This is a genomic window from uncultured Chryseobacterium sp., from assembly GCF_913776365.1.
In the GTDB taxonomy this organism is placed as follows: domain Bacteria; phylum Bacteroidota; class Bacteroidia; order Flavobacteriales; family Weeksellaceae; genus Chryseobacterium.
The window spans coordinates 1-48,174 of record NZ_CAJYMO010000037.1 but is presented as its reverse complement, the minus strand read 5'-3'; the positions used below and the strand labels follow the sequence as shown (position 1 = coordinate 48,174).

Annotated in this window: 50 protein-coding genes; 23 read left to right on the top strand and 27 right to left on the bottom strand. The window is 42.2% G+C overall.

Annotated elements, in window-relative coordinates:
• Nucleotides 1-187: 187 nt before the first annotated feature.
• Both QZ735_RS02385 and QZ735_RS02380 read right to left on the bottom strand, forming a co-directional pair.
• A complete protein-coding gene (locus tag QZ735_RS02385) occupies nt 188-1,021 on the bottom strand; it encodes a M23 family metallopeptidase (RefSeq protein WP_294243815.1) in 834 nt (277 codons plus the stop codon).
• A gap of 8 nt (nt 1,022-1,029) precedes the next feature.
• Nucleotides 1,030-1,632, bottom strand: coding sequence for a hypothetical protein (locus tag QZ735_RS02380; RefSeq protein WP_294243814.1), 603 nt, complete (start codon nt 1,630-1,632; stop codon nt 1,030-1,032).
• A 168-nt stretch (nt 1,633-1,800) separates the two neighbouring features.
• Here QZ735_RS02380 and QZ735_RS02375 point away from each other — a divergent pair, with 168 nt between their 5' ends.
• On the top strand, nt 1,801-2,559 hold the full coding sequence (locus QZ735_RS02375; RefSeq protein WP_294243812.1) for a type III pantothenate kinase: 759 nt from the start codon (nt 1,801-1,803) through the stop codon (nt 2,557-2,559).
• A gap of 27 nt (nt 2,560-2,586) precedes the next feature.
• Here the strand turns inward: QZ735_RS02375 and QZ735_RS02370 are convergent, their stop codons facing one another.
• From QZ735_RS02370 to QZ735_RS02300, 15 genes are all read right to left on the bottom strand, one after another.
• Complete coding sequence (locus QZ735_RS02370; protein ID WP_294243811.1) at nt 2,587-3,018, bottom strand: nucleoside deaminase; 432 nt, start codon at nt 3,016-3,018, stop codon at nt 2,587-2,589.
• A 10-nt stretch (nt 3,019-3,028) separates the two neighbouring features.
• Nucleotides 3,029-3,652: a hypothetical protein gene (locus QZ735_RS02365; protein ID WP_294243810.1), complete on the bottom strand. Its 624-nt coding sequence runs from the start codon at nt 3,650-3,652 to the stop codon at nt 3,029-3,031.
• Nucleotides 3,653-3,704: 52 nt separating this feature from the next.
• Nucleotides 3,705-4,625 (bottom strand): WYL domain-containing protein, encoded by a 921-nt coding sequence (locus QZ735_RS02360; protein WP_294243809.1) that lies wholly within the window; start codon nt 4,623-4,625, stop codon nt 3,705-3,707.
• A gap of 321 nt (nt 4,626-4,946) precedes the next feature.
• The gene (locus QZ735_RS02355; protein WP_294243808.1) at nt 4,947-5,420 is read right to left on the bottom strand and encodes a hypothetical protein; all 474 of its coding nucleotides are present in this window, start codon (nt 5,418-5,420) and stop codon (nt 4,947-4,949) included.
• A gap of 13 nt (nt 5,421-5,433) precedes the next feature.
• Entirely contained in the window at nt 5,434-5,859 is a 426-nt protein-coding gene (locus QZ735_RS02350; RefSeq protein WP_294243807.1) for a hypothetical protein, read from the bottom strand.
• Nucleotides 5,860-6,265: 406 nt separating this feature from the next.
• Nucleotides 6,266-6,484: a hypothetical protein gene (locus QZ735_RS02345; protein ID WP_294243805.1), complete on the bottom strand. Its 219-nt coding sequence runs from the start codon at nt 6,482-6,484 to the stop codon at nt 6,266-6,268.
• A 466-nt stretch (nt 6,485-6,950) separates the two neighbouring features.
• Nucleotides 6,951-7,481, bottom strand: coding sequence for a hypothetical protein (locus QZ735_RS02340; RefSeq protein ID WP_294243803.1), 531 nt, complete (start codon nt 7,479-7,481; stop codon nt 6,951-6,953).
• 4 nt (nt 7,482-7,485) lie between these two features.
• Nucleotides 7,486-7,674 carry a molybdopterin-converting factor subunit 2 gene (locus QZ735_RS02335; protein ID WP_294243801.1) on the bottom strand — a complete coding sequence of 63 codons (189 nt, stop codon included), beginning with the start codon at nt 7,672-7,674 and terminating at the stop codon, nt 7,486-7,488.
• A gap of 245 nt (nt 7,675-7,919) precedes the next feature.
• The gene (locus QZ735_RS02330) at nt 7,920-8,579 is read right to left on the bottom strand and encodes a hypothetical protein (protein ID WP_294243800.1); all 660 of its coding nucleotides are present in this window, start codon (nt 8,577-8,579) and stop codon (nt 7,920-7,922) included.
• Nucleotides 8,580-8,655: 76 nt separating this feature from the next.
• A complete protein-coding gene (locus QZ735_RS02325; RefSeq protein ID WP_294243799.1) occupies nt 8,656-9,858 on the bottom strand; it encodes a hypothetical protein in 1,203 nt (400 codons plus the stop codon).
• Between the two features lie 66 nt (nt 9,859-9,924).
• A complete protein-coding gene (locus QZ735_RS02320; protein WP_294243798.1) occupies nt 9,925-13,617 on the bottom strand; it encodes a hypothetical protein in 3,693 nt (1,230 codons plus the stop codon).
• A 21-nt stretch (nt 13,618-13,638) separates the two neighbouring features.
• Nucleotides 13,639-15,084 (bottom strand): hypothetical protein, encoded by a 1,446-nt coding sequence (locus tag QZ735_RS02315; RefSeq protein WP_294243796.1) that lies wholly within the window; start codon nt 15,082-15,084, stop codon nt 13,639-13,641.
• A 240-nt stretch (nt 15,085-15,324) separates the two neighbouring features.
• On the bottom strand, nt 15,325-15,495 hold the full coding sequence (locus tag QZ735_RS02310; protein WP_294243795.1) for a hypothetical protein: 171 nt from the start codon (nt 15,493-15,495) through the stop codon (nt 15,325-15,327).
• Between the two features lie 676 nt (nt 15,496-16,171).
• Nucleotides 16,172-17,209, bottom strand: a complete 1,038-nt coding sequence (locus QZ735_RS02305; protein ID WP_294243793.1) for a patatin-like phospholipase family protein — start codon at nt 17,207-17,209, stop codon at nt 16,172-16,174.
• A 186-nt stretch (nt 17,210-17,395) separates the two neighbouring features.
• Entirely contained in the window at nt 17,396-17,896 is a 501-nt protein-coding gene (locus QZ735_RS02300) for a M15 family metallopeptidase (protein WP_294243791.1), read from the bottom strand.
• Between the two features lie 311 nt (nt 17,897-18,207).
• Here QZ735_RS02300 and QZ735_RS02295 point away from each other — a divergent pair, with 311 nt between their 5' ends.
• Nucleotides 18,208-18,519, top strand: coding sequence for a hypothetical protein (locus tag QZ735_RS02295; RefSeq protein WP_294243789.1), 312 nt, complete (start codon nt 18,208-18,210; stop codon nt 18,517-18,519).
• Between the two features lie 24 nt (nt 18,520-18,543).
• The gene (locus QZ735_RS02290; protein ID WP_294243787.1) at nt 18,544-18,774 is read left to right on the top strand and encodes a hypothetical protein; all 231 of its coding nucleotides are present in this window, start codon (nt 18,544-18,546) and stop codon (nt 18,772-18,774) included.
• A 1-nt stretch (nt 18,775) separates the two neighbouring features.
• Here QZ735_RS02290 and QZ735_RS02285 read toward each other — a convergent pair whose 3' ends face one another.
• Nucleotides 18,776-19,198 (bottom strand): hypothetical protein, encoded by a 423-nt coding sequence (locus QZ735_RS02285; protein WP_294243785.1) that lies wholly within the window; start codon nt 19,196-19,198, stop codon nt 18,776-18,778.
• Between the two features lie 285 nt (nt 19,199-19,483).
• Here QZ735_RS02285 and QZ735_RS02280 point away from each other — a divergent pair, with 285 nt between their 5' ends.
• The 16 genes from QZ735_RS02280 to QZ735_RS02205 all read left to right on the top strand — a co-directional run bounded on the left by QZ735_RS02280 (nt 19,484) and on the right by QZ735_RS02205 (nt 32,153).
• Nucleotides 19,484-20,662, top strand: a complete 1,179-nt coding sequence (locus QZ735_RS02280) for a DUF2586 family protein (RefSeq protein ID WP_294243783.1) — start codon at nt 19,484-19,486, stop codon at nt 20,660-20,662.
• 3 nt (nt 20,663-20,665) lie between these two features.
• Complete coding sequence (locus tag QZ735_RS02275) at nt 20,666-21,100, top strand: hypothetical protein (protein WP_294243781.1); 435 nt, start codon at nt 20,666-20,668, stop codon at nt 21,098-21,100.
• A gap of 2 nt (nt 21,101-21,102) precedes the next feature.
• The gene (locus QZ735_RS02270; protein WP_294243780.1) at nt 21,103-21,426 is read left to right on the top strand and encodes a hypothetical protein; all 324 of its coding nucleotides are present in this window, start codon (nt 21,103-21,105) and stop codon (nt 21,424-21,426) included.
• On the top strand, nt 21,375-21,620 hold the full coding sequence (locus QZ735_RS02265) for a hypothetical protein (RefSeq protein WP_294243779.1): 246 nt from the start codon (nt 21,375-21,377) through the stop codon (nt 21,618-21,620). Before QZ735_RS02270 ends, QZ735_RS02265 begins: the two co-directional genes overlap by 52 nt.
• A gap of 24 nt (nt 21,621-21,644) precedes the next feature.
• Nucleotides 21,645-23,561 (top strand): hypothetical protein, encoded by a 1,917-nt coding sequence (locus QZ735_RS02260; RefSeq protein ID WP_294243778.1) that lies wholly within the window; start codon nt 21,645-21,647, stop codon nt 23,559-23,561.
• A gap of 1 nt (nt 23,562) precedes the next feature.
• Complete coding sequence (locus tag QZ735_RS02255; RefSeq protein WP_294243776.1) at nt 23,563-24,237, top strand: DUF6046 domain-containing protein; 675 nt, start codon at nt 23,563-23,565, stop codon at nt 24,235-24,237.
• The gene (locus QZ735_RS02250) at nt 24,218-25,195 is read left to right on the top strand and encodes a hypothetical protein (RefSeq protein ID WP_294243774.1); all 978 of its coding nucleotides are present in this window, start codon (nt 24,218-24,220) and stop codon (nt 25,193-25,195) included. Before QZ735_RS02255 ends, QZ735_RS02250 begins: the two co-directional genes overlap by 20 nt.
• On the top strand, nt 25,192-25,668 hold the full coding sequence (locus tag QZ735_RS02245) for a hypothetical protein (protein ID WP_294243773.1): 477 nt from the start codon (nt 25,192-25,194) through the stop codon (nt 25,666-25,668). Before QZ735_RS02250 ends, QZ735_RS02245 begins: the two co-directional genes overlap by 4 nt.
• A 3-nt stretch (nt 25,669-25,671) precedes the next feature.
• Nucleotides 25,672-25,875 (top strand): hypothetical protein, encoded by a 204-nt coding sequence (locus tag QZ735_RS02240; protein ID WP_294243772.1) that lies wholly within the window; start codon nt 25,672-25,674, stop codon nt 25,873-25,875.
• A gap of 1 nt (nt 25,876) precedes the next feature.
• Nucleotides 25,877-26,158 carry a hypothetical protein gene (locus QZ735_RS02235; protein WP_294243771.1) on the top strand — a complete coding sequence of 94 codons (282 nt, stop codon included), beginning with the start codon at nt 25,877-25,879 and terminating at the stop codon, nt 26,156-26,158.
• Nucleotides 26,142-26,447 (top strand): hypothetical protein, encoded by a 306-nt coding sequence (locus QZ735_RS02230; protein WP_294243769.1) that lies wholly within the window; start codon nt 26,142-26,144, stop codon nt 26,445-26,447. Before QZ735_RS02235 ends, QZ735_RS02230 begins: the two co-directional genes overlap by 17 nt.
• Nucleotides 26,448-26,451: 4 nt before the next feature.
• On the top strand, nt 26,452-27,390 hold the full coding sequence (locus QZ735_RS02225; RefSeq protein ID WP_294243766.1) for a nucleotidyltransferase: 939 nt from the start codon (nt 26,452-26,454) through the stop codon (nt 27,388-27,390).
• The gene (locus QZ735_RS02220; RefSeq protein WP_294243764.1) at nt 27,380-27,841 is read left to right on the top strand and encodes a hypothetical protein; all 462 of its coding nucleotides are present in this window, start codon (nt 27,380-27,382) and stop codon (nt 27,839-27,841) included. The genes QZ735_RS02225 and QZ735_RS02220 overlap by 11 nt, the downstream gene beginning before the upstream one ends.
• Complete coding sequence (locus QZ735_RS02215) at nt 27,838-28,632, top strand: hypothetical protein (protein ID WP_294243763.1); 795 nt, start codon at nt 27,838-27,840, stop codon at nt 28,630-28,632. The genes QZ735_RS02220 and QZ735_RS02215 overlap by 4 nt, the downstream gene beginning before the upstream one ends.
• A gap of 14 nt (nt 28,633-28,646) precedes the next feature.
• Nucleotides 28,647-30,362, top strand: coding sequence for a hypothetical protein (locus tag QZ735_RS02210; RefSeq protein WP_294243761.1), 1,716 nt, complete (start codon nt 28,647-28,649; stop codon nt 30,360-30,362).
• Between the two features lie 84 nt (nt 30,363-30,446).
• Nucleotides 30,447-32,153, top strand: coding sequence for a hypothetical protein (locus tag QZ735_RS02205; RefSeq protein WP_294243759.1), 1,707 nt, complete (start codon nt 30,447-30,449; stop codon nt 32,151-32,153).
• Between the two features lie 116 nt (nt 32,154-32,269).
• Here QZ735_RS02205 and QZ735_RS02200 read toward each other — a convergent pair whose 3' ends face one another.
• The 3 genes from QZ735_RS02200 to QZ735_RS02190 form a co-directional block, all read right to left on the bottom strand.
• Entirely contained in the window at nt 32,270-32,776 is a 507-nt protein-coding gene (locus QZ735_RS02200; protein ID WP_294243757.1) for a hypothetical protein, read from the bottom strand.
• Between the two features lie 61 nt (nt 32,777-32,837).
• The gene (locus QZ735_RS02195) at nt 32,838-33,215 is read right to left on the bottom strand and encodes a hypothetical protein (protein WP_294243755.1); all 378 of its coding nucleotides are present in this window, start codon (nt 33,213-33,215) and stop codon (nt 32,838-32,840) included.
• A gap of 396 nt (nt 33,216-33,611) precedes the next feature.
• Nucleotides 33,612-34,385, bottom strand: a complete 774-nt coding sequence (locus QZ735_RS02190; protein ID WP_294243753.1) for a LexA family transcriptional regulator — start codon at nt 34,383-34,385, stop codon at nt 33,612-33,614.
• 61 nt (nt 34,386-34,446) lie between these two features.
• On the opposite strand from QZ735_RS02190, the gene dinB reads away from it, so the two are divergent.
• Both dinB and QZ735_RS02180 read left to right on the top strand, forming a co-directional pair.
• Nucleotides 34,447-35,607 (top strand): DNA polymerase IV, encoded by a 1,161-nt coding sequence (gene dinB, locus QZ735_RS02185; RefSeq protein ID WP_294243751.1) that lies wholly within the window; start codon nt 34,447-34,449, stop codon nt 35,605-35,607.
• Nucleotides 35,608-35,616: 9 nt separating this feature from the next.
• Nucleotides 35,617-38,682, top strand: coding sequence for a DNA polymerase III subunit alpha (locus tag QZ735_RS02180; RefSeq protein WP_294243749.1), 3,066 nt, complete (start codon nt 35,617-35,619; stop codon nt 38,680-38,682).
• 173 nt (nt 38,683-38,855) lie between these two features.
• On the opposite strand, the gene QZ735_RS02175 is transcribed toward QZ735_RS02180, so the two are convergent.
• Complete coding sequence (locus QZ735_RS02175; RefSeq protein WP_294243747.1) at nt 38,856-39,998, bottom strand: serine hydrolase; 1,143 nt, start codon at nt 39,996-39,998, stop codon at nt 38,856-38,858.
• 85 nt (nt 39,999-40,083) lie between these two features.
• On the opposite strand from QZ735_RS02175, the gene QZ735_RS02170 reads away from it, so the two are divergent.
• Nucleotides 40,084-41,382, top strand: coding sequence for a M48 family metallopeptidase (locus QZ735_RS02170; RefSeq protein WP_294243745.1), 1,299 nt, complete (start codon nt 40,084-40,086; stop codon nt 41,380-41,382).
• Between the two features lie 19 nt (nt 41,383-41,401).
• Here QZ735_RS02170 and QZ735_RS02165 read toward each other — a convergent pair whose 3' ends face one another.
• From QZ735_RS02165 to QZ735_RS02150, 4 genes are all read right to left on the bottom strand, one after another.
• Nucleotides 41,402-42,931 carry a hypothetical protein gene (locus tag QZ735_RS02165; protein WP_294243743.1) on the bottom strand — a complete coding sequence of 510 codons (1,530 nt, stop codon included), beginning with the start codon at nt 42,929-42,931 and terminating at the stop codon, nt 41,402-41,404.
• An 85-nt stretch (nt 42,932-43,016) separates the two neighbouring features.
• Nucleotides 43,017-43,805, bottom strand: coding sequence for a hypothetical protein (locus QZ735_RS02160; protein WP_294243741.1), 789 nt, complete (start codon nt 43,803-43,805; stop codon nt 43,017-43,019).
• A gap of 104 nt (nt 43,806-43,909) precedes the next feature.
• Nucleotides 43,910-45,451: a glycine--tRNA ligase gene (locus QZ735_RS02155; protein ID WP_294243740.1), complete on the bottom strand. Its 1,542-nt coding sequence runs from the start codon at nt 45,449-45,451 to the stop codon at nt 43,910-43,912.
• A 267-nt stretch (nt 45,452-45,718) separates the two neighbouring features.
• Nucleotides 45,719-45,922 (bottom strand): hypothetical protein, encoded by a 204-nt coding sequence (locus tag QZ735_RS02150; protein WP_294243738.1) that lies wholly within the window; start codon nt 45,920-45,922, stop codon nt 45,719-45,721.
• A 211-nt stretch (nt 45,923-46,133) separates the two neighbouring features.
• Between QZ735_RS02150 and QZ735_RS02145 the strand changes: the two genes are divergently transcribed.
• Nucleotides 46,134-46,853 (top strand): hypothetical protein, encoded by a 720-nt coding sequence (locus QZ735_RS02145; RefSeq protein ID WP_294243736.1) that lies wholly within the window; start codon nt 46,134-46,136, stop codon nt 46,851-46,853.
• 383 nt (nt 46,854-47,236) lie between these two features.
• Here the strand turns inward: QZ735_RS02145 and QZ735_RS02140 are convergent, their stop codons facing one another.
• Nucleotides 47,237-47,749 carry a hypothetical protein gene (locus tag QZ735_RS02140; RefSeq protein ID WP_294243734.1) on the bottom strand — a complete coding sequence of 171 codons (513 nt, stop codon included), beginning with the start codon at nt 47,747-47,749 and terminating at the stop codon, nt 47,237-47,239.
• Nucleotides 47,750-48,174 lie beyond the last annotated feature (425 nt).

The following is a 48,174-nucleotide window of genomic DNA, read 5'->3' as shown; positions in this document are numbered from 1 at the left end:
TCCTATAGTAAAATTCCTATGTTTTTCCTCCAAATCAAAGGGCCCCTAAAAGTTAATGTATTTTGGAACAGAATATCATTGTTCTTTATATACATGATTGGATATAACATGGATAATTGTTGATATGGATAAATTGAACATTATACATTATACATTATACATTATACATTATATTCCCTTATATCCCTTAATACTGTTTTGAGTAGGTCTTCTTTTCCGTAAGGTATTCGGATCCGGTTCCGTCGCCGGTCCGGAAGAGGGTTTTCAGGGTGTTTTTCTGTTTTGGTTTTTCAGCATCGGGAAGGAAGCATACAAAGTGGAGGTGGGGCCCGTTGCTCCAGCCTGTATTTCCGCTTAGGGCAATGACGTCTCCTTTTTTTACGGAATCTCCTGCTTTTACTTTAACGCCGTTCTGTTTGAGATGGAAGTACTGGGCAATAGTTCCGTCCGCATGCATAATGGAGACATAATTGGCGAGGTTGGCACAGCTGACGGTCGGGCAGCCTCTGTTATTGCTCTGTACCAGGTCGATCACTTTTCCTTCCCGGGCAGCTGTGATTTCCGTTCCTTCAGGCATGGTGAAATCCAGGGAGTTCTCGTCCTTATGCGAAAAGGTGCCGTTGTATCCCTGATGAACGGTGAACGACTGTCCTTTCCGGAACGGAAGGTCATATACATAACCGGCATCATATGTTTTCACGGTAGCATCGCCGGCCAGTGTATAATAATTGGGCATGTTTTTAATTTTCCATCCCTTTTTCCTGTCACTGATGAGGAACACTGCGACCTTGTTTCTTGTGGTGGAAGGCGGAAGCACCGTTACTGCCTGGAATTTTCCCGGCATTTTCAGATTTTCCAGTGAAGGCTGCCCCGAAAAAGACAGGGAAACCGGATAGATCTCTATATTGTCGGCATAATAGATAACGCTGTCCTGCTTCACTTCAGGATATATCCGGGCAGGCTTCTGGGAAAATGCAGGCGATGAAATGATCATCAGCAGCATAAGAACAAATCTTTTCATTTTTAAGTTTAATTAATGCCGAACTGTTTCACCATCCAGTGTCCGGAATGATGCTTGATAAGATCGGTTTTCAGGTTTTCGTTTTTGGTCGTCAGATAATTGTATACTTTCAGCGGTACGGAATCCGGGTATTCTTTCAGTCCCTGTGCTGCAACCGCTTTGGCATCCTCTTTCTTTCCGGCGCCGTCCAGCGCTTCATACCGGTAGATATAGAGGATGGCAGGTATTTTCCCGTAGACCGCCAGGGTTTCATCTTGCAGCAGCTTTGCGGTTTCGGTCTGGAATTCAGGATTCGGTTTCCTGCCGGCCGCGGAGGTCTGGCTGATGTGCTGCTGGTACATCAGGAACAGCAGGAGAAGATGCAGGTTTTTGGTATGCGGATCAGAAGCCAGTCGCTGGATTTTTTCAACGGTTTCCGGAGTAATCTCATCGTTGTCCGCCTGCAGGTTTTGGGTATAGAATTCATCCAGGACATTATAAACGGTGGTGTCGCTCCCGTCGATCACCGCTTCTTTCTTTATCTTTTCAAATACTTCTTTTGCCGCTGCTGCCGTCTGCGAAAATGCATAGCTGCCCAGCAGAAAAAAGAACAGCACTACCAGTTTTTTCATGGGATTGGAATGAATGGATTTAATTTTCGGGTTTAAATATAATTAATTGTTTTGAGGTTTACCGGTTTGCCGGATGAAAATCTTAGCTGCCTTTCTTAAAGTTTTTAAGTTTACCGGTAAAAAAAGAATCATTAATTTTACCCTTGATAATTTACCTTTACTGAAATAATGAAATCAATCGTAATCAACGTCGGGAACAGCAATATCCGGTTCGGGCTTTTCAATGAGGACAACTGTGAAGTATCCTGGGTAATCAATACCAAACCGTACAGGACGCCGGATGAATTGTATGTCCAGATCTCCATGCTGTACCAGACTTACAAGATCGAGCCAGCAGAAATCGACAAAGTAATTATCGGTTCGGTAGTGCCGCAGCTGACCAAAGTGATCAATGCCGCTGTTAAGAAGGTTCATGATCTTGATCCTGTAATTGTAGACCGCACCACGCCTTCGGAAGTTGTGGCCAAATCCAAGCAGATGGGAACGGATATTTATGCCAACCTCGTAGCGGCTCACAACCTGTATCCGGGCCGCAAAAAAATCATCCTGGATTTCGGGACGGCCCTTACGGCAAGCTGTGTCGCAGAAAACGGGGAAACACTGGGCGTGATTATTGCACCGGGTATTGTCACAGCATTAAATTCCCTGATCAGCCAGACGGCACAGCTGCCGGAAATCGAACTGGTAAAGCCGAAATCGGTGCTGGGACTGGATACCGTAAGCTGTATGCAGAGCGGTATGGTCTACGGATTCCTCGGAATGGTGGAAGGATTTATCAACCGGATCAATGATGAGGTAGACGATGACTGCTTCGTGGTAGCTACAGGCGGTGTTTCCCATGTGTATAAACCTTTGACGGACAAGATCCATGTGATGGACCGGCTGCATACGCTGAAAGGACTCTATTTCCTGGGGAAATTGCTCTGATGGCCTGGTAAAGGCTGATCCCGCCGGCTATCTTTTCGATCTGAAGAATTCTTTCACAATAGAAGAACACTCATTTTCCATTACACCGGTTATGATTTCCGTTTTCGGGTGAAGGGACAGGTGTTTGCTGATGAATCCGCGCTGTTCATCCCGTGCCCCGATGACCACTTTAGAGATCTGTGCCCAGGAAAGGGCGCCGGAACACATCACGCAGGGTTCCAGTGTTACATACAGGGTGCAGCCTTTCAGGTATTTTCCCCCCAGGAAGTTAGCTGCAGCGGTAATCACCTGCATTTCTGCATGGGCCGTAACATCATTCAGGGTTTCGGTAAGGTTGTGGGCTCTGGCAATGACACGGTTATTGGAAACCACGATACAGCCTACGGGCACCTCATCTTTTTCGAGTGCCTGTACAGCTTCATTCAGGGCCATTTTCATGAAATATTCGTCGGTAAACATAAAAATCAGATCAGTCAAAAGTCATGGTTAAAGGCAGCCTGAACCGGTATCTGACGGTATTGCCTTTGAAAACAGCCGGCGAGAACTTTTCCGCAACCGAATACAGGGCAATTTCGGCCTGCCGGTTGAAGGTGAAATTGTCTCCCTGAGCCTGCACATGGCTGATGGTACCGTCTTTTTCAACGATGAATGCTACATTGGCTTTTACGGTCTTTGCTTCGGCATAGACGCCGTCCGTATAAAAAAGATCGGCTACTTCCTGCCGTAATGCATTGATGCCTCCGGGATAATCGGCTGATTTTTCCGTTTCCGGAAGGATGTCCGGAAGCTTTTCTGCCGTTGCCGCTTTGTTTTTCAGCCTGCTGAGGTCTTCCAGGTTCTTCACTTTCAGCAAGGCCCCGATCAACGCAACGTTTTCGATGCTGTCCATCTTCTTCATAAAAAGCAGGAAATCGCTTTTAATGGCATTTTTAAACAGCACATTGGTTTCCGCCTCAAATTTTTTCTTAAACTCATGGTTCAGAAGTACGCGGTGATGGTTGTAGTAATTTTTTACATTCCTGAATTCCTCAACCTGCTGCGAAAGGCAGACGGACGAAAAGAGGCAGAAAAAAAAGAGGAAAAGCGGTTTCACAGGCGTATATTTATGTAAATGTACTTAAAAATTCTCTAATCCTGTAAGATTTTCAGCTTTCCAGATACCGGTTGAGGGATTCCTGCAGGTGATCCCGGATTTCCTGTACCAGGCCTTCGGGTTCCAGCACCTGCACTTCTTTTCCATACGAAAGGATTTCCTGCATGAAATCGTAGGTGGGATGCAGGAAAAATTCAAAGAAGATGCCTTCGGCGGTTTCCTTGGTTTCTTTCTGCGACTGGTGCAGCGGAAAGCTGCGGATGTATTCGCCCTGATGGCGGCTGCATTTAAGGATGATTTTCTGCGGGTTCTGCTCTGTCAGGTTCATCACGCCGAATGCATTTTTGAAATGTTCGCGGAAATTGTATTTGTATTTTTCCCTGAACTTTGTTTTGGTAACATCCAGGTAATTGATCCGGTCGAGGCCGAAAGATTTCAGCATTTTGTCTTTGGTATCGACGGCAATGAGGTACCAGCGGTCTTTGGATTCTTTCAATGCGAGCGGGTGGACCTTGCGGGAGGTCATCAGCTTGTTTTTGTAATTATAATGTTCAAAGGTCACCACTCTTTTGTTCCGGATGGCAAAAAAAAGATCATAGAAACTTTCCACGCCGGTCGGTTTCCGGCTTTCGAAAAAGATAAAATCGGCAAAATCGGGATGGACGTTCAGGGCATTGCTCACCTGGAAAGATTCCAGCAGCTTCTGGTTGTATTCATCCACCTCCATGATCGGGCGGCTCTCGATATAATACCGGTTATCGCCTTTCTTTTTGTTGTGGATGGACAGGTTGAAGAGGTCCGAAATTTCCCGGATGTCGCGCTGCAGGGTACGCATGGAGTAGCTTTTGATCTCCGCGTCCTGAAATTCAAAAGAGTTCAGCAGGTATTCCTCCAGCTGCGGATAAGTAGCCGGGGAACTTTCCAGTCTCTTGATAATCAGAGCATACCGGGTGAGGTAGAAGTCTTTTTTCATTCGGATCCGTTTATCGTGCAGCCGGGCTGCGTTTTACTTTGTCGAATGGAACATGGGCATTTCATGGCAGAATTTTAAAGCAAATATATAGGCTTAATGCGACAAAACGTGTCGTGTTTTATTTTTGTTTCAAATTTTTTTCGATTTTTTTGGGTTGCGGGTCTGTTTGTAATATACAGATCAAATTATGAAGCGTTGAAATGATATGAGGATGACCAGATCATCAATTACAGAAACTTTTGGTTTATTCAGCCGTATAAATAGCTTTGAGAAATTCTGTAATCGAAAGAGTATAAACCACTTGCTGGAATATCAGGTAACTTAATCTTCTTCATCAATTAAAATGCCTTTATAAAATACTCCATACCTGCTGTATAGCGTGTCCTTATTTTTACTGAATTTCACCCATTCCTTTCTATCCAACACATTAAAATAATCACCTTTAGGATCTGAGGGAGTAAAATAAACCAATTCATTATCTTTAAAATAATAATCATTAATTTTTCTGAAAGATTTCTGATTTATAACTTCTTTAATTTTTACATCCTTGTCTAAAGAATATATATTAACATAATTACAAAAAATATAATAGTTATTTGCTTTCAATTCCTTTTCCATTGATGGGTGACGCTCTGTAGCCTTTAATCTGATGTATAATTCATTCTTCTCCTTATCTTGAAAAAGCAGGCTGTCTTTGGTGGTTGTACATCGTTGGCAGTTCTTTTCACTAATATTATTACATGAAATAAAAATCAATAATATGAATATTAAAATCAATCTCTTTGAATTTTCCATGATTCATATTGATTTAGTTTAGTTTTTTGAGATTTTTATCTGAAATCCATATACTGGAAAAAGAAGCAGGATGATTTCTAAAAATATATTTATATTTTTTATCTTCATACATACCTTCAACGAAAATATCTTTCTCATCACGTATTTCAATTTGGTGAAATGATATTGTATCTACAAATTGTTTTAATTTCAAGACGTTCGTCTTATAAAGAACATCATCTAAAAATACTGTTTTATTAGATTGATGATTATTTTCACTCATAATATCAATTTTCCCTTTTAAATAGATATTATCCTGTGAATCTTTATAGAGAAGATGATCTTTGATATTCTTTATGTCTGTCTGTTGTTCGCATGAAAAAATCATTAAAAAACTTATTGATAAAATAATCGGTTTCCTTTTTATCTTTTTAAGCGCATTACAACGTATTTTACTCATTTTGTTTAAGTTGAATAAATATAAAAGTTTAGAATAACTTAATATCATAGAAACCAGAATACATAATGCTTTTGTTGTTCCATAATCTATTCTTCAAATATAAATACACTAATTTCTAAAAGTTTTATATTTCCCAATGCATCTATTTCATCTTATTTACCGTTTGAATTATACAATTCCGCCTCACAAAAGGTCTTACTTTTTGCCCATTTTCCTGTAAAACTTACAAGTGGAATTTAAATTTATAATTCCTAACTTTTATTTTTCAAGCCTATAGATCCACCTAATTTATCATCAAATTTAATAAAAAACCGCATTAAAGGCGGTTGATTTTACGCATAATTTTTCTGGTCTTCTACAGTGGCTACTGTGATATATAAAGGATATCCACCTTCATAATTCTTTTTTAAATGCTATAAAACAGATTAAAATTATATAACCCTTTCTCGTTATGCCTGAAATTGTTGCAATGATAAAGCTCTCCTAAAAACTCTTCTATCTCCTCATGAAAAACCATATTTCCAGAATAGAAATCATCATTTTCAAGTTTATAATTTTTAAGGTATTTCATAGTTTTTAATACCTCCTGATCTTGTTTTCCGAAGTTTCTATTATAAATTCCCATGCTTTAGGTTTATAATAAAAATCTTCTTTGCCAAAATCTAGGCCTAATAAATTTTTAAAAACTTCTTTATCATATCCGTAATCATTACACCAGGGATTTTTCTTATAATCGTGAATACGTAACGTACTGCCTACAAGATTATAAGTAAATTCACTAAAACCATTTTTTCTATAATCTAATCTTTAGACCACCAGGTAATCCAGTTCTTATTGTGCCATATTTTTTATTTAAAATATAATACTACTAAATTTTGCAAGTCCCGGATATTGTTGTAATTTCTAATTTCTTGTAAAGGAGTTACTAATTTTACTTTATCACCTCCTTTCCCTTTTGCCCATACATAGAGTATAATTTGCTTTACAGCCTCTATAATTTCAGCTTCTGAAATATATCATTCTTTTCTATTATGTCTTTAAATTCTTTTAATTATAAGAAAACCGCCTCAATAATAAGACGGCTTTAGGCATTAAAATCCTAATTCTTTATAATTTAATGCAGTGCTGATATACAAAGAATCACCATTATCATAAAAATATTTCATTTTGAGATAATAAATTTGATAAAAATTATAAGTAATTCTGTGAAATCTAATGCGAAAAACATAATATTCATCCAACACTTCATGAATTTCATCATAGCGATGATCATTATGTGCAAATTCTTCATTAGTGAATAATTTTTTATACACTACCTTTCTATACTCATCAAGACTATTGTAATATTCCTTAGATACTTTATGTTCTTTTTCCAACAGTTCTCTTAATGTTTTTTCATAGGCTTCCATAAGATTACTATAAGATCCTGTTTCTAAGAAATACTCCTTTTCACCTAAATCTTTAAAATACAACTTGAAGATTTCAGTTTCCAGATATGCAGCCTCTTCTACTGAACTATTTAAAGCAAGAATTTTACGATTACTTCTAGTGCTCTCCATGCCATTTACTTTATAGTTTATCGGTGAAACTATAATACCAAACAATTTTTCTAAATCACTCATATTTCTATTTTTTAAAAATGAATCTAATATCTGTTATTAATTCTATATCTCCTAAAGCTTCTATTGCAGAAAATTGAGTTGCTGCATCATACAACTCTGCTTTTATATATCCTTTACTTTTCGTCCATTTTCCTGTAAAGGTTTTTAGAGCGGCAGCTTCTAAGTTTTCTTTTGTAATAGCTTTGCCCTCCATTTCAGACTTTAATTTAGATAAATGTACAGCTTGTTCGCTTTTACTTTAAACAAAACCGCCTCTTTTTGAGGCGGTTAAAATATTAAAACCCTAATTCTCAAATGGCATTACCTTACTTATATATAAAGGTTTGCCGCTATCAAAGAGCCTTTTTATATAAAGATAATTCTTAAGACCTACTATAATAAAGTGAAAAGACTGCCCTTTAAGGCAGCCTCTACTTATCATCTTTTTAGAGTCTCTTCTTACTTAAGAATCCTAATATTTGTTGCATCTGCAAAAATTATTTCATCAAATTTATTTTTATGTTTATCTGCAAATTTTTTTATCATTTCATATTCATGATTTCTACTAACTCCTGAAAAACTAATAGCTGTGATTTTATTATTAATTTTATCAAAAAAGTAAACAAAGCAACTTCCTTTAAAATAATCAAAATATTCATAATTATTATCAATATTTAATTTTTCTAATTCACTTTTCAAATTATCACAAGCAACTTTATATTGATTATAATCAGCATAAATAAAATCATATATTATAAAATCGGCTTCATTCTGATATTCTCCTGCTTTTATAGGAAGTTTTCCTTTATAATATAAATTATAAGCGTTTCTTGCAAAACCATTAATAAAGTATTTATTTTTATTAAGACCTTTAGTTTTTAATATTTTTTTATTTTTTAATAATCCTAAAAATACAGGATTAATATCTTCAACATTAATATTATTTATACTTGGTAATATATACTTTTTTTTATCGTCTAAGTATTCAGGTTTGGGTGGAGGAGCTTCAAGAGAATTATAACTACTTGAAGTAATTTTTTTATTTTGAACCTTTTTATCATTACAAGAGTATATAATTAACCCTAATATTATCAAAACAGTTTTAAAAAGTATTTTCATATCTAAAATATTTAAAAACTAAGATAAGTGTTTTTATATAAAAATTTTGTGTATTTTAAAATACACAAAATTTTTATTATTTTTTATCTTTTAAGTTAGCCCCTACAAATAGTCTTGGATGATCAATATCATCTTTCTCAAATCTTCTTTGGGTTCCAGAATAATCGTAGCACCATAAAGCAACGATGTTGTCCTTATCATCAAAAATGTAACCTTTAAATATTACCGAATGCCCAGCAGCAAAATCTGGATGCCAGTTTTGTTTCGGTTTACCAATACTAAATTTAATGGCTTCTTTTAAATTTTTCCAATCTTTTTTATTAGGATTATTCCAATACTGTAACATTGCTCCTTCTTCTAATCTGCCTTGCCAAATTTCCTCTGTAGTTACCAAGTCTGCATATCCATTCTTTGTTAAAGCTGCTCCAACGCCATATCCGAAGTATTTATCTGGAATATTGTTTGAAACTGTTCCAGAATAGATATAATCGTCACCTGATGTAGCTACTTTTATAGCATTGTTAATATTTACATCTGAAAATGCCTTTGAAACTCTTGCCATTGAAACCGCAAAACACATTCCTTTGGGATCTTGATATTTATTTGCAATTGCAAAAGATTTTTCAGGATTATTGTACGTATCATTATCAGATAATTTCTCAGATGCTTTAGCCTTTGGTAATTTCTCTATATTTTCTGTAAGTCTTTTTCCTACATTAGAGGTATTTGAAATTGCGATGCGACCGCAATGTACATTAGAAACAGAGTAGAATAACCAATCATCGTCATTAGCAAAAAAATCAATATATGCCCCTTTTTGTATCATTTGTGGACTAGCTTGAATAGTAAGATTACTATTATACTTTACATCTTTAATAATTGCACTAGACCTAAGATCTCCTTTATCATATTTATTGTCTTTATCATTAAACATTACTCCTCTTGATATAACGGTTACTGTTCCTTTGCTATCGTTAGCTTTTGAATTTCCTTGTCTAACATTTAATCTAATTTCCGTTGGGATAGTAATTTTTACTTCTTCTAACAGTTGTGTTCTATTATTTAGATGTTCTGATAATATAGTTTTCTTTCCTCCAACATTTCCTTTATAAACGGCATGATATTTTTTGTTAAGATCTTTATATGATTTATCTAAACTAAGGATTGGTATAAAATCATTATCAGAGACTTCTTTTTTGTCTTGTAATTCTTTTTTTTCTGCATCTTCTAATCGCAATGCTTTAATATTAGAAATCCCTAACGCTTTTATCGGTTTCATCTTTTTAAGTTTTAATTGTTAAAAAAAGAAATGGCGGCAGAAAACCGCCATTTCATTAGGTTAATTTTAATCCAAAGTACTGGTTGTAACACCGCCTCCGATCATACGAATATCTTCCGGTTTTCCGAAGGCGCTGCTTTCTTCCAGGTCCTTAGGGTTTTCGCAGTTCTCCGGATGATCTTCAGGGAAGATCGGCAATGCGTGATCCACGATCAGTCCTGCAGAGCCTGCCTGCAAAATGGTAAGGGTGGTAGGGATTCTGGTAATCCAGTATTTCCCCTGCGGCTGTCCTGTCGGCTGTCTCAGTTCGTCTGCCATGCTCATATACAGCGGGTCTCCGATCACGGGCACCTCGCCGCCGTTCCAGATCCTGCCGGTGCTCATAAAAAACTGTACGGCATCTTCAAATCCGGGATTGACTGTTACGATCACCCTGGCCATTCCGGCCTGCAGGAAGTTTCTGAACAGGGGATCCGCACTTTCAGACAGGTACATCTTCTGCCATTCATCACGGCTGGCCCAGTAGTAAGGATAGAAGGTATAATCCATAATACTCCATTCAAAGGCCTGTTCCATGAATTTGGCAAGTGCCGTGTATTGGTCGAGATCATTGCTTAACGTAATGCTGAAATCCTTCATTTCGGTACCGTTGGTGAATTTTTTTCCCAAAACGTTTAGGTAATCCTGCAGGAGATAGGCGATGCAGTTATGCTTAAGAATGACGGATTCCATCTCACGGTAGAAATTCCCGATTTTTTCTTCGTTACCTGCCTGTTCTGCTTTTGCCTTTTCTTCCGCTTCTTTCTGCTTAATCAGAAATTCAGCATAGGCTGCTTCATAGGCCGTAATGATGGCATCAAAATTTTCCTGTTTCCAGGCATCAATGAAGCTTGGTTGAATTTCCAGATTCAGTTTTAAGCTGATATCAATGGTATCGATATTATATCCTGAGTTTTTAAATACCCAGTTTCCTGATAAATTGAACCCGGTTAATGTAAACACGTCTGATGCAGAATATCTTTCAAATAGAATTCCATTGGTAAAATCACCATTAACCCTTATGCCTCTTTTGCTTTTTTCCTTTGTTGCTGTAAACGAGACTTCTACGGATTTACAGACATAATTTGCCGGAATGGCCAGGCTTTTCTGGGTTACCACGCATTCGCCATCATCATTAAACTCATCATGGAAATTTTCAACGTGCTGAGCCTTTTCTTTGATTTCCGTAAGCTTCACCCCGTATATGTCTGCCCAATGCTGTAACAATTCCCTGGTTGCCGCTTTTGAATTCGGCATGATCCATTCCCTGGAGGCTTTTCTCGGATCTACAGGTTCCTTCACGGTTTCTTTTGATGCAAAAGTCGCCAGGCGGTGCAGTTTTGCCGGTTCCGGAATCATAAATTCAAACATGGTTCTTTTGCCGTAGTTGTAGATCTGGTTCTTCATTTTTTTATCTACCCATCTGTATACTCCGGTAATATGCTTAGGTCCGGCAGCTTCCGGATTATTGGTATCGTTTACTTTCCCGCGGTTATCGAATTCATGCACATTGGTTTCCGTATATTCCCGTATAATTTTCTGAACACGTTCTTTGTTGATTTTGGTCAGTACACGTTCCATAGCCCGCTCGGTAATTTCCTGCGATTTGGCTACTGCCTGTCTTGTGCTGTCATGCTGGGCTGTAGTATTGGCGTAGCCTGCTGCCACTTCCATGGTCCAGCTCCAGGCTTTTCCTATTGCTCTTGTGCTGGCCTCAAAGCTTTGCTGTTTCTCAATTTCTTTGGCCACTTCAGTCTGCATCTCACTTCTTTCGGTTTTTGTGGTGTCAGAAATTTTTTCAGTTTCAACGGACTCGGATGTTGTGTCTATAGTTTCGGAATAATCCCTGGATACAGAAGATTTGTGGCGGAGTTCGCTGGCCATTACATTTTCAATATTGGAAACTTCACCCGGCACATATGCATGAACACTCTGTTCTACTTTCAGGTAATCCGCAATCCCCAGTCTTTTAACGCCGAAATGTTTAGGCGTAAATGTCCCGGAGTTTACCGTGGTGCCCTGATCCGGGTTTTCACCGCCTTCTTCAGGCTCTTCCGTTTCGATTCTGAATGAAAATCTTCCCGTATATACTTTTTCGGCAACCATATCATGATAAAGGACAACAGCAGATTCACCATTTTTAAAGTACAGGATCACCTTTACGGATGAGACCGCTCTAATAGAACTCTCTACTACAGGAAAGATCACTTTTCCATCCACTACATCAATTGAATTAATATTCTCCAGATAATTGTCATTGTTGGTTGCCATTTCTAAGGTAGCGGAAAGTAATCCAAGTGCAGTACTGTCCGTATTGTAGTAAAACGAAACGGAATGTTTGGGAACGGAAGCAATCATTGTAGTCTGCAGTTTGAGAAAGTAAGTTCCCGAAATCTCAGAATACGTTGTCCTGCTTACAGGGACCAATACGCTGCCTATTCGGCTGAATTCCTGTCCTGTAACCGGGGTTTTTGAAAGCAGGGTTTCAGTATTGGCGGTGATTTTTTGATTCAAAACCTCATACGCTTCTTCAAACGTATCATACTCATCTGTTATCGATACCGGTATTTTACTGATCAGCATTTCCTTGTCTGAAATCATTTCAAGCTGCGAAAAGTTAAGGGCAGTATAGGGTCTGCCATTATTAATCAGGGTAAAGTGCTCAACAAAGTAAGCAAATGAATCCCCGGACAATTGGCTGCTTAGATCTTCAAAATTCAGTTCATTCTTATAATTGAATGTAAATTCAGGAATATTGAATTCATCCAGACTTGCATACAGCTTATCAATTTCCTGCTGCGTCATAGTACTTGTAATCTGGGCTTCTATTCTTTCTATTGCTTCATTACGCGCATCAATAGCAGGCTGATACCGGGTTTTGTATTCCCTGTATGCTTTTTCATATGCCTTTGTTCTGAGTTTATAGAAAGTCTTCTGCATATCCTCCAGTTCAGATTTCAGCGTACTGAGAGCTTTTTTCTCTACTTCCAGAAGAGACAATGCCGCAATTTTTTCTCCTTCCATTTTTAAAAGATGCTGTGCCGGAGCAGAAAGCTCATTGGCCCCGATCATCCCTTTCCCCACAGGAGATGAATCCACCTTGAAAGAACCGTTGGCAGAGGTAGTGCCGGTGTTTCCGTCGCAGAAAAGGGAAGCCGGCAGTACGATTTTGGCATCCAGAGCTTTGGCTTTCAGGTCGGGGCCGTTGATTTTTTTAAGTTCATCGGAAGGCTGCAGGGTGCAGACGTACCCGAAGTGCAGTGCTTTCAGCATTTGGGTAACGGCCTCCTTTACATAGAAGTCCTGTTGCGTCAGCACCTGAAAGATAAGGTTGTTCCATAGTTTTGTAAGCGTATTGTCATCCGCTTCCTGGAAAGCTGCAACGGCTGCAGCCTCATCAACTGCAGAAAGAAGTTCATTTTTGGCTATCTTCCGGCCGAGTTTGAGAATTTTGTTTAATTCGGTATCGTTTTCAATTTCCGATTCTTTTTTAAAGGCCAGAAGCGCAAATGTTTTAGCCTCCCTTTCCATAAGCCCGAATTTTACAAGGGCCGTATTGCTGAGCTGAGGTTTGACGGCATTATCAAAGATACCGGTCAGCTGATCTTTCCTGTGGATGAATCCCAGGTTTTTATTTTTGGTTTCCGTTAATTGCGGGTTCCGTAAGCTTACAAACCTGAAAAGCGTCTGTGAAGCATTGTTTTTGTTGTCTGTTGTCATGTTGATAAATGGTATTAAAGGTTAAAGTAAAATCAGTTCCTGCAGGACGGCAGAGACATCCGTCTTGATGGTGTTGTTCTGACAGAACATCCCGAATTTCAGGGATTTCTGCGTTGTTGTCCCGATCTCTGTGAAGGTTCCTGTATTGACTGTAATGGAGGAAATCATGGTGTTTCCTTTCCTGATAAAGCTGAAATTTGCGAAGGTGGCTGCATCATAATTGTTGGTGGTGTTCAGCAATTCTGATTTATTCAGCTGGAATCTCCATCGTAATGCATAAAAGTTGAAAGCCATCCTGATGAAAGGGGAAGCCTGATTGGTAAGGGCAGGAGCCGTATTGGCATCTACCAGTCCGAAGTAGTACTCAGGATCCCTTGAAGTATCCCAGTTATAGACATTAAGATTTATGGCACCTCTCAAAATAAAGTCACTGTTTTCCGGAATGATAGGCTTGCTTACCAGAGAGGTAATAAAGGTATGGTCATTCTCCAGGGGTTTTACATTCGGATCGGTAGAGAACACACAGGTATTCCCGCGCCCGTAGATCAGGTTGCTGCTGGTATCGTTGTAGAATTTCCTGTCCCATTGGGTTGCTGATAAATCCACCTGGGACAGCTTGCTGCTTACCGTAATGGAAGTGCCTGTGATATAGGATGCTGTCCCGTTGGAGATCATGATTTTATACTCGCCTTCCGCCAGGCTGCTGCAGTTGCAGTAGAAAATAAGATCCGTTCCGTTCTGGAACAGCTGTACCTGGGAGTTGGGAATAGTGGCAGCCAGTGCTCCTGCTGCGGTCATCAGGCTGACGGAAAAGTTGGCCGGATTCAGGTTCAGTCCTGTTCCTTTCAGCGTAAACCAGGTATTTTTGTCAGATTGATCTGCCATCGGTGGGAGGATATAGGCTACGCTCATGGTGTGGGTGGTCCATCCACCGTTCATCTGGGTTCTCCAGCCTGTTTTTTCCTCTTCCGTCAGTAGAGCAGGAGCCGTAATGAAAAAATCCTTCTTCAGATCATTGACCGGAATTTTTTTCGTTGACTGTTCAGGATCCAGCAACGGTATAAAATGTTTGCCTCCGGGCCTGGTAAGGGTCTCAGACGGCTTATCGAGCTTGGTAAGAAGCAGATCCTGGAAGGCAGAGGTGTCGATAATCTGGATGTATCTTTCGCCGCTCCATCTGAATTGCTTTCCGGTGCGGATTTCAATATAGATTTTCCCTGATTCCCCATTTCCGGGAAAGTCAGACAAAGCATTGTATTCCAGGACGTCATCTACGTAACTCGGCAGTTGGGAAGCCGGGATTTTACCGTCTACCAGATCGGCCTTTTTGCTGAAATCATAGTCCAGTGTACTGGCGGGGATCTTGTCTTTTTTGTAAAAATAGGAATCCTGCCATTCCCAGAAATCGTCCTGGTTGGGGATTTTTCCGTTTTCAAAAAGCAATCTTAATCTTTCTTTTTCTAACATGTTTTTAAAATTTTGTTGTTTTGTTCATTATTGTTGGTGTTCAGTACTGGTGGCTTTATCGGTTCATTACCTTGAAAAAGTTCCTGCAATAGTCTGTTCTTTATTCACCGGTTTTTTTATTGTACCGGCTGGTAAAGTTTATGTTCAGGCATAGCTCCGGCTGTCCGGCATCATAAGGATGTTGGATAAGGCTGTCAGCATTGCAGTTGTGCCGGACAGGGGGAACTTACAGGTCAGTGCTTAGTAGAGGCTTTCTTCGGGGATTTCGGTTTCCGTGTCCTCGCGGAAGAAGTTTTCAATATCGTTGAGATAGTTTTCATAGTCCATCTCGGCGTTTTCGATGTCGCTCCATTCTATGGTGTACTGGTCTTCATCGAAGCGGTTATCTGGTTGGTAATCCGGTGTTTCCATTGGTTTGGGTTTGGTTTTTGGTATTGTAATAGGGTATGGTTCTGGCTGTCCGGTATTTTCTGCCTACCGGATTTTTTAAGAAGGTTAAAGAATTAAATGAGAGGCTGTGTTTTTATTCCTGTTTCAAAGCTACCACGCAGAAGCGACAGAACTCGTCGTGTTAAAAAAAATTTCAGATAATTTATATAAAATGTAATTTTTCGTTGAAAGTCCGGTTATAGCTATTGACTTCTGTTGGGGCCGGTTTCAGAAGCCGGTGATGACCGGTAGCTTTTTCTGAAACAAAGGGGTAAAGGGTCTTCAGGTTTGCATTGAACGGTATTTAGTTTTAATGATTGTTTGGGATGATTATCGGAAAGGTTCAGGTATGGCGGTTCAGACTTTATTTTTTGGTTCTGTTTCAAAGCTACCACGCAGAAGCGACAGAACTTGTCGTGTTTAAAAAATTCCGTAAAATTTTTAATATAAGTGGTTCGGTATAAGAATCGGAGCTGCAATAATGACCTCCGCATATATTGATGGCCGTTTCATGGGATGGATGGAGAATGAAATAAATCATACACCACACAAAGCAGAACCCTGTTGATCACATGGCGATCAGCAGGGTCATTGCCTTTTGAACTTATACCCGATATAAGGTCATAAGATTATATCTTGTTAATATAAGGAAAATAGCTTATATTTTGTTGATGATAAGTTTTTGTACGATCTGGTTCAGGACATCCCGGTGGTCATCAATATAGCTCAGGCCCGCCTGGATAAGGTTTTCAATATTGTATCTCCGCACATTGTCCATTGCCGGAGAAGCATTTTTCAGCGAAGGGTTCAGCCGGTAATAATTCTTCTGGTTTTTGGTTCCCAGGGTCTGGAACATCTGGCAGAGCTGGTAGTCCACGGTTTCCGCATTGGCCGAAAGTAAAATATCGATAATCGGGTTTACCCAGCCTATTTTCCCTGCTTTCTGCAGTTTCTTAAAAGTATACGGCCGGGCTTCGATTCCCGTACCGATAGAAACAATCAGCAGGTCGTTTACCGTCGGACGGTTGGTTTTCTGATGGCTTTTCAGGACTTCGGCAAAAGGGATCTTCCGGGCTTCCGCATAAGCACAGAGGGCAGGGTTGTTGGCAAACATGCCGCCGTCGATCAGGCTGAAAATCTGCCCGTACATGGATTTGATCTGAACCGGGCTGAAATACGTCGGTGCGGCAGAAGTTGCCCTGCAGATGTCTTTGACGTAAAAATTATCGGTGCTCAGACGGGCCTTCCAGGAATTGAATATTTTTGATCTTCTGTTTTCTATATCATAACTTGTTATCAGGCAGGGTTTTATTAATTCTTTTAATTCCAGGGTTCCAAAAAATTCATTAAGGTTCTTTTCAAGGGCTTCCTGGGAGATTTTTTCATTGATCAGCCCGAACGGGTTGACCATGCTTTTCCAGAAAGAGACCTGAAATATGTCGCCACCCCGTTCAGCATACAGTTCCAGGCCTTTCTGGATGGAATATTTTGCTTTCCGGTGTTCATCGGGACAGAGAATAATAGACGCAATCAGCCCTCCTGTACTGCTTCCCGCCACCATATCGAAATAATCTCCGAGCTTGGCATTCGGGTTGTCGTACAACTGCAGCTGTTCTTCTATGTAGCGCAGGATAATGCAGGTGATAATTCCCCTGATTCCGCCCCCGTCCAAAGAAAGAATGGTTGTCTTTTTCATGTTGTTTTTATACTTGTTTTTTAAGGAATACCTGACGGCTTTAGACAAGTAAAACCAATAGTTTCTGCAGATTAACTATTGGTTTTAGCTTTTATAAAGGGTGCTTTGGTATTTCCGTAAAGCAAAGGTAGGCCGGACATGCGACAGAACTTGTCGCATTAAAAAATAAATTCAAATAAAAGAGAATTATAAAATGAGATAGCCGTTTTTGTCCCTGCTCATTTTCTGCAGTGTCCTCCAGCTGGTCTGGATAAGACCATTTTTCGTATGGAGATTCTTTTTTTCAAAATGGGGCAGGTCTTTGAAGGTTTTCCAGTTTCCGCCCCAGTCCCAGCCGTACCGGGCAAAGATTTTCACGCATTCATACCAGTCTGCCACCTTGTCGTTGTCCCAGTCTCTGGCAGTATCCCAGCTGGCTGTTGTTCCATCGATCATCAGGCATATGTCTACGGCAAGCCCGTAATTGTGGATGCTCTGTCCGGCCTTGGCATTGGTTACCTTTTTGCCGGAAGTGATCCGTCCGATGGCGTAGAGTTTCTCCTGTTCTTCAAAGCTCCGGAGGCCCTGGGTAATTCTTATTTTTGCCCTTCCGGTTAATGCCTCGTCACATGCTCTGATAATCTGTATCACCTCTTCGCGTACGGAAGGATGAAGTTTTTCTATTCGTTGTAAAGTAATTTTGTCCATATCATAAGTTTTAGGTCTGGGAAACAAAAGTAGACCGGGGATGCGACAAAACTTGTCGTGTTTTCTATAATTTCTCCGGTCATTTTTTTTAATTCTGTAAATATTTTTAAATCAGATTGTTGTGAATTATTTGTTGATTTCGGTCAAAAAAAAATATAATGCGACAAGTTTTGACGCATTGCCTGCTGATCTTTGCTGCAGATAAAAAACACGATCTCTGTATGCTGTCTGTTTTCTCTCCGGCCGTCCGGATCCAACCGAGCAGCAGGATACACATCAGACACCTTTCAATAACAATAATTCAATGCAAAATGGAAATGATCAATTATGAAAATTCAACGCTGTCTTTAGACAGTATGTATCATGTACTGGGATGGTATGACAGGGTTTCTATCCACAGGCACCTTCAGGAAAAAAACGGGCTCACCGTAAAAGCGGAAAAGCTGCTCAACTTCGTACAGGAATACCAATGGCATCCGCCAAGGATGAAATACAGCCAGAACAGTACGCTGGAATATTATGATCCTAAAAAGGATTATTGGCTGCCTGTTGCAGAGTACAGCAAAAATCATCCTCAGTTCACAGCAGCCGTTTACGAATGCCTGAATATTCCGAATCAGTAAAAAAAACCTTATCAGAAAATACTTATGAAAAGCACAAAACAATCATTGGGAGCCAGAAGAAACAAACTGCTCCGTTATCAGCAGGTTATGGATGAATTCAATAGACATGACTGCCGCTATACTCCCATTACCGTGATCTGGAGGGAGTTTATTTATCCTAAATTCCACATCAGCAGGGATACCCTGTACCGTATCCTGAATACTCCGATAGAAGAGGAGCTCGAAAAAACCAATACTCCTCGTTCCGTCTTATAATTTACACGTTCGTTACTTCAAAAGTGTAGATCACTTTATAAACAATCAAACCGTTACTGCGCTTTAGACGCTTATAATTTTTTCTTTTGAGTGGAGAGCATTTTTCGGTAGGGGAAAATCCATGCAACGCCTGGTGTACTTTCTCCATCAGAATATGCTCTGCCCAGCTCAGGCTTCTGTTCTCCGATCCCTGATCCGCAATATTCAGCTTCAGCCTGAAGCTGCCCGACTGCCTGTTTTTCGGCGTCTGTCCGGGATCTTTCCCAAGGTCATTATACGATGCTTTAGAAATATTGAAGAGACAGCAGGGAAATTCCGGAGCTGCGGCAGGATCTGCATTCAGCTGTCCCCAGTCTTCACCGGTAAAATTAAATTCCGCAATCGTGGAAAGCCGGGTCCGGATGTTTTCCAATTCATTTTTCATAGGTATATATTTTATGTTAGACGGTGCAAAGCTCCGGTAATTCTGCACGGAGTAAAATATTGAATAAGAGAATCGTACAGCCTGGTAAGAAGATCTTACAGATGTGTCTGCAAATCTGACAACTCTTTCCGTATGAAGTTTTAACGCCGCAACTTTGCCTCAGGAAACAAGAGAGAATGACCAAAATTTAAATTTTAAAAAGATGCTCAAATTTCAAAAAGCAACCACCGACGGGTTGCAGAATTCTGTAAAAAATAATTATAACACTCGTAAAAACAAAAGTAAATGAACGGAGTAAAATTTGTAAGGGAAAACGGAGGTTTAAACAGATTATTATCTGGGGAAGACCATATTTCCGGATTGGTAGTGATCGGCGAAGCAGCCGTTGCGAGCCAGATGGTGCTTTCGGCAGAAGAACTTGCCGACAAGGGTATTACAGCACAGCAAAATCCTGTAATGCATTACCACATCAATGAGTTTTTCAGGGTAAATCCCGGAGCGAAACTCTATGTAAAAGGAGTGCTGACTTCAGACGGAACCTATCAGGAAGTGAAGCAGCTTCAGAATTTTGCGGAAGGCAGACTGAGAAGGGTAGCCGTATGCGATTTCAAAAGGCCGGTATCTGCACTGGCAGCAGCAGTAGGGAATCTGAATGAAGTTGCGGTATACCTGAGAGGATTGAACATCCCATTGAGTACCTTCTTATCGGTAAAGGTAGACAAAGCAGATATGACTGTGCTGCCTGACCTTCATACCCTGAAATCTGAAAACGTAAGCGTTGTACTGGGCCAGGATATGGGAGGATACGGGCATTTCCTTTCTGATACCACACCTTCCGTGAGTGCCATCGGTGCCGTTTTAGGAGCAGGTTCCAAGGCAAAAGTACATGAATCCATCGCCTGGGTAGAAAAGCAGAACCTGGTATCGACAGCGTATCCCAAAACATGGGCCGCTGATGCTGAACTTGCCAGGGAAATGGACATCCCGGGATTCTGTGACGGATCTTTATTAAGCGCCTACACCCCGCAGCAGATCCAGGACATTCATGAGAAAGGCTACCTCTTCGGGATGAAGTATTCCGGACAGGCCGGTACCTACTTCAACGACAGCTTCACTGCTGCATCAATGGATGATGATTTTGCCTACATCGAAAACAATACGGCGGTAGACAAGGCCATCCGCGAAATCAACCGTGCCCTGACCCCAAGGATTTCTTCACCGGTATACATCGATGCCGATACCGGGCACCTCGAAAATTCTGCAGTGGCCTCCCTGGAAGCCTTGTGTGATGATGTGCTCGACCAGATGGTAAGAGACGGGGAAGTAAGCGGGTACAAAGTGTACATCGACCCGGCCCAGCAGATCCTGAGGGACTCAAAACTGGAAGTGGTATTAAAAATTGTTCCTGTAGGAACACTGAGAACAATTACTGTAAAAATAGGTTTAACATTAACAACTAACTAAGAAATGGCATTAGAATTAGAACCATTAATCAACGGAAGAGAATACGGCTGGAGTGATATCGTAGTAAACATCGGAGGCGTTCCGGTAACCGGTATTAGGGCTGTAAAATATGAAGAGGAACAGGAAAAAGAGAATATTTACGGAGCCGGAAGGCATCCTGTAAGCAGAGGGTACGGAAGAGTGAAGGCCACTGCGTCAATCACCCTGCTTTCAGGAACCCTTTTCGCCCTTAAATCCAAAGCACCGAAAGGCCAGCTTCACAGGATTGCCCCGTTCAGTGTCATCGTGAGCTACCAGCCGGAAGCAGGACCTATCGTTACCCACGTGCTGAAAAATGCCGAGTTCAAAAAGACGGCTTTCGACTGGAAAGAAGGAGACATGAGCAAGGAAGTGGAACTGGAATTATTAATTTCACACATTGTAGACAAATCTTTATAATCATGAATACTGAAAAAACGATCTGCGGGTTAACTGAAACCCAGATTGCCGAATTAAAAGCCCAACACGGGCTTTTAATTGAAGGCACGGTGAAACAAGGCGGCAACGAATACAAAGCAATCTTCAAGGAGCCGGATTTCAAAACCCTGGAAGCCACGGGAGCCATTGCGAAAAACAATGAGATCAAAGGAACAAAGGCTCTGTTCGATAACTGCCTTATTGCAGCCGATGAAGCCATTAAGCAAAGGGATTTCCTTCAGCTTAAAGCGGTGGAGTGTGTAGCCAATCATATGAATTCTTTCAGCGTTTCCGTAAAAAACTTGTAAGCTCGCTGGAGAGCGAGCACAGTGAATACGAACGCTGGAAAGGGGATGCCCTTATACGGTCTAATTTCCATATCGATCCCGAGGAGCTGAAGCTTTCCCAATGGGCCAAGCTGTATGCCCAGGCCACGTGGCTGGAAAAATGGAAATTGGAAAACCAGGCTGAAATTCTAAGCAGCCTGTTTGGTAAAGAATAACAGAAGAATTTTTATGATAAAATAATGGATACACTATTTAATTTGGAAGTGTTGCGGAGCGTATATGTTTTTAAAGATCTGAACAGTACGGTAAAAGACGTTAACACTTCACTTGAAAAAACAACAAAAGGCATTCAGTCTTTATCGGATTCTTTCTCCTCTTTTACCAGGTCTTCTATTGAAAAAGTGAAGGAGCTGTCATCAGAGTTCAGGGAGCTTACGAAAAGCATCACCCAACCGCAGGTGGCAGCCCTTTCCTTCGATACTTCAGGCGCCATGAACGAATTTTCAAAAATCAGTTCAATGGCACAGGGGCTTTCGGAAATGTCCTACAAAGAGAATTTTACTCAGTCTGTAAAAAGTTCGGCTTCTAATGCGGCTTCTGAGGTTAAACAGTCGGAAGAAAAGAAAAAAGAAGAAAATACCTTAATGTCATATCTGGATACAGGGCTTGGATTTGTAAAGAAATTAAAGGAGGTATATGATAGTATCGAAGATATCGGAAAGATGTATAGAGGAATACGGGACGGTGATTTATTGAAACCTTTTAAGAAAGATTCATCCTCATCATCTGAAGGAAATGGTTCGGAAACATCAGAAGGAAAAAAAGATACCAAGGGTCTTCTTTCTTCTTTAGGGGATGGTATCGAAATTATTGACAAACTTAAAAGTGCCTATGATACTTTTAATGATATAAGTGACCTGTTCAAATGGACAAAAAACCTCTTTAAAAGAGCTGCTCCTGCTGCTACGGCTGTACCGGAAGCAATACCTGCCGCGGGTGAAGGAGCTGTGCTGGCAGAAGGTTTATTGCCTGGATTAGGAGAAGTTGCCGGCTTATCCGGCAGTTTAGTTGAGATGTTTCCTGCTTTAGAAGGAGTTGGAATTGCATTGGCTGCTCTTGCAGAATTCATTTTGCCTGTACTGGCAATTGTAGCAGCTGTAGTTGCTGTAGTGGTTGCCATAAAATTGCTTTGGGATCATTCTAAGCGTTTCAGGGAAATGTTAGGATATATCAGCGGGGCAGGAAAAGCAGTATTTCATAATATCGGCGTATATGCAACCCGGCTCTGGCAGGTTATTATCAAACCTCTCTTAAGCATTATGACTGGGGGAATACAATTTATTGTGTCAAAGATAACCGGCTTTTTTAGTAGTGCCAAAATGAAAACTCATAATTTCATCACTGAAAGCCGAAAGTTTATTAATGAATCTATAGAAGCTGCAGTAAGTTTTGTAAAAGAAAAATTAGACAGAGTCATTAATTTCTTTAATAAGGCTAAAGCTTTTATTGGTAAATCATGGTCAGAAGTATCTAATGTTTTTACAGATTTAAAAAAATGGATTTCCTTCCATATTTTGGATCCTATGACCGAAGCCTTTGACAAAATATCATCCAAAATATCAGGAGTTATAGATAAGATTACGGGTAAAGCCAAGCAAGTGCTGGCACCCGTAAAAAAAATATGGGATCAGATATTTTCTCCAAAAGGAATTCTTGATGTAAATAAGGAAGGTCTGAAAAGTAAAAAAGAAGCCGGAGATAATTTTGATGCGCAAAAAAGAAAGGAAAAAAATAAAGAGGAAGCAGATAAACGCATTGAAAATGAAAAAAACAAAGTAAGTAATTCTAAAAAGAATAATGCTTTCGAATCCAATTCTGCCTTTAACAAAGAATTTAATTTTAAAAATTTCGGAAGTTCTGCGCTGAATAATGTCCAGTCCAGGAATTCCTCTTTCGGGGGAAGTATGGGCTCAGGGACCGGCGCCGGAGGAGGACAGAAATCCGTAGGGAATCTCAACATTACAAAACTCATTGAGAACATGAACATCTACAACCAGAACAATACCATGAGCAAGGAAGCAATTATCCAGATGGTGAGGGAAGCCCTGCTAACGGCGGTTGCCGATTTCACACTGGCTCAGAAAGACAATTATTAATATGGAAAAGTTTACATCATTTCAGTTTCCGCCAGCGGAAAATACGGTGAAAAGCGCAGGCGTCAACCTTTCTTACCGGTTCGGGATGCAGACCTCAAAGCCCCTGGCCTCAAAAGACAGCATGCAGCCTTCCTTTGGCAGTATTTCAGACAGTACCGAAAGGAACCTGCTTACAGAAGACCAGATGGGAGTGCCCACGCTTTCCAGCCTGATCATCAAGAATAAGGATAATGAGACCTTTGAATTTGCAGAATGTATCATCACCGTGAATCAGGAGAAGAATATTGTGACGACGGCTTTGCAGGGCAGGGACGGAACCATCAAGGAGTACATCAGCAAAGGCGATTACAACATCAGCATTATGGTAGGGATTACCAATTTCCTGGATATGTATGTACCATCGTTGACAGGGTTGGGGACCAGGGCATTGAGTGCCTCTGCAGACTATCCTCTGGAAGCTGTACAGAATTTCCACAAGATCCTGGCTTCTGAGGAGACCCTTATCGTGCAGTCTGCTTTTCTGTCCATCTTTGATATACAGTCCGCTGTCGTCAAGTCATACGCCATGGAACAGGAAACTTTCGGGAACCGGCAGAGCATCAAGATCGAGATGCTGTCTGATTATGCTTATGAGATCAAATTAAAAGAAGAGAACGATGTTAAAGTTGAAAAGTAAGATTACCATTGAAGGTGAAAAAATATGGGTCTTCAGATCGCTGAACAACTGTTCTATTGTACAGGACATCACCAGCCTTACCAATACCTGTGAACTTACCTTACCCAAAAAAATTGTATGGCAGGGGCTTGCCAATGATAATTTCAGGACGCCCCTTAAAAGAGGGGATAAGGTAACGGTGGAACTGGGATATGATGATGAACTGAAACTCAGGTTTACCGGTTTTATCAAGACGGTGGATGCCAGGACTCCGGTGGTTATTAAATGTGAAGACAGCATGTTTCTCCTCAAGCAGAAGAAAATACAGCCGAAAGCTTTCAGAAACGCGCTGCTCAAGGATGTGATGGAGCATATTCTGAAGGATACGAAAATTCGTTTCAGGCTGGTGGATGATACACTGAAAGTAGGGAATTACCGGACCTCGAAAGCAACGATCGCCGATGAACTTCAGGAGCTGAAGGAGAAATACATGCTTAACTCTTATTTCAGGACCATCGACGGAGAAAATGTGCTGTATGTAGGACTGGTGTATCCGCTGGATCACCGGCAAAAGTACCGGTTCATGTACGGGAAAAACATCATTTCCGAAAACTTCGAATACCGGGAAAGGGAAGAAATCAAGGCGAAGGTGGAAGCGATGAGTTTCGATAATAAACACCGTAAGAAAACCGTGGAACTGGGAGACAAGGACGGGGATGTCATTAAAATCCGGATCGACGGGCTCAGTGAGGAGGAACTCAGGAAATATGCAAAGCAGTCGCTGGACAGATACAAGGAAGGAGGCCTGAAAGGATCTTTTGAAACCTTCGGCCAGCCCGAAGTGAACATCTGCGACATTGTTGAGATTTCTCCGGCGGAACGGAAGAAAGGAGTGTATTTAATCAGAAAAAATGAAATCTCATTCGGGGTAAACGGTTACCGCCAGAACATCGAATTGGGACAGCCTTTATCACCATGAAAGATATAATTCAGGCTTTGGCCGCTACAGGAGACGAAATCTATGCAAAAATCTGTGAGGTGCTGGAAGTAGACGCGGAAAACAAGACTGCAGACCTCCGCCCTCTGGACGGAAGCGCAGATATTCTGGATGCCTACCTGGTAACTGATGACGCAAACGGATCAATGTATCTGGAGCCCGTAAAGGGCTCCTTGGTTTGCGTCGTTTTTATCAGCAAGCAGACCGCATGCGTCGTCAATTATTCCCAGCTGAAACAGTTCCGGGTACGGATAGAGAATGTGGAGTTCCGCATTGATAAGGACGGATTCCTTCTGAAAAAAGAATCAGAAACTTTAAAGGCCCTGATGGAAGACCTGATCCTGGAAATCCGCAGTATGAAATTTACCACCAACACCGGAAGTACGATACAGCTGGTCAATGACTTTAAGTTCCAGGCGATCCAGAACCGGTTTAAAAATTTTTTAAAAGACTAACCTATGGCTATTTCAGAACAGAGACTTAAAAAGACCATAAAAGAGGCCATGGAAACATGCCGCAATGAAACAGATAACCCCGACAGCTCACTCGAGAAAATAGCCGGAGCCATTGCAAAGGCGGTTATTGATGAACTGAACGCTGCGGTGGTTACAGGTACTTGTCCGCCTAACGGAGGACCGTTAACAGCAGGAAAAATAATATAAAATGAGAGATTTTATTTTAAACGAATATGATCTGGAGATTGCCGAAGGGGACTTCGTCACGGGAGCAAGCGAATCGCAGGCCGTAGAGCTTGTACTGCTCAGCAAACAGGGAGAATGGAAACAGTTTCCGGAGACCGGCTGCGACATAGGGAAATCCAGAAACGGCAGTATTAATGTGCTGCTGGAGCGTAACATCAGGGTACAGATGCAGGCAGACGGATTCAGTATCGAAAAATTGAGACTAACGGAAACAGGAATAGAAATCAATGGAAAATACAGCTGATTTTAAAGTATACGAACAGCAGATCTGGGAAGATATTTCCATCTATCTGTACGGAACCGCAGTATACGCCATGGATCTGGCCATGCTGAACAGCAGGTCCGTAACGGAAGATATAGAGCCGGGGAAAGTTATCAAGGTATTTACGGACAAGGAGATGAACCGCCTTGTGCTGTACAGCCTGCAGAGCAACAGCTCCGTTCCGGCAACCGCTGTGGACCTTTCCCATATAGAGCCCGAACCGGAAGGTATCGGATATTGGATCATCAAGAAAAACTTTATAGTAAAATAAAATAATGGCACGAAAAATAGAAGACATACAGGAAAGAATCACCTTTGCCAAAAACACGGAACCGGCACTCAGTGGTCTTACCTCCAACAGTAAAACAGCAGTATGGCAGCTCTGGATCTACATCGTTGCAGTAGCCGTCTGGACGCTTGAAACGCTTTTTGACAAGCACAAAGAAGAAGTGGATGAGGCCCTTGCCCAGCTGAAGCCTCACTCGCTGAGGTGGTACCGGAATAAAGCCCTTGCATTCCAGCATGGTTTTGACCTTGTGGAAGGCAGCGATGTGTTCAGGACAGAATATTACGATATACAGACCGATTCATTCATCCCGGCTAGCGAAGATCAGATCAGCAACTCAAAGGTCATAAAATATTCTGCCGTTACCGAAGCCCAGGGCGAAAGCCGGCTGATCATCAAGATTGCCACCGAAACCAACAAGGAACTCAGCCCGATCCCCAATGATCAGAAAATCAATTTTGAAACCTATATCAATGAAATCAAGGATGCCGGCGTACGGATTACGGTACTCAATTACGAACCGGATATCCTGAAGCTCCAGCTGAAGATCTACCGTAATCCGTTGGTACTGGACGCTAATGGAACCCGCATCCAGACAGGGGCCGGCGGAGGAGGAGGAGAACAGCCTGTAAAGGAAGCCATCAGGCAATATATGAAAGACCTTCCGTTCAACGGGGAGCTGGTACTGGCCCACCTGACCGACAGGCTGCAGAAAATAGAAGGGGTGGAAATTCCTCACATCCTCGGTGCCTCTACCCGGTGGATCGATTCGACATCAGGCGTATACGGGACATTTACCGGCCTGGACGTTAAAAAAATACCAAGCTCAGGATACTTTAAAGTATTGTTTGCCGACGATCTGAATTCCGGAGATCCCGGGTATCAGCAACAACTGGAAAATGCAAGCACGATAGAATATGTGGTATAATGTTGATTTTACAAAGCTGCCGGTGCGGATGCTGCCTCCGTTTCTGCGCCAGGCCAGGATGATCGCATGGGTGAAATCGCTTTGCTTTCCTGTCGCCGATCTCTATGATGTATGGAATGCTGCCCGTACCGACAACCTGTACAGGCTGACACACAACAGCCAGGTCTGCTACCTGCGGGCGGCGCTCAACCATAGTTTTGATGCTGAGGAAAAACGGATCCGGATCTCGGAAGGAAACCAGAACAAATATCAGTACATCTACCTGCAGAACGTACAGCCCAGGTTTCTGGGAACCATCTACCTCTACCAGGATTCTGATTATGCGGATACCGGAGTGGATTTCGTGGTGGAAGTGCCACAGGGCCTTCTCTACGATGAATATAAAATGAAGAAAACCATTAATTTTTACAAACTGGCGTCTAAACGCTATAAAATTGAGACCTACTCATGAATAGATTTGATTTTAACCAGATCGGGGGATTTCCCCTTTCTACCAATATACTGGACGGCATGCAGGCCGCTTACTCGCTGTTCAATGCATTAGGAGAAATGGCCGGTAATTTCGCCATTATCTCAGGGTGTGCCCTTACCGGAAGTACCGTTACGGACGGTGTTGTTTACATCAACGGCGAAATCCTGGAATTCCGCGGCGGCCTGTTGGGTTCTACCGTAATTATTTCAGAAGATCAGGAAAGCCGGATTTTCGAAAGCGGGGAAAGCAAAAAAGTACTCTATAAGAGATTCGCCACCTTCGGTTCCAGTGTAACCAATTATCCGTGGACAGATTTCAGAAGGGTTTTCCCTACGGTACAGATCCGGCAATTCAAGGATGATGTTGAAGCCCGGATCACTGCACTGGAAAACAAACCTTCACCGATTCCTGTCGGCATGATTGCCATCTGGAACAAGCCGGCTACGGTACCCATTCCGACAGGCTGGAAAGAATGTACAGACCTTAAAGGGCGTGTTCCGGTAGGCTGGATAGAGGGTGATAATGATTTTGGATATGTTGGAAAAGAGGCAGGTACAAGAACCCATAAATTAACAATTCCTGAAATGCCAAGTCACTCTCATAGCTTTGTCAGGAATTATGGGGAGGTGAGAGGAGGTAAATCAGATAATACGACAGCACCTAGAGATGGCGGAAATGCTTTGCAATTAAACCCTACAGGTGGTGATATGCCTCACAACAACCTCCAGCCGTACCGGGTTATCCGCTTCATTGAATTTGACCCTTCCTAACAAAAGTAGAAACTATGAGTACAGATAAATCAATATTAAAAAGCTGGTTTTCTACCGGACTGAAACCTGAACAGGAGCAGTTCTGGGCCTGGATCGACAGCTACCACCATAAAAAAGACCTGGTGCCTATGGCTGCCGTGGATGGGCTGGAAAATGCCCTTACCAAAAAAGCAGAAGCATCGTCCCTGCAGTATTTCGCCGTAAAAGACGGCAGCAACATCACTGAAACGGAGAACTGGAAAAATAAGCTGGGCGTTAACCTTCTGGATTCCTTGAAAGCCAACAAGGACGCTTCCGGATTGTCCGTTCAGAACATCGAGTCCTGGAAAAATAAGCTGGGCGTAGGTGAAATTCCGGAAAATATGGCCACAAATGACGGTGAAGACGATGACGGTAATCCTGTTTCCGGGACCTCTTACACCAAAGAGCAGAGCGACGGGAAATATTACCCGAAAGTAAGTTCGCCGTATTTCAATTCCAATTATGTGTTGATGGCAGACGGAACCCCGAAAGCGGCAGGCGATCTGGGAAAAAATATTGCCAATACTTCCCTTACTTCCATAGCAGGAGCCGGCATGACACTGGGAGCAGCCTATACCTGGAATACAGCCGGGCAGGCCTTCAGCATTACCGGATTGACCAATAAAGTAAATGAATCTTCTTTTACGAACATGCTGGTCCAGAACAGTTCCGGACAGCTGGGATACGCCAGTCTTACGCAGTTATTCATGAAGCTTCCGGACTATATGAATGTAACCCAGCGAAACGATTGGATTTCAAAGATGAATACAGATGTCGCCAATACCTATTTACAGCTGGTAACAGTAATGGACGGCAACTTTATCAATGGGACTGCGGATTCTGTGATCACCATATACGGACTGAATATCAGCAAGCTTCAGGGCCTGGATCAGGTAACCATGGAGCTGATAGGCCCGGACGGAAACCCGGTTCCCGATACGGCGTTCGATGTAACTTCTTATTCCGTAAACAGCAACAGCGAGCTGGCCGTAAGCTTTCATTTTGAATCTTCATATACTTTTATGACGGGAGAATACACCTTGAAAGTCATCAGGAAACTGGTAATCCTGGGAGAAGTAAGCATTACCGCGTACAACAGTTTCTCAGAACAGGCCATTCCCAATAATGAACTGGTATTAACCAACAACGGGATGTCTTCAGCCACCTATACTTCGGGAACATTTTCGGTAACCGGCGAGGGTGATGGTGCTTCGGCTTCTATCGTGAGCGCAAATCCGCTCCCGGCTACCTCGGATTACGATATCGTATTCAGTATATCTGCCGTATTTGTAGGACAAAATTCAGGTGCAGGATGGATGAACAGATTCATTAGCTGTATGGCAGGACTGTCTTTCGACGGCGCAAATATACATGTAGGGGCAGGAGGGACACCGTCGGCACAGGGATTGGGCTATATAGACGGGAGTGCCCTGAGGATTATGTCCGGGGCAACCAACACTGTCGGGTATACCGTAAATTCATATTCAGGGGAACAGAAATCCATTACCCTGCAGGTGTCCATTCAGAAAAGAGGAACCCGTTATAAACTGATTTTATACAAATCCTCAGATAGTAGCCTGCTGTATGCAGGAACTTTCAATAATACCACAGGAAACCCTTTGAAATTGCTGATTTCATTTACAAAAGCAGGCAATCCTGCAGCCCTTGCAACTGCGGCTACACAGATAAAAAAGAGGACTTATATCTAAAATTTCAGATCCTTTATCTGATTTCCGTAAAACCTGTAATGCTTTACAACAGCTTTATCTACAATCAGAAAATTTACCTATATTATGACTACAGACAAATCGATATTAAAAGGCTGGTTTTCCACCGGCCTGAAGCCTGAGCAGGAGCAATTCTGGGCTTGGATAGACAGCTATTACCATAAAAAAGACCTGGTGCCCATGGCTGCGGTGGAAGGGCTTGAAAATGCACTGACCAAAAAAGCAGAAGCATCGTCCCTGCAGTATTTCGCCGTAAAAGACGGCAGCAACATCACCGAAACAGAGAACTGGAAAAATAAGCTGGGCATCAGTCTCCTGGATGCTGTAAAAGCGAACAAAGACGCGTCCGGCCTGTCGGTTCAGCATATTGAAGCCTGGAAAAATACACTGGGCGTAGGTGAAATCCCGGAGAATATGGCCACCAATGACAGCGAAGATGATGATGGGAATCCCGTTTCCGGAACCTCTTACACCAAAGAGCAGAGCGACGGCAAATATTACCCGAAAGTTGGCTCGCCGTATTTCAATTCCAATTATGTGTTGATGGCAGACGGAAGTCCGAAAGCAGCAGGCGACCTGGGGAAAAACGTGGCCAATTCATCGCTTACATCCGTAACAGGCGCAGGGTTGACCCTGGGAGCAGCCTGGGCAATGAACACGGCAGGACAGAATTATGCCGTGACCGGATTGAATGACGTTTCCGCCAATTCTGCTTTTTCATCACTGCTTACCCAGAATGCTGCCGGACAGGTAGGAAAATCCAATGGCAAGCAGCCCTTCCTCAATATGCCTGCTCTCTTGTCCGATGCGGAAAAAACAGCTTGGAAAACCAGTATGAACGGTGGCTGGACTACCAATACGATGAGTGTGGGATTAATTTTTCCTGGAGTTGTATCCAAATCCGCTAATTCTAATAATATAACAATCATTACTCTTATTGGATCCAATCTTAATTTAAATCCAAATAATTTCTCTCTTAGAATTATAAACTCGGCAGGTACGGTTGTTGAAATAATCAATAATTCGAAAGTCAACCTAATGAATTCCAATATGCTTAATTTTTCTTTCAATCTAAGCACTTATTCTAACGGAGATTATAAAGTAAAATTGTCAAATGGTATTGCAGAATATATTACATCGGAAATATTTAGAGTGGTAGACAGTACCACAGTGACAGAAATTGATATCAGTGGAAATACGTGGTCCAGAGTCACTATGGGAAATTTATCTTTTGACAAAGAATTTGTAAGAGATTACAATGAACTGAGTATAGGATTTGATCAGGATCTATACAATTACGTAGGACAAAACTTTAATGCAGTTTTAATAGCCTATTATATGCAATCTTTTTTAATGGCAACAGATGATTTTATTATTGAAGGGAGTGCAAGTAGAGTAGGCCTAAATTTCAATCCTTTTGGTGGGGCTATAGGATTTGGAATAACAGCATCTGCTGCTGCTGGTTTGTCTACAGAAAGAATTGCAGGTGCTGTTACCACTACCAATAACAGTGGTGGTGTTGTAACCTTTTCAACAGGTGGAATAGGAACTGTTAATATGGGCAATAATGAAATGATGAAATTTGTCATTATTAAAAAAGCCAATTTTGTCACAACGGCTATCTATAAAGATGATGGCAGCATGAGTGTTGCTACCAATGTTATTGATAATACGCAGGATCTCCCTGTACGATTCAAAGTTTTTGCCACTGCTTTTCAATATGATACACAGGCCGTATATGGCATAAAAATATCAAGTATAAAAAAAATGTAGTTGTATTGTTGTCAGGACTGGTCAGGATAATTTGTAATGTATCATGATCTTAAATGATCAGTCAGTAAAGGCTGCTCCATAACGGAGCAGCCTTTTGTTTTTATTGATAGGATAGATCAGATATCCTCTACAATAAGTGTCGTCTCATTGGTAGAAGGTTCATAATACCATTTTGCCTGCGTAACAACACCATGCACATAGTCTACCGAAGAAATTCCGCAAAGGTTGCTTCCCATATTAAAATCCGGATCCGGAGTCGGGGTGGAAGTTCCTGCATACCGTGTTTTGAACCAGTAGAAGTTCCAGCGGGCAAAGTTGCCCACCGTTACCAGAAGGCCCGAAGGAGGAGATACTGAAGTGGTACCGCCTGCAGGAGAAGTCCGTACTCCCCATGTATTAACAGGAGGATTGGATAAGTTGCTGGTATTGAATGATTTTATATCTACCATCTGGCCTGCCGGTACACTGTAGATAGTAAATACTTCCGGAAGGCAGTTGGAAGGAGAATTGGCATACAGCCTGCCGGAAAGATCATAGCTTGAATAATTATAAATATGCAGGGGACCTTGTGCGAAGCTAACGAAGCCTGTAAAAAGAGCAAAAAGAAATATGAGTTTTTTCATAGATAAAAATTTAATGGATGAATTGGGTCTGTAATGGAAAATTCATAAGAACGGCTGAAAATTATTTTTCGGATTTCAGCTGTTTCTGGATATTTTGGTATTTCTCAAAATACATCCTGTTTGCCAGTGAAATGGTTTTTTCCCTGTTATCGGAAGTACCGGCCGTGAGTTCTGCCTGGGTAATGCCGCTGGACAGAATAAATTCTTTTGATGCCAGATACAGGATCTGCTTGCTTTTTTCGTTGAGGACAGCGCCGTTCCCTGTTTTCTCTTCAGGAGAGGATTGGTTTTCGGGCTTTGTCAGGCTTTTCATCGCTTTGTCGAAGTTCACCATCGGGTCCGTTTTCATACCCTCTGCATTGTTTGCTGACAAATTTTCCGTAGCACACGAAAGCATGCAGAATCCTGAAAAGACCAATGTTAAAATTTGATTTTTCATAATACTATTTGTTTTTGTTTAACGATTATAAAATTAATATAATTTTTCAATAATGAGTGATATTTTTTGAATTTAAATATCTTTTGCCTGCAGTACATACAAAAATTATCGCAAAATTATCAATAGAAGGAAAATTAAAGAAGGTTCTAAACTGTTGATTGTTAAATTTTTATAGCATGTCTTTTTAAGGCAGCACTCATGATATGTATGATATCCGCAAATAAAGCGGCTGTATCTGATGCCTGCCTGAAATATCATCTTAAAATATCTTTATCCTGTACAATGGCAGCATCAGGTCTGTTCCAGCCCGCGTTCGTCCGGTATTCTCACGGGAATAGATATGAAATGTATAGTATGATAAAGTAAATACCGGAAATAAGACCGGCAATATTCAGATTATACCTTGGTAATGGTATTTTCCAGTCGGCTGATGTCTTTTCTCAGTTCCAGGAACATATCTTTGATGCTGTGGTTCTCCAGGATGTCCGGCTCAAAATCCTCCGGGAAAATACCTGAAGCATACTGCCAGATTTCTACGATCTCGCCTAACGGAATATCATAAGGCCTGTAAAATGAATTATCCGCGGCAACAGTTACCGATTTTTTCTTTTTAGCCTTAAATCTCTTATACGTAATCCCGTCATTCAGTGTTACGAAAACATAGCTTTTATCCGGTTTTAAGTCTTCTGTGTTTTCAACATATTTCCCGATAATATATGAACCGTCCTTAAAAGGCGGCATCGAATCCCCTTTAGCCGGAAAGGCCCTGTATTTCCCGTTTACCAGGAAGGGCAAAGAAATTCTTTGCAGGCTTTCGATATATTCCGGGTCGCTGTACCCGGACAGGTAGCCCATCGAAGCTTTCTGCGGAACAATCTCAATGCTGTTGTTGCCCAGTGTATCCACTACAACCGGCAGCACGATCCTGTTATCCGGCAGCTTGAGGATATCTTCCAGCGGATATTTGCGGATGTCTACCGTCAGAAGCAGATCAATACTCAGGTTAAAGTACTTGGAAATCCTGATCAGCACTTCATACGGAGCCTCTGAACGGCCGTCTTCGTATTTGGAATACCTTACCCTGCTCATTGAAATTTTATCCGCCAGCTCCTGCTGGGATAAACTTTTCTGAGTCCTTAAAAACCTGATGTTATCTGAAAAAACTGACATTGATACAAATTGTATCAGCAAATATATGAAAAATGATACAAATTGTATCTAGTTTTGTAACGTGAACCGTGCAATTGTACATATGGACCTTGATGCGTTCTTCATTTCCTGTGAAAGACGTAATAATACTGCCCTTCAGGGAATTCCCCTGATCATCGGAGGGGGAGACCGCGGCGTGGTGGCCTCCTGTTCCTATGAAGCACGCCGGTTCGGGATCCATTCTGCCATGCCTGTCCGGATGGCACTGAGGCTCTGTCCGGAAGTAAAAATCATCAAAGGCGATTATGAGCTTTATTCCAATCTATCCCACACGGTAACGGAAATTATCCGGGAAAAAGTTCCGGTAATGGAAAAAGCAAGCATCGACGAATTTTACCTGGATCTTTCCGGTATGGACAAATTCTTCGGATGCTACCAGTGGACCCGGGAGATTGCAGCGGCCGTAGTCAAAGAAGCAGGGCTGCCGATCAGTTTTGCGCTCTCTGCCAATAAAACAGTGTCCAAAATCGGAACCGGGGAAGCAAAGCCGGGTGGAAAACTGAAAATCACAAATGCTGAGATCAGGCCTTTCCTGAACCCGTTATCCGTAAGAAAAATCCCGATGGTCGGCATCAAAACCTTTCAGCTTCTTTCCAGGATCGGGGTCCGTACCATTCATACGCTGTCTGAAATGCCGGTAACCGTCCTGCAGCAGATGATCGGGGCAAACGGTGAAGAACTCTGGAAAAAGGCCAACGGCATTGATGAAAATCCGGTAATCCCATATTCCGAACGCAAATCCGTTTCCGCAGAAAAAACCTTTGCCACCGATACGATTGATATTCCGGAAATAAAGATACTCCTGAGCGGAATGGCGGAAAAACTGGCCTACCAGCTGAGGCAGGAAAAGTGGCTGGCCTCAACGGTAGCCGTAAAGATCCGGTATGCCAATTTTGACACTGAAACCAAGCAGAGCCGGGTGGCATACACTTCGGCAGACCATACCCTGTCAAGAGTAGCCCTGGAACTCTTCAACCGGCTGTATACCCGCAGGATGCGGATCCGCCTGATCGGTCTCCGGTTTACCGACTTGGTTCATGGGAACCACCAGATGAACCTGTTCGAAGATACTGAGGAACAGATGAATTTATACCAGACCATGGATTACCTCAAAAACCGTTTCGGAGCGGATGCCGTCGGCAGGGCTTCGGGATTCGATCTAGAAAATAAAACAACCCTTTAATCTTTTGTTATGTACCTCAATTGCCATTCCTTCCACAGCCTGCGTTACGGCACCCTCTCCGTAGAAGAGCTCGTACAAAAAGCCAAAGCCCTGGAGATTAAGACCCTGGTGCTTACCGATATCAATACCGTTACGGCCATTTACGATTTTAAGAAACAGTGTGAAGAAGCAGGAATAAAGCCTGTTGCCGGGATGGAAATCAGGAAAGAAAACCGGCTGCTGTACATTGCGATCGCCCGGGAATTTTCCGGAATCGGGGAAGTAAACCGCATGATGACCGCCCATAACTGCGACGGGGCAGAACTTCCGGAAACCGCTCCCGGTTTCGAGAATGTATTTGTTGTGTACCCGCTGCAAAATATGCCGGAAGAACTCAGGGATAATGAATATATCGGCATCCGGGAAGAGGAACTGAATCTCCTGGTACGGCCTGAACTGAAAAAACACCTCTCCAGAATGGTCATCCTTCAGCCGGTAACCTTCAGTTCCCAGAAAGAGTACAACCTGCACCAGATCCTCAGGGCCATTGATAAAAATACCCTGTTATCAATGCTCACGGAACAGGATACCTGCCGGAAATCCGAATACCTGAAACCGGAAAGGGAAGTTATCGCCGATTTTCAGTTCCATCCTGAAATCATTGAGAACACAAAAAAACTTCTTGATGCATGTAGCTTTGAATTTGATTTTGAAAAAGTCCGTAACAAACAGCATTATACGAAATCAAAAGCTTCCGACCTGAAGATGCTGACCAGGCTGGCTTACTTGGGACTTGAAAAAAGATATGGAACCGGTCATAAGGAAGCCAGACAGAGAGTGGACCGGGAACTGGAAGTGATCGATAACCGTAACTTCTGTTCCTACTTCCTGATCACCTGGGATATCGTACGCTACAGCAACCGCATGGGCCTGATGCACGTGGGAAGGGGAAGCGGAGCCAATTCCATTGTCAGCTACTGTCTGGGGATTACCGATATCTGCCCGCTGGAACTGGACCTGTATTTTGAGCGCTTCCTGAACCTGAACCGGAAGTCGCCTCCGGATTTCGATATCGACTGGAGCTGGCAGAACCGGGATACGATCCTTGAATATATTTTTAAAAGATACGGGAAAGAACATGTGGCCTTCTGCGGAACAAACGTTCAGTTTAAGTACAAATCGATTTTCCGTGAAGTAGGCAAGGTTTTCGGACTGCCCAAAGAGGAGCTGGACAGCCTGGCGAATGATCCTGTTGAAAAGCATGACCGCAATTCCATTGTGAAGCATGTCCACCGCTACGGTGCCATGATGGAAAAATTTCCGAACCAGCGAAGCATGCATGCCTGCGGAATCCTGATCTCCGAAGAACCGGTTACCAATTTTACCGCCCTGGAAATGCCGCCCAAAGGTTTTCCGATTGCTCAGTTCGATATGGATACGGCGGAAGACATCGGGCTTGAAAAAGTTGATATCCTTTCCCAGCGCGGATTGGGAACGATTGATGATACCGTAGCACTCATTAAGAAAACCCGGGGAATAGATGTGGACATCCGCGATACCCGTATTTCTAAAAATGAACCGGAAGCCAACGCATACCTGGCCGTAGGAAAAACCATCGGCTGCTTTTATATTGAATCCCCGGCAATGCGGGGATTGCTCAGAAGACTGAAATGCGACAACTACAGGACCCTGGTCGCTGCTTCTTCCATTATCCGTCCCGGAGTGGCCCAGAGCGGAATGATGCGGGAGTATATTTTCAGGCACAACCATCCCGATCAGTTTGAATATTTCCATCCGGTATTTGAAGAAAACCTGAAAGAAACGTACGGAATCATGGTCTACCAGGAAGACGTGATCAAAATTGCCCAGTATTTCGGAGGCGTATCCCTGGCGGATGCAGACACCCTCCGCAGGGCGATGAGCGGAAAAGGAAGGTCCATAGAGAAACTGCAGGAAGTTAAGGCTAATTTTTTTGAAAAATGCAAAAATGAAGGGCATTCTGAAGCGCTGACTGCTGAAGCTTTCCGGCAGATTGAGTCTTTTGCCGGCTACTCCTTCTGCAAGGCACACTCTGCTTCTTACGCGGTAGAAAGCTATCAGAGCCTGTACCTGAAAGTCTATTATCCCCTGGAATTTATGGTTTCCGTCATCAACAACCAGGGCGGTTTTTACCGCACCGAAGTATACATCCATGAGGCTAAAATGTCCGGCGGGAATATACAGCTCCCGTGCGTAAATTCAAGTGAAGTACAGACAACGCTTAGGGGAGATCATATTTATCTGGGATTCGGCCTGCTGGAAAGGCTTGAAACAAAAATAACCGGTAAAATGATGGAAGAGCGTGAAAAGCACGGAAGTTTTACCTCTTTGGAAGATTTCATCAGGCGCGTTCCTGCAGGTGTGGAAGCGGTGCAGACCTTAATTTTTATCGGTGCGTTCCGCTTCACCGGCAAGCAGAAAAACGAGCTGCTGGTGGAAGCCCGGATGCTGCTGGGGAATTTCAGGCCTGAACACCGCGGACTGATGCTGATTGAGGAACCCGTGCAGGAATTCCGGCTCCCGGAGCTGAAAAGGGAGCGTTTTGAAGACGCATTTGATGAGATTGAAATAATCGGGTTCCCGGTTTCATGTTCTCCTTTTGATCTGCTCCAGACCCGATACCGGGGTTCGGTATTTGTGAAAGACCTGGCAAAATACCATAAGCGGCAGGTGAAAATGCTGGCTTACCTGATTTCCAGGAAACATGTGCCGACTAAAAAAGGAGCGATGTATTTCGGGACCTGGATTGATGTGAACGGCGAATATTTCGATACCGCCCACTTTCCGGACAGCCTGAAAGAATATGATTTCCAGGGCGGTGGCTGCTACCTGCTGCTCGGAACCGTAGAGATCGATTACCATTTCCCGACCATGACCGTCCATAAAATGGCCAAAATGCAGATGATTGCCGATCCGAGATATTCCTTTAATGAGGAAAAGGATTACCAAGTGCATCACAAGATCCGGGAAGATGTCAGCATGACCTCGCGGAAACCTTATCCGCAGGCCCATGAAATAGGATTGCCGAGGCAGAGAATTAATATCGGACTTAGGTAAAGTTTTTACGTAATAAAATTTGTACTTACTAAAATTATGAAATGATAATAAAAATTAAGCTGTGTATTGTAGATTCAATGATTTAGAATATACAGTTCAAATTCCCCTCCGGATCGGAGGGGTGGTGAAAATTCAGAGAATTTTTGACGGGGTGGTTTTATGTGTTTTATAAATCATTCATTCCCGCTAAAAAGCTTTACCGTTTCATTCACTAAAAATTTCACCTGATCCGGCCTGCCTCTGTCGGTTTTCGGAAGGTTGTTGTAGCTTCCGGTTCTTACGATCACCATATTGTACTCCGGAACCATGATAATATACTGGCCCTGAAGACCAAGGAAATAATAATGTTTCACCGGGTTGTCGTTATTGACCCAAAACCCCATTCCGTAAATTTCACCGGATCTCTTCGTCGGGGTTTTCATCTGTTCGATAAAATAAGGGCTCAGAAGCTGCTGGTGACCCACTTTTCCGTTATTCAGAAACAGTTGCCCCAGTTTGGCAAAGTCTCTTGCATTGGAATGGATGCAGCAATACGTCTTTTCCATGCCGCTTTCATCAGTGCTCCAGGTGGCATCCTGTTCCATGCCCAGCGGGATCCAGAATTTTTCGGAGAGGTAGCCGGCCAGCGATTGACCCACTGCTTTTCTTACGGCAAAACCCAGAAGCTGTGTCGATCCGCTCTGGTATTCGAACTTTTCGCCCGGATCGGATTTGAACTTTCTTGAAAAAGTCGCTTTCATCAGGCTTCTTCCGTAATAGGCTCTGGCATTCGGCAGAAACGGGTTCTTGTAATCCTCATCCCAGTCCAGGCCGGATTCCATCTGAGCCAGATGCTTCAGCGTTAAGTTTCGTGCAAAATCTTTGTTTTTAAAATCTTCAAAATAGTCTGAGAATTTATCGTCGAGGCTCCTTATCTTTCCGTCTTCCAGGGCTTTTCCCAACAGCATGACCGTTATGGCTTTTGCCATGGAAAAAGAATTGGTTGCAGACAGGGCATGATAGCCTTTCCAGTACTGCTCGTGAAGCATCTTCCCATCTTTGATCACAATAAAAGACGCCGTTTCGGAACGGATCAGGTCCCCGGCGATCGTATCAGGCAATTCCTTTTTATTGTACTGCGGATCTTTTTCCCAAGGCACCGGGGATTTCGTCGCAATGGTATTGGCAGAGAATAATTTTCCGTCATCGATGTTCGCACTCATCTTTCCCCGCAAGTAGGTTTTTGAGATCCCGTTAAAAAGATATCCGTACCCCAGGATGTAAAAAATTGCCAATGCAGCAATCATGAACGTAATAAAATAAATAAAAATGGCCATAATACTCGATCTTCAACAAATTTAAAATAAATTTGAAAACATGGAATGAAATGATTTATTTTTGTGATGACTGATATAAAAAACGATGAAAAAACTGATTTCCATACTCTTGGTATACTGTTGCGCCCTGGTTTTCGGGCAGGCTTACCTACCCGTAGATACCGCAGACTACGCACAGCGGAAAGCCTTTCTGGCCAGCTTTTCTGTAAGTACCGAAAACCTCAGTAAAAAAAGCAGGTCCGATTATCCCGGAAAGCCCGGCAATGAGCTGTCCAAAATATACAGGGAATTCGGTAAGGAATTTGAAAAGAAAGTGAAGGAAAAAGACTTCGTTTTTAATTCTGCATTCGATGGTAAGGTAAAAACCCTGATCGAGCGCCTGCGGAAGAACAATCCCCAGGTCCCCCGGCAGCTGAATATTCTCATTGCCAGGGACAACACCCCGAATGCCTACTGTTTTGCCGATGGTACTTTTGTCATCAATATGGGGCTGTTCAACTGGCTGAACAATGACGATCAGCTGGCTGCCGTAATTTCCCATGAGCTCGGACACAAAATTTCGGAACATGCCCTGAAGGATTTCCTCAGGATGATCGATCAGGACCAGATGGACCGCATGGTGATCCAGAATATAAAATCCACTAAAGAAAACCGGAACCAACGGGCCTTTGATGTACTCAGAAACAGAATTTACCGGAAAGGTGCCGAAAACCGGAAACAGGAAATGCAGGCAGACTCTCTGGGATATGTTATTTTCCGGAACAGCGATTATAAGAAAACGGAATTCATCAATACCTTAAAAAGACTGGAAGATTTTGATACGATTTCTCCCAGAACCCTCAAAGTGGAAACCTATAAAACCTATTTTAGTCTCCCGGATCAGGAATTCAAGGACAAATGGCTGAAAAAAGAAGATTTTTCCCTCTACAATTATAATCATTTCAAAGAAAAGCTGGACAGGGATTCCCTGAAATCGCATCCGGAAATTGCCTTACGGATCAACCGCCTTAAAAAAATCTTCCCGGAACTGCAGACCGGAACTGCAGATGAAAAGCCTTCCGGATCCTATGCCGCACTGGAAAAAACGGCAAGAATGGAAACCGTTCCGAACTTTTACCATGCGGAAGAATACGGGGTAGGGATTTATGCGAGCCTCCAGTTCCTGCAGGATGAGGAAGAAAAAGAATATCATAAAAAGTGGCTGGGACGATGTTTTACCAAAATCTATGAAGCCCGTAAAAACTATAATCTCAACCGGTACCTGGACCGGGTGGATCCCAAAAACCAGAGCGAAAGCTATCAGCAGTTCCTGAATTTCATGTGGAACCTCAGCCTGGATGAGATAAAAAACATCGCAGAATATTATCGGAAAACAGAATCCTGACCAGAGTCAGGATTTTGTTTTAATAGTTTAATCTTTCAAGGCGGATCTTGTTGAACTTTTCCTTTTCGTTGAATTCCCGGAGGAGGATATAGCCTTCCTTTGCAATATACGGCGTTACGACATAGTTGTCTTTTTCAGAAATCGGCACTATTTCCTGTTTAAATTTGCCGTCAATAATCGTATTGATGAAAAGGTTCCATTTCTTTTCTCTGGTTACCTGGTCTTTCTTATAATCCCGGAAGAAAAATACCACATCCCTGCCGTCATTCAGATATTGCGAAAAAAGATAGTCGCTGTTTACCCACTTCGATTTTTCTTTTTCAAACACCTGTACTTCTTTTGGTTTAAAGTCTTTATCGGTATTGATGTAGACCAGGTCCGTCGTCTTGGGAGCGTTGTACTGTCCGGCCGGTTTGAACTTTTCCGAAAGGATCCCTACGCTTCCGTCACTCATGAAATACACATCTTTGGTCTGCAGGTAATATCCGTTTTCCACGCCGCCGTCAGCACTGAGTTTCGGGATGTACTGATACAGGTCCGGCTTGTAACTTAAGGTTTTCAGGTCTACACTGTAATTTTCTTTATTCAGGATCAGCCTTGCGAAGCCCCGGTCCTGCCTGTCGATGTAATTCCTGCCCAGCAGGACCACCTTGTCGTCAAACGTTTTATCGTTATCGATCCTGCCGCTGCCGGAATTCAGGACATCAATATTGTAGAGGGTTTCCGGGGAAAGGCCGGTGACCGGCTTATTGGAAATTTCCTTACCCGTTTTCATATCGAGCACCAGAAGCGAAAACGTTTTATCGTCATCATTTACTTTCCGTAAAATGCCGTACAGTTTATTTTCATCTCTTTCCAGTACCGTGAGATCGGAGAATATTTTTTTGTTACCATCCGTATTGTAGCTGTACCGCCAGATTTCTTTTTTCTGGTCATCAAACCTGATCAGGCTGTTTTTATTGACATATTTTCCGTAATCGTTGTATTCTATGGCGAGATAGCCGCCTTCTTTGATTTCGCCGACTGACGAAATATAATTATACCCTTTTTCCTTCTTTTCAGAGCGGTTTTCTTTTCGTTCTTCCTTAAAAGTCTTGGGCTGGGTGATTTCTTTAAATGTCCCGTCTTCCTGGTAGTCGTAGTATACCTTAGGCTTTACGGTATTGGTCTTGGGATCGATTACCATGGAAACCGGCGCGGCGGCATCTTTTGAGAAAGCCTGGAGATAATTGAAATCCGATGGCCGCAGGATGATCTGGCCTTTAAAATCCACATATCCGAAATAATTGGATACCAGAAGTCCGGCTTCAAATTCTTTATTGGCCACAGGATTCAGGTTTTTATCCAGGATAACGTATTCGAATTTTTGCTTCTTGCCGTCTGTTTTGCCGTAAGAGTAGATGGAAACATATCCGTAGAGGTTATCTTTGGTGTCGAACAGGGCATTCATCCCGACATTCGTTCCCGAAGCCAGTGAGGCCAGATCCTGGGTCTGGGCAGCAAAAATTCCCTGCATAAGTAGAAAGGACAGCAGCGTAAACTTTTTCATGGTTAAAAATTTAAAATCTAAATAGGATAAAATGTGAAAATCGTCAGAAAGCACGGCCTGGAAAAACCAGGCCGGAAATCCTGTCTTATTTTTTGTATTCGTAGGTGTAAGTGGAAGTGGAGGTTACAGGGGTATTGGGAGGCGTGTTGGAAGAAAGGGTTTTTACCTCTGTTTTCACCATTTTGGTAATGAAGTTGTCATCATTGTAGGTATTTACCGTACTGAAGGTATAGTTTCCGTTTACGGTTCCTGTTTGGGAAGAATTGCCGTTCGTTCTGTTGTTGACTGATAAATCTCCTTCAAGCGATAAGAAGACATTGATCTTCAGGTATCCCTTTATGTTTTTATAGGGATTATTCTGGCCGTCGAAATTATTGTTGTACGTTCTGGCTATGGCACCTTTAACAAGGGTGGCCACTTTTACGTTTCCGTTATTGGAGAGGTAAACATCATACAATCCACCCAGCCGCGTAAATTTCACATGGTTTTCGCTCAGGTATTCATACGTTGTGGTAGAGGCGGTGGAGGTCTGGTAATTCGTAATTTTCTCAGTCATCATCTTTCCGTCTTCGTAAGTGAATTCCCTTCTCAGTACGAGGCTGGTTCCCGAATACTCATCTGCTTTGGAAATAAGGTCGCCGTTATACGTATAGACGATTGATCTGTTGGTGCTCGCTGTCTCTTCTTTCGTTAGCTTAGTGCCTTCATAAGTGTAAACGGTAACATCTGTCTGGCCATTATCTGTTTTTGTAAATTTTGTCGGAAGCACTGAGCTGAGGTCTGCTGCAGCAGGAATTTCCTCTACCTGAACATCGGTGTCTTCACAGCTGGCGATAAGAAATGATGCCAGGAAAGGAATAAAGATTTTTCTCACGGTATATTTTTTAAATAATTCAGCCAAAAGTAATCATTTTTGTAATAAGTTGACAACAATAGGGGTGTTAAAATAAAAAGCCCTGATTTCTCAAGGCTTTCCGTTTATATTTTTGAAAGTAGGTTTCTGAAACTTGTTTTCTCGTCGATAATTCTTCGCAGTTCCGAAACGGGAACCCTTTCCTGCTGCATCGTATCCCGGTCTCTGATCGTTACCGTATGATCCGTTAAAGAATCGTGGTCAATCGTGATACAGTAAGGGGTACCGATGGCATCCTGCCTTCTGTAACGCTTTCCGATCGCATCTTTTTCTTCATAGAATAAATTGAAATCGTATTTCAGGTCATTGAAGATCTGTTCTGCATATTCTGCCAAACCGTCTTTTTTCATCAACGGAAGGATGGCCGCTTTAATTGGTGCCAAAGCAGGAGGTAAAGAAAGAACCGTTCTTTCCGAACCGTCTTCCAGAACTTCGTCTCTCAGGCAGTGGGAGAATAAAGCAAGGAACAATCTGTCCAGTCCAACAGAAGTTTCCACCACGTACGGAACATAGTTTTCGTTTCTTTCCGGATCGAAAAACTGAAGCTTCCTGCCGGAGAATTCCTCGTGTGCTTTCAGGTCAAAATCCGTTCTGGAGTGGATCCCTTCAAGCTCTTTGAAACCGAACGGGAAGCTGAATTCGATATCGGCCGCCGCATTGGCATAATGCGCCAGCTTCTCATGATCGTGGAAACGGTAATTCTCGTTGCCTAATCCCAAAGCCAAATGCCAGTTCAGACGCTTTTGTTTCCATTGCTCGTAGAATTCCAGTTCGGTTCCCGGTGCAACGAAAAACTGCATTTCCATCTGTTCAAATTCACGCATCCTGAAGATGAACTGTCTGGCCACGATCTCATTTCTGAAGGCTTTTCCGATCTGGGCAATACCGAAAGGAAGTTTATGGCGGGAAGTTTTCTGTACATTTAAGAAATTAACGAAAATACCCTGTGCGGTTTCCGGTCTTAAATAAAGGTCCATCGCAGAATCTGCGGAAGCACCCAGTTTCGTCCCGAACATCAGGTTGAACTGTCTTACCTCCGTCCAGTTTTTGGAACCGGTGTCAGGATCGGCAATTTCCAGTTCTTCAATTAACGCTTTTACGTCAGCAAGGTCTTCGTTTTCCAGGGATTTTGCCAGCCGGGAAAGAATGGCTTCTCTTTTGGCTCTGTATTCCGATACTTTAGGATTGGTAGCGATAAACTGGTCTTTATCGAAAGCTTCACCGAATCTTTTGGCCGCCTTCTCGATCTCCTTCTTTTCCTTTTCCTCGATTTTCAGGCAGTAATCTTCTACCAGGACGTCTGCTCTGAAGCGTTTCTTGGAATCTTTGTTGTCAATCAATGGATCGTTGAAAGCATCTACGTGGCCGGATGCCTTCCAGGTCGTCGGGTGCATCAGGATGGCCGAATCGATACCCACAATATTTTCGTTCAGCTGTACCATCGCTTTCCACCAGTACTGCTTGATATTATTTTTAAGTTCGGCACCGTTCTGTCCATAATCATATACAGCGGATAAACCGTCATAGATCTCACTGGAAGGGAAAATAAAACCGTATTCCTTGGCGTGAGAAATCACTTTCTTGAAAACATCTTCTTGTTTTGCCATAATTTTTTAACGTCTGAAGTGCAAAAGTAGTGAAAAAGAGGGAAGTTGGGAGATGCCGGCAGGAAGTTTTTGCCGGCCAGTTGGATAAGGAGCCGGGAACCTGCTTTCCGCTGTATCTTTTTCGCCATTGCAAAGTCCTGCAGGAAAAAGGATGCCGCTGCAATCAGGGCTAGGATAAAGCAGCGTATAAACCTGACGGGTTTTCAAAGCCCGTCAGGTTTTCTATTATAAAGAAACAGCTTTTAAAAGGATCTTAAAAAGTATAAGTCAGACCAATGCTGTTTCCCCGGATATCAAGGCGGTAAGAAGTGGCTTTCGTTTCATCCGTTCCCGGATTTTGGTTCTGCGTATCCACTGCTTTCTGCAGATTTTTTTAGCGCCAATGGCAAAAGGGATCCCGATTCCGATGGCTCCGGCACCGATTCCGATAAGGCCCCAGCCGCTTTTATCTTTTATTTTATAGCCTGCCATTATGATGGCTGTCTAAACATTAAGGTGTTACAGTTTTTGTCATGTACTTGAAGATTCTGTTAAAAGATTTTCGTCAAAAGCATATCTTTGTTTTTCGTAAGTTGTTTTGATGTATCTGTTCAATTCTAAAAGTACCTGAGGCCCTAATTGATCTGGCAACTCAATTTGTTCAAGGCTTATAACAAAGTTTAATTAAGTTAAAATTCCCATGATGAAAAAAGTTATCTTATTTTCAATTCTATACTTCACAATACTAAGCTGTACCAGTCAAATATTTAATTATGCCCTTCAAAAACAGGGAATATATGATGATAGCGTTTCCGTAAAAAAAATAAAGTACAAAGAAAAGGAGATCATTTTTTTACCAATGCACCATATAGGAACTGAAAAATTCTATACCCATGTTAATGATAAGATAGACTCCTTAAGGAAGTTAAATTATTTCTTCTTCACAGAAAAAGTAGATACGAAGAATTCTGAAAAATCAGATTTAATGAAATTGAGAAAAATTATTGGGTTTGCTTTACCAAATGAGGGATATGAAAAAATACTGGATTCAATCCTCACTGAAAAAAAAATCGTGTTGAAAACTAAAATTGTTTTCCAGCCCAACTATTCAGAATGGAAACTGGATGATAATAACAGTAAAAATACGGATGCAACAGTTCGTGAGCTAATTAACTATTATGAGTCTGAATACGGAGAGATCAGACTGGAAGAATGCGATCTTGCTGTGACTGATGTATCGAACAGTACGAAATGTAAAAAAAATAAACATGCTGGAGCATATGAGACGCTGGTATTGAATTATCGGAATAACCTTATAGCGAATGCTGTAAAAGATGATTCCAGGCAAAAAATAGCATTAATTTATGGAGCCGGGCATTATGAAGGCGTAAAGAAAATTTTAGACTCACTGGATAAAAAATAAACAACGGAAAAATAATCTGAAAAGCTTCGGATTTTATTTACTTATAAGACCAAATTGGATTCCGTAAAAAAACCGGATCCTGCAGATGAAAGTATGAAATCATAAATATCATGCTTTAACTAATGAACTAGTTTCAAATCATATGCTTTTCAAATTTCAGTTTAAATACTTCAAAAAAATGCAAGGAAAGTTGAGGTCCTGCAGAAATTGAAACTCTGGTTTGACGGATTATTCCGTTCAGATTTTAAGCTCCGGCTTAGATTCAGGAACAAGTCTCTATTGAGTGATGGTATTGTAAAATCAATAGGAGGCCATGGAAGGATGCCGCTGCAATCAGGGCTAAGAAAAGGGAAGCGTATAAAGAAACAGCTTTTAAAAGGATCTTAAAAAGTATAAGTCAGACCAATGCTGTTTCCCCGGATATCAAGGCGGTAAGAAGTGGCTTTCGTTTCATCAGTTCCCGGATTTTGATTCTGCGTATCCACTGCTTTCTGCAGATTTTTTTTAGCGCCAATGGCAAAAGGGATCCCGATTCCGATGGCTCCGGCACCGATTCCGATAAGGCCCCAGCCGCTTTTATCTTTTATTTTATAGGCTACCCCATTATGATAGGCCGTTTTATTACCGAATATTTCCTTGGCCAGCCCAAGCCCTATAAATCCGCCGCCGATCGCTCCGAATACCTGCGCAACCGTGCTGTTGGTATTGGATTTTTTCATATAATCCAGTGCTTCCGGATGGGTGAAAACTTTTCTGTATTCGGAAAACTTAAAGGTCCGGTCTCCTTTAATAAAAAATTCGCGGTTGGATTTTCCTAATTTCAGTGAATCTGAATGCTGCGCAAATACAACCAATGGAAAGATACTAAGAAGAATCGTAAATAATAGTTTTTTCATGGCTTAAAATTTTTGCGAAAATAAAAAATAAAAATTTTAGTCAGGTAATTTCAGCCATCATTTTTTTCAGGAGCCGGGAACCTGCTTTCCGCTGTATCTTTTTCGCCACTGCAAAGTCCTGCAGGAAAAAGGATGCCGCTGCAATCAGGGCTAAGAAAAAGGGAAGCGTATAAACCTGACGGTTTTATAGAGTAAGATGTGAAGATTTCAGGAATCAGTATACATTAGGTTGATTATTGTCTCAAATTGAGATAATTTAGCGATATTTGTTACCATCAAACCCATTATAATGAAAAGACCGGTTTTTCTTACGATCATTTTACTGCTGCTTACCCATTTCTTATCGGCCCAGGAAATTCCGGCAGGTAAAGTGGTCACCACTTACATCACGGCAAAAACCCTGGACAATAAAGCCGGGGAAAATC

Bases quoted from the DNA above. Each gene is read 5' to 3' on its own strand.
- QZ735_RS02385 (WP_294243815.1), bottom strand. From the start codon at position 1,021: ATGAAAAGATTTGTTCTTATGCTGCTGATGATCATTTCATCGCCTGCA.
- QZ735_RS02380 (WP_294243814.1), bottom strand. From the start codon at position 1,632: ATGAAAAAACTGGTAGTGCTGTTCTTTTTTCTGCTGGGCAGCTATGCA.
- QZ735_RS02375 (WP_294243812.1), top strand. From the start codon at position 1,801: ATGAAATCAATCGTAATCAACGTCGGGAACAGCAATATCCGGTTCGGG.
- QZ735_RS02370 (WP_294243811.1), bottom strand. From the start codon at position 3,018: ATGTTTACCGACGAATATTTCATGAAAATGGCCCTGAATGAAGCTGTA.
- QZ735_RS02360 (WP_294243809.1), bottom strand. From the start codon at position 4,625: ATGAAAAAAGACTTCTACCTCACCCGGTATGCTCTGATTATCAAGAGA.
- QZ735_RS02355 (WP_294243808.1), bottom strand. From the start codon at position 5,420: ATGGAAAATTCAAAGAGATTGATTTTAATATTCATATTATTGATTTTT.
- QZ735_RS02350 (WP_294243807.1), bottom strand. From the start codon at position 5,859: ATGAGTAAAATACGTTGTAATGCGCTTAAAAAGATAAAAAGGAAACCG.
- QZ735_RS02345 (WP_294243805.1), bottom strand. From the start codon at position 6,484: ATGGGAATTTATAATAGAAACTTCGGAAAACAAGATCAGGAGGTATTA.
- QZ735_RS02340 (WP_294243803.1), bottom strand. From the start codon at position 7,481: ATGAGTGATTTAGAAAAATTGTTTGGTATTATAGTTTCACCGATAAAC.
- QZ735_RS02335 (WP_294243801.1), bottom strand. From the start codon at position 7,674: ATGGAGGGCAAAGCTATTACAAAAGAAAACTTAGAAGCTGCCGCTCTA.
- QZ735_RS02330 (WP_294243800.1), bottom strand. From the start codon at position 8,579: ATGAAAATACTTTTTAAAACTGTTTTGATAATATTAGGGTTAATTATA.
- QZ735_RS02325 (WP_294243799.1), bottom strand. From the start codon at position 9,858: ATGAAACCGATAAAAGCGTTAGGGATTTCTAATATTAAAGCATTGCGA.
- QZ735_RS02320 (WP_294243798.1), bottom strand. From the start codon at position 13,617: ATGACAACAGACAACAAAAACAATGCTTCACAGACGCTTTTCAGGTTT.
- QZ735_RS02315 (WP_294243796.1), bottom strand. From the start codon at position 15,084: ATGTTAGAAAAAGAAAGATTAAGATTGCTTTTTGAAAACGGAAAAATC.
- QZ735_RS02310 (WP_294243795.1), bottom strand. From the start codon at position 15,495: ATGGAAACACCGGATTACCAACCAGATAACCGCTTCGATGAAGACCAG.
- QZ735_RS02305 (WP_294243793.1), bottom strand. From the start codon at position 17,209: ATGAAAAAGACAACCATTCTTTCTTTGGACGGGGGCGGAATCAGGGGA.
- QZ735_RS02300 (WP_294243791.1), bottom strand. From the start codon at position 17,896: ATGGACAAAATTACTTTACAACGAATAGAAAAACTTCATCCTTCCGTA.
- QZ735_RS02295 (WP_294243789.1), top strand. From the start codon at position 18,208: ATGGAAATGATCAATTATGAAAATTCAACGCTGTCTTTAGACAGTATG.
- QZ735_RS02290 (WP_294243787.1), top strand. From the start codon at position 18,544: ATGAAAAGCACAAAACAATCATTGGGAGCCAGAAGAAACAAACTGCTC.
- QZ735_RS02285 (WP_294243785.1), bottom strand. From the start codon at position 19,198: ATGAAAAATGAATTGGAAAACATCCGGACCCGGCTTTCCACGATTGCG.
- QZ735_RS02280 (WP_294243783.1), top strand. From the start codon at position 19,484: ATGAACGGAGTAAAATTTGTAAGGGAAAACGGAGGTTTAAACAGATTA.
- QZ735_RS02275 (WP_294243781.1), top strand. From the start codon at position 20,666: ATGGCATTAGAATTAGAACCATTAATCAACGGAAGAGAATACGGCTGG.
- QZ735_RS02270 (WP_294243780.1), top strand. From the start codon at position 21,103: ATGAATACTGAAAAAACGATCTGCGGGTTAACTGAAACCCAGATTGCC.
- QZ735_RS02260 (WP_294243778.1), top strand. From the start codon at position 21,645: ATGGATACACTATTTAATTTGGAAGTGTTGCGGAGCGTATATGTTTTT.
- QZ735_RS02255 (WP_294243776.1), top strand. From the start codon at position 23,563: ATGGAAAAGTTTACATCATTTCAGTTTCCGCCAGCGGAAAATACGGTG.
- QZ735_RS02250 (WP_294243774.1), top strand. From the start codon at position 24,218: ATGTTAAAGTTGAAAAGTAAGATTACCATTGAAGGTGAAAAAATATGG.
- QZ735_RS02245 (WP_294243773.1), top strand. From the start codon at position 25,192: ATGAAAGATATAATTCAGGCTTTGGCCGCTACAGGAGACGAAATCTAT.
- QZ735_RS02240 (WP_294243772.1), top strand. From the start codon at position 25,672: ATGGCTATTTCAGAACAGAGACTTAAAAAGACCATAAAAGAGGCCATG.
- QZ735_RS02235 (WP_294243771.1), top strand. From the start codon at position 25,877: ATGAGAGATTTTATTTTAAACGAATATGATCTGGAGATTGCCGAAGGG.
- QZ735_RS02230 (WP_294243769.1), top strand. From the start codon at position 26,142: ATGGAAAATACAGCTGATTTTAAAGTATACGAACAGCAGATCTGGGAA.
- QZ735_RS02225 (WP_294243766.1), top strand. From the start codon at position 26,452: ATGGCACGAAAAATAGAAGACATACAGGAAAGAATCACCTTTGCCAAA.
- QZ735_RS02220 (WP_294243764.1), top strand. From the start codon at position 27,380: ATGTGGTATAATGTTGATTTTACAAAGCTGCCGGTGCGGATGCTGCCT.
- QZ735_RS02215 (WP_294243763.1), top strand. From the start codon at position 27,838: ATGAATAGATTTGATTTTAACCAGATCGGGGGATTTCCCCTTTCTACC.
- QZ735_RS02210 (WP_294243761.1), top strand. From the start codon at position 28,647: ATGAGTACAGATAAATCAATATTAAAAAGCTGGTTTTCTACCGGACTG.
- QZ735_RS02205 (WP_294243759.1), top strand. From the start codon at position 30,447: ATGACTACAGACAAATCGATATTAAAAGGCTGGTTTTCCACCGGCCTG.
- QZ735_RS02200 (WP_294243757.1), bottom strand. From the start codon at position 32,776: ATGAAAAAACTCATATTTCTTTTTGCTCTTTTTACAGGCTTCGTTAGC.
- QZ735_RS02195 (WP_294243755.1), bottom strand. From the start codon at position 33,215: ATGAAAAATCAAATTTTAACATTGGTCTTTTCAGGATTCTGCATGCTT.
- QZ735_RS02190 (WP_294243753.1), bottom strand. From the start codon at position 34,385: ATGTCAGTTTTTTCAGATAACATCAGGTTTTTAAGGACTCAGAAAAGT.
- QZ735_RS02180 (WP_294243749.1), top strand. From the start codon at position 35,617: ATGTACCTCAATTGCCATTCCTTCCACAGCCTGCGTTACGGCACCCTC.
- QZ735_RS02175 (WP_294243747.1), bottom strand. From the start codon at position 39,998: ATGGCCATTTTTATTTATTTTATTACGTTCATGATTGCTGCATTGGCA.
- QZ735_RS02170 (WP_294243745.1), top strand. From the start codon at position 40,084: ATGAAAAAACTGATTTCCATACTCTTGGTATACTGTTGCGCCCTGGTT.
- QZ735_RS02165 (WP_294243743.1), bottom strand. From the start codon at position 42,931: ATGAAAAAGTTTACGCTGCTGTCCTTTCTACTTATGCAGGGAATTTTT.
- QZ735_RS02155 (WP_294243740.1), bottom strand. From the start codon at position 45,451: ATGGCAAAACAAGAAGATGTTTTCAAGAAAGTGATTTCTCACGCCAAG.
- QZ735_RS02150 (WP_294243738.1), bottom strand. From the start codon at position 45,922: ATGGCAGGCTATAAAATAAAAGATAAAAGCGGCTGGGGCCTTATCGGA.
- QZ735_RS02145 (WP_294243736.1), top strand. From the start codon at position 46,134: ATGAAAAAAGTTATCTTATTTTCAATTCTATACTTCACAATACTAAGC.
- QZ735_RS02140 (WP_294243734.1), bottom strand. From the start codon at position 47,749: ATGAAAAAACTATTATTTACGATTCTTCTTAGTATCTTTCCATTGGTT.